Below are 55,716 nucleotides of genomic sequence, written 5' to 3' on the forward strand. Positions count from 1 at the left end.
CGGACGAACCTGCGGTTCGGCGCGTGGCCGGTCGAGTTGTTCGTGCACACCGAAGCCAGCTGGTGGTGGTTCGTGCGGAGGGAGATTCCGCGGGGATGGTCGTCGCTGCTCTCGATGTGCGCCGACGGGGTGGTGATCGTGGACCGGGACGGCACCGGCGCCCGACTCCAGGACCAGGCACGGGAGTTGCTGGCGGCCGGGCCGCCGGAAGCGACTCAGGAGGAACTGGAGGACCAGCGCTACGCGCTCACCGATCTCCTCGACGACCTCGCCGGCTGCGCGCACCCCGGCGAACGCCTGTTCATCGTCGGCGAGATCGCCCGCCGGGCCGGCGGGTTCGTCCTCGCGCACACGGGGTCGTGGCGGGGCGGCGGGAAGTGGCTGGCGCGGCGGGTGGACGAGGTGCGGCCGGGCTTCTCCGCCGGGCTCGCGGCCGTGGTCAGGGAGGCCATGGAGGGCGACACGTCGGGCCTTGTCGCGCTGGTGGACGAGGTACTCGCGCCGTGCGGCGGGCGCCTCTGGGAGGGATACCGGCGCAGCGGTTACCCCGGTCTCCCGGGACCCGCTTCGCACACGGGTCCGTGAACCATGCTGCGCGGCGGCCCCGTACAGCGCACTCTGGTGGCATGACCTGGCAGACACCCATCATCGTCCACCCGCCCGCTGCCGACGGCGGACGGCGGGTCACCGTGCGCGGGCAGGCCGTCGGTGTCGCGCGCGACGACCACGACCTGGTGGAGTTTCTGCGCCGCGCGGGCCTCGGCGACGCGGACATGGCCCTGGACGACCCCCACCTCGTGGAGTGGCGGGGCGGCGCGGCACACATGTGGGGTCCGGGTTCCTGACGCTGCACGGACAGTGATCGGCCCCGACCTGCCCCACTACACGCCTCGCGCCCCGAACCCCGCCACCACGGCCCCGACACCCCGCTCGTTCCCCTGTCCGGCCCACACCGTTGCCCCGTTCGCGCGACGTGGATCGCGGTCGCGTGGGTCCCTGCTTAGCGTTTGCGGCATCGAGGTGCATATCAGGTGAAAGCGGAAGAAGGTCCGCGGCTGCTCCTCGGGGACCCGGAGGAATCATCATGCGCGCGATACGCGTCGCCTCGGCCGCTCTGCTCGCCGCCACGACCCTGACCCTCGGCGCCGCCACCGCCTCGACGGCCGTCGCGGACGAGGGTGACAACCCCAACAACATCACCTCGTTCGGCTTCCGCGTCACCCCCTCCACGATCGCCGCCGGCGGCCAGGTCCAGCTCAGCGTGGACGGCTGCGAGGGCGACACGAAGGTCACCTCCGGCGTCTTCGACGACGCGCACATCCCCAAGGGGCAGAATTCCGTCGCCGCGATGGTCTTCCCCGACGCCAAGCCCGGCGCGATGTACGAGGTGACCTTCGACTGCAAGGGCGAGACCGGCACCACGGACCTCACCATCGCCACGGGCCGCCCCACCCATCACCCCACCTCGCATCCCACAGGACCGGTCCACCACGGGGTCAAGGCCGGCGTCGGCGGCAGCTTCGGCGGGTTCGACCTGCACGAGATCGCCCTCGGCGGCGCCCTGATCGTGGGCACGCTCGGCACCGCGTACCACTGGACGCGCCGCCGCACCGGGGACGGCAACAAGTCCTGACCCGACCGCCGCCCGACCGGCGCGGAAGGGGGGACGCGCCGGTCGGGGAGACGGAACAGTTCACGCCCGGGGCATGAGCGCCAGGCGTACGAGCACCCGGCGTGCGAGCGCCCGACGTGCGAGTGAGGGGCGCATCGGTGCCGGGCCGGTGGTCAGACGCCGCGCCCCGCGTTCTCCGAGCGGCGGCGCATCCAGAACACTCCGCCGCCGACCAGGGCGACCGTCACGAGCGCCCCGCCGATCGCCATGTCGGTGGCGGTCGCCCCGGAGCTGGTGCTGCCGCCGAGACCACCGCGGACGCCGCCGTGGATGACGGTGAACGCGTCGGGCTTGGTGAGCATCTTCTTGGCACCGCCGCTGCCGCAGTGCACGGTGATGCTGTGGGCGCCGGGGCTCGCGTGGTGGTAGACCCGGGGGTTCGCGCTGGCGGTGCCGCCGTTCATGCCGTGCAGCGGCGTGTCGGGAAAGGCGTTCGACGTGACCTTGCTGCCCGGGGCCGAGCACGACGTGCCGTCGACCGTGACCGTCAGCTGTCCCCCGCGGGGGATCACGCTCGGCATGGCGACGATGTTGGACGGGTCGGCCCAGGCCGATGCCGTCGGGGCGGCGAGGCCGACGACGGCACCCGCGGTGACGGCGACCGCGAGGGCACGAGTGGTGCGCATACGAGAAGTACGCATGTGAATCCTCCGCGGAAAGCGCCCCGGGGTAACCGTTCCCCGGTCGATCGGCGAGAGCGCCTCCCAGACAGACCCTCAGTTGCCCTGCTCAGACCCGCATTTCGGCGATCGGCCGTCCTGGTGAGGCGACACGCCGAAGCGTGCGCACGCAAGCCGATATTGCCGCAGGTCACGGACCGTCAGAAATTTCCTGCCGCCCGCGACTCGGATGGCGCATGCCCGGTATGGGCGCCACCCGTTCGCTCCCGCTCTGTCGCCCGTCACGCGCGCCGCGCTTAGCGTTCTTGTACGCGCAACGGACGCGGTTCGAATGCCGCGTTGAGAGGGGATCAGAGAATGCCTTCGTCCCAGCCGGCCGATGAAGAGGAATCGCAGCGAAAGCGCGCGCCGTGGGGCGTGATGGCACTCGTTCTGCTGACCGGCCTCGCGCTGATCCGGAATGGCTCGGGGGAATTCGACGTGGGCCCGCCCCAGCCCGCGTCAGCCGCCGCGGCGGACCAGGCGCCCGACGGTGCGGGGAAGAACATCGCGCCACTGACGTTCTCCCCCGCCGAGCGTGTGGGGATCAAGGGCATCCAGGTGGAGGCGCCGGTCATGCCGGTCGGGCTGGACGAGGACGGCTGGGTGGACGCGCCTCCGGCGGAGGACCCGAACCTCGCGGGCTGGTTCACCGGAGCCGTGTCACCGGGCGAGAAGGGCACGTCCGTGATCGTCGGCCATGTCGACAACCAGCAGGGCCCCGCGGTCTTCTACGGCCTGGGTTCACTGAAAAAGGGAAATCGCGTCGAGGTCCTGCGCAGGGACCGCAAGACCGCGATTTTCGAGATCTATGGAATCGAAGTCTTCGAGAAGGACAATTTCCCGGGCAGCCGCGTCTACAGCGACAAGGGCGCTCCGGAACTCCGCGTCATCACCTGCGGCGGCGGATTCTCCAAGCGGTCCGGTTATGACGGGAACGTCGTCGCTTTCGCCCGCCTGGTGGATGTGCGCTGACGAACGACGCATGCGTCGGCGGAACACGGCAAACGCAGCCAAGGCAGTAGATGCAAAGGCAGTAGATGCAGCTGACGCGGCCGGCACAGCACCTGGCGGGCGAAATTCTTCCTACATTTCGTGGCGGCTCGGCACCGTGATCCGGTAACCCGAATCGAGCAGCTCCGGCAGATACGTCCGCAGCGCCGCGACGCTCTGGGAACGGTCGCCGCCCGCGTCATGCGAAAGGACCACCACTCCGGGCCCCGCACCGGCCCGTACGCGCCGGATGATCGTGCCCGTGCCCGGCTCGGTCCAGTCCAGGGTGTCCACGGTCCAGGCGAGCGGCTCCATGCCGAGGTCGGCGCCCAGTTGGAAGGCGTTGCGGTTCCAGGCGCCGTAGGGGGCGCGGAACCAGGCGGGGGGTTCGCCCACGACTTCCTCCACGACGTCGCAGGTGCGCTCGATCTCCTCGCGCATCGCGCTCCGGCTCATCTTCGGAAGGAGCGGGTGCGTCCAGGTGTGGTTGCCGATCAGATGCCCGTCGTCGGCCATCTGGCGCAGCAGGTCCTTGTTGTCGACGGCCATCTCACCGCAGACGAAGAACGTCGCGCGGACGTCGTAGCGGCGCAGGGTGCTCAGGATGCCCGGCGTGTAGCGCGGGTCGGGGCCGTCGTCGAACGTCAGGAACATGCTGCGGCCCTGCCCGTCCATGCGCAGGATCGGCGCCTTGCGGACGCGGGGCAGGGCGCGCGCGGCGCGTGGCGGGCCGTTGCCCGCCATGGGTTGGAGGCGGTACGCGGAGGGCTTGAGGGCGCGCGCGGCGGGCGGGCCGCCGGCCGCCGAACCGCCGGAGGCCGTGGGTTTTGGAGCCGCCGTACGCTCCGTGCCCGCGCATCCGGCGGTCGCGACCAGACCGAAGACAGCGGCGCCGCGCAGAAGCGCGCGACGCCCTGGAGTCATGTGATCCTTTTTCATTACTAATCCGTCGCATGGCGGAAGGCGGACACCGGACAGCAACACCACGGCGGGCAACGAAAGCACCCGATGGGACCAGCGGGGCCAAGGGGGGATCAGCGGCGCCGTACGAGCGGGCGGGGGCACGGTGACGCCCTTGTCCCGGGCCCCTGGGCGCCGTCAACAGGAACAGCGCTCTCCGTTAACCTCTCGGCTGTGACTGAAGACCACTCCCCCCAGTTCGAACGCGGCACCGACGGCCCGAAGGTGATCGTCGTCGGGGTCGACGGATCGGACTCCTCGCTGCGGGCCGCCGCCTATGCCGGAGGCCTCGCGCGACGGCAGCGCGCCCTGCTCGCCGTCGTCTACATCCAGCCGGTGATGGCCGCGGGCGCCGCACTCGGCGCACCGGTGGCCGAGACGACCGACGAGATCGCCGAGGGCCTGATCGCCGAGATCAGGGAGTCGGCCGAGCGGGTGAAGGACATATTCGACGTGCGCTGGGAGTTCCACACCTTCCGCGGCGACCCCTACAGCGGTCTGGTCACCGCGGCGGACGACCTCAAGGCCGACGCCGTGATCGTCGGGGCCTCCGAGCAGGCGGGCCACCGGATCGTCGGCTCGGTCGCGGTACGCCTCGTCAAGGCGGGGCGCTGGCCCGTCACCGTGGTGCCGTAACCCCCGGCCCCCAGACTGCTGAACCCTCACCCATATGAGGGGTGTGGCGTCTTCCGTCCCGCACGCGCCTGCGCCATCATGATCCGCCATCAGCCGACTGCCGTCCGCGAAAAGGTGGAGCTCATGGCGGGACTCCGGATGGGGCATGGCGTGCTGCGCCGCAAGCCCATCGAACACATCGACGAGACCGAAGAAGGAGCGGGTGGCGGACTCTCCCGCTCGCTCGGCCTCTGGCAGCTCACCGCGATCGGCGTCGGCGGCATCATCGGCGCCGGCATCTTCACCCTCGCCGGGACGGTGGCCAACGGCACGGCCGGGCCCGCCGTCCTCATCTCCTTCCTCATCGCCGGTGTCGCCAGCGCGGCGGCGGCCTTCTCGTACGCCGAGTTCGCGGGCCTGATCCCGAAGGCGGGATCGGCGTACACCTACGGCTATGTGGTGCTCGGCGAGCTCACGGGCTGGTTCATCGGCTGGGACCTGCTCCTGGAGTACACGGCGATCGTGGCGGTGGTCGCGATCGGCATCTCCGGCTACTTCAACTTCCTGCTCGAGGACATGGGCGCCTCGTTGCCCACCTGGATGCTGGGCGCGCCCGGCACGGGCGACGGCCACAAGGTGGACCTGTTCGCCGCGGTGCTGTGCCTGCTCATCGCCTATCTGCTGACGCTCGGCATCAAGAACGCAGCGCGTTTCGAGATGGTCGTGGTCGTCCTCAAGGTCCTCGTCGTCCTCGTGGTGATCGCGGTCGGGTTCTTCCACATCAACACGGGCAACTACAAGCCGTTCTTCCCCTTCGGCGTCAGCGGCGCGTTCACGGGCGCGGCCACCGTCTTCTTCGCCGTCTTCGGTTACGACGCCATGAGCACCGCGGCGGAGGAGTCCAAGGACGCCCAGCGCCACATGCCGAAGGCGATCCTCTACTCCCTGGCGATCTCGATGGTCCTGTACGTCCTGGCCTGTCTCGTCCTGACGGGCATGCAGAGCTACAAGGACATCGACCCGGAGAGCGGGTTCTCCACCGCCTTCAAGTCCGTGGGCCTGGGCGGTCTCGCCGACGTCATCGCGGTCGGCGCGATCATCGGCATCCTCACCGTGATGTTCACCTTCATGCTCGGCGTCACCCGCGTCTGGTTCAGCATGTCGCGCGACGGGCTGCTGCCGAAGTGGTTCGCCAAGACGCACAAGACCCGCCACGTGCCGACGCGGGTGACCTGGATCGTCGGGTTCGCCTCGGCCGCCATCGCCGGGTTCCTGCCGATCGGCGAGGCGGCCGAACTGACCAACATCGGCATCCTGCTGGCCTTCGTCGTGGTGTGCGTCGCGGTGATCGTGCTGCGCTACAAGCAGCCCGATCTGCCGCGTACGTTCCGCTGCCCCGGAATGCCGGTGGTGCCCGCGATCGGGGTCGTCTTCTCCATCTGGCTGATCACGTTCCTCCAGTGGCAGACGTGGGCGCGGTTCGCGGTGTGGTTCGCGGTCGGCCTCATCGTGTACTTCGCCTACTCGTACCGGAAGTCGGAACTCGCCAAGACCGACCGCGTTCCCTAGGCTTGTGTAACATCCTCACCCGATGGCCAGTCATTACTCGGAGGAGTGTCCGGATGTGGGAGCTCGCGCGCTCATGGGTCGACGGGTGGACCGTCTCGCGGAGTGTGCCGAAACCGGTGGACGAGCCGTGGGGGCTGAGCATCCAGGTCGGGCAGCGGGCCCAGATGGTCCGTCACGTCCTGCTCGACGCCGATGCCGAGACCGCCCGCGGGCTCATCGACTCGGTCACCGGACCGGCCACCTACGTCAAGGCCTTTCTGGCACCGGACCTCATGATGCCGTGGTTCTCGCCCGAGTGGGCGCCGACGGATCCCGGCTTCCTGATGGCGGTCGACCTGCGTCCGTCCGCCGTGCGCGCGCCACGGGGTTACACGGCCACGACCGAGACCACCGGCGGCGTCATCGACGTGCGGGTACTGGCCGCCGACGGGGAACTCGCCGCGCGGGGTCAGGTCGGTCTGACGGGCGCGGCGGGCGTCTTCGACCAGATCGTCACCGAAGAGGCGCACCGGCGCCTCGGTCTCGGCACGGTCGTGATGGGCGCACTCACCCAAGCGGCCATCGAGAGCGGCGCGACCACCGGCCTCCTGGGCGCGACCGTGCAGGGCAGGGCGCTCTACGAAACGCTCGACTGGAAGGTCCTCGCACCACTGACCGGCTTCATCCACAAGCCCGTGGCCGCTGTGGCGCGTCCTTAGACCAACTCCGCCTGCCGGAGGCGGAGATGACGGGGTGGTGGGCCACCGATGCGCCGCCGGTCCGGACCGGACGTGACGATGGCCTCGCCACCGGCAATCGAGGACTTCCAGCCGGAGCAGAAGCTCGCCGCGGGTGAGGCGATACAGGTGGAGCCGGGGCGTGGGTGGCTGCTGCGGCTCGGGTGAGATGCCGCCGGAGCCGTGAACGTTCAGGGCTCCGGCGAGGGTTCACCGAACGGCCGCTCCCGCTACTTGCCCATCAAGAGGCCCGCCTTCCCCGCACCCCGGCTCAGGACGATGCCGCGGATGCGGTCGCGGATGGCCGCGACGTCCGCGCCGCCCTCCAGCGCCTCGTTCAGGTTGGTCACGCGCCCCGTGGTCGTGTTGAACCACTGGGGGATGAACTCGGCCTTCTTGACCTCCCAGCGGCCGCCGGAGGCCGCGGGCGGGAAGAACGTGAAGCGGCCGAGGGTGCCCTGGTTGCCCCGCGGGTCGTTCGCGCCCTCGTGGTTGATCATGTCGCCGGCGATCTGGTCGCCCATGCCGTACAGGACCCAGGTCCCGTTGACCTTCTCGTAGGCCTGCGGGACATGCGCGTGGGTGCCCAGGATCAGGTCGATGTCCGGGCGGCCGCCGGTGCTCGACGCCGTGAGCTGTCTGCCGAGGCTCAGCTGGCGGTCGTCGGGGGCGTCCTGCCACTCCGTGCCCCAGTGCACCGAGACGACGACCACGTCCGCGCCCGCCTTCCGCGCGGCCCGCGCGTCCGCGACGATCCGCTCGCGCTCCATGAGGTTGACCGTCCAGGGCTTGCCCGGGGGCATCGGGGCGTCGTTCGTGCCGTACGTGTACGCGAGCTGAGCCACCTTCGCGCCGCCCGCCCGCAGCCAGGCGGGCGATCTGCCCTCGTCGGCCGTACGGCCCGATCCCGCGTGCTTGACGCCTGCCTTGTCGAGTGCGGCGAGGGTCCGGCTCACCCCCGCCGCGCCGTCGTCGAGCGTGTGGTTGGAGGCGGTGGAGCAGGCGTCGTAGCCGGTGGCCGCCAAAGCCTGGGCGATCTGGGGCGGGGACTTGAAGCTGGGGTAGCCGGTGTAGTCGCCCTTCTCGCCGTAGATCGTCTCCATGTGACAGATCGCCAGATCCGCCTTGGAGACGACGGGTTTGACGCCCTTGAGCATCGGCACGAAGTCGTAGCCGTGACCGCCCGCGTCGGCGCTGGCCCTGTCGATGATCGAGGAGTGCGGGAGCACGTCCCCGGAGGCGACGAGCGTGAAGGCGCGCGGGGCGTCCTGGGCGCCACCGGCCGCCGACGGGGCGGGGTGCGGAGCGTCGCGATTTCCGCCTTGGGCGCCTTCCCGCTGTCTTTCGCCGCGGTGCTCCGTATTCCGCTCCTGTGCGGGCTCCGTATTCGCCGTGCAGGCGGCGGTCCCGGCGAGAGTGGCTCCGATCATTGCCGCGGCCAGAAGGGCTGTTCCCTGGGGTGTGCGCTGCGTCATCGACCATGCTCCGTGAATGGGGGATATTCGGCGAAACGAATCCACATTCGGACACAATGCCGAGTCAAGCAGCAATGCCGTCATAGTCCCCGAAACGGACTTAAATCATCCGGCCATGTGACACGAAGAACAGAGGGGCTCCCACCTGCGACGAAACCGAGGGCTGAGTCAAGCCTCCGTAAAGCGCCTTGCTCGGAGGCCCCTTCGGGTAATCGGCTGTCCTCATCCGTGTTCCGGATTGGGGGCCAGAGGCCGGCGAGCGCACGGATCGGAGGAAGGCGAGACGGGATGCTGCACGAGAGCCGAGGAAACACGGAGGGCCCGAGTGATGGCGAACTGGCCGTGCCGATGGCGTGGTTGTACGCCGAGTACATCGCGGACGAATTGCTGCGTACCGGCGATTTGATGCCGCCGACATCTTTCGAATACCGCGCGGGGCGTGATGCTCTGGCCCTGACTATTTTCCTCTCCGACACGAATGGCGAGCTGTCGGGCATCCGTGTGGTCTCCCAGCTGGAGACCTGGCTGTCCCTGACGGCGTACGACCAGCCGTGGCTCGACTGGGTCGGCGAGCGGATGGCCCTGCTCACGGCGGACGCTGTCGCCTCCGGCGAACCCGCCCCCGATCTGCAACTGGCCGACCTGGCATGGCGATGGCTGGAGGAGACGGAGCTGCTCGCGCCTGATCTGGACGCGGTGCCGGGCGGCGGGTCGCCGTGCGGTGAGGACGACGGACCCAAGGTGTGGACGGCGGCCTGGCGCCTGGGGCTGCCGCTCGGGCACCTGGCGATCCATCTGTTCTGACGCCCCGGCGGAGACGTCATGACACCGCAGCGGAGTGGCCCCGGCACCCCGTGCGAGTGTTCGCGTCCCGCCTCTTGAGTGATTCGGCGGTCCGCTGCGTACGGGAGGACAGGAAGCACCCCCTGTCCGACTCGTCACGCAAGGAACACCATGAGGCCCCTTGAGCGGCACCGCGACGCCGGCGCCTATGCGCTCGGCGTCCTCGACGCGGCCGACACCTTCCGCTTCGACGACCACCTCATGGACTGTCCCGAGTGCCGGGTCCTGCTGGCCGAACTCGGCCCGACAGCACAGCAGTTGGCCGCCTACGAGCGGGTCACGCCGCCGCACGTCGAGCCGCTCACCGTACCCGGCCCCGGTCTCGGCGAGCGACTGCTCGCCGAGGTCCTGCGGCTGCGCAGGGCCGGGCGCCGACGGTGGCTGTGCGCGGTCGCGGCAAGCGTCGTCCTGGCGCTCGCGGCTCCCGTGGCCGCGGTGCTGCGGACCGACGGGCCCGGCCCGCAGCAGATCGCCGCCCGCGACGGCCGCACCGGAGTCTCGGCGACCCTGACCGCGCGGGGCCGCGACTGGGGCACGGACATCGGGCTCCGGGTCCGCGACCCCGAGGGCCCTCACGTCTGCGAGCTCGTCGCCGTCGGCACCGACGGCTCCGAGCAGACCGTGACCACGTGGAGGGCGCCCGCGGGCGGGCCGTCCGAAGAACTGGCGACACAAGGGGGCGCGGCCCTGGCCCGCGAGGACATCGCCCGCTACGAGGTGCGCACCACCGGCGGCCAGCGCCTGCTGACGTTACGGAGCCCCTGAACTCGCCCGCGTACAGTGCTACTTCAGCAAGCGGGACATCCTCCGGTCCGCCAGCAGCTTCCCGCCCGTCTGGCAGGTGGGGCAGTACTGCAGCGAGGAGTCGCTGAAGGAGACCTCACGGATGGTGTCGCCGCACACGGGGCACGTCTCACCGGCCCGGCCGTGCACGCGCAGGCCGCTCTTCTTCTCCGCCTTGAGGCGGCCCGCCGCGACTCCGTGCGAGCGCTCCACCGCTTCGGCCAGCGTGCTGCGCAGCGCCACGTACAGCCCGTGGACCTCGTCCTTCGTGAGGCTGGAGGTGAGCTTGAACGGAGACATGCGGGCCGCGTGGAGGATCTCGTCGCTGTACGCGTTCCCGACGCCCGCGAGCAGGGTCTGGTCCCGCAGCGCGCCCTTGATCTGCCGGCGTTCGCCCGCCAGGAGCCCGGCGAAACGGTCCTCGTCGAAGTCCGGGGCCAGCGGGTCGGGGCCCAGGCGGGCGATGCCGGGGATCGCCGCCGGGTCCTCGGTCACGTACACCGCGAGGCGCTTTTGCGTGCCCGCCTCCGTCAGGTCGAAGCCCTCCCCCGTCTCCAGGGCGACCCGCAGCGCGAGAGGGCCCTTGCCGGGGCGTGGCGTGCCGTCGGGGAGGCGGTCCTTCCAGTGCAGCCAGCCCGCGCGGGCCAGGTGGGTGACCAGATGCAGGCCGTCCGCGTCCAGGTCCAGGAACTTGCCGTGGCGCGCCACGGCCGAGACGGTGCGCCCTTCCAGGGCGGTGAGCGGCGGGTCGTACGTCTTGAGGACACTGATCGCCACGGGCAGCACCCGCACGATCTCGTGGCCGACGAGGTGGTCGGTGAGGAAGGCGCGCAGCGCCTCGACCTCGGGAAGCTCCGGCATCCGCTCACTCCTGTCCCAGTTCCGGTTCCGACATCGCCATCCGCCCGCCCCTAACCCTCGGTTTCCCGGGCGGGCACGATGAACTCGCACCACACGCACTTGCCGGTGCCTCGCGACTCGACACCCCACGCGTCCGCGAGCATGTCCACGAGCAGCAACCCCCGCCCCGATACCCCCGACTCCCCCGCCTCCCGGCGGCGCGGCAGTGCGCTGGAGGAGTCCTCGACCTCGACGCGCAGCCGCCGTTCACTGCCGCTGACCACCCGCAGGGTCACGATCGCCGCGCCGTCGGTGTGCATCAGCGCGTTGGTGATCAGCTCGTCCGCCACCAGCTCGATCTCGTCGGCGCCGTCCCCGGCGCCCCAGGCGCGCACCGCGGACCGGATCATGTGCCGGGCCTCGGCCAGCGCCTCGGGGTCGCCGGGGCCCACGTGCTGCTGGAGGCGGCCGCCGGACCGGGGGGTGTCGACCGTGCGGCGGCGCAGGAGAAGCAGCGCCGCGTCGTCCTCGCCGCCCCGCTCGTCCACGGTCTCGCAGAGCCGGTCCGCGAGATGCTGGAGGTCGCGCGGCCCCGAGCAGGCCAGCTCGCCCAGCGCCCGCAGACCGTCGTCGAGGTCGGCGCCCGGCTCCTCGATGAGGCCGTCCGTGAAGAGCAACAGGGCCTGCTCCGCTTCGAGTTCGAAGGTGGTGACCGGGTATTCGAGACGCCCGAACTCGGCCGAGAGCCCCAGCGGCAGACCTCCCTCGACCGGCACCCTGTGGCAGGTGCCGTCGGTCCGCTGGAGGAGCGGGTCGATGTGTCCTGCCCGCACCAGCTGGACCACGCCCGAGGTCAGGTCGGCCTCCGCGTAGAGGCAGGTGGCGAAGCGTTCGGTGTCCAGCTCGTGCAGGAAGCCGGAGGCGCGGGCCATGACGGTGGCGGGCGGGTGCCCCTCGGCGGCGTAGGCGCGCAGCACGATGCGCAGCTGGCCCATCACGGCGGCCGCGTGGGTGTCATGGCCCTGTACGTCGCCGATGACCGCCCCGACCCTGCCGCCGGGCAGCGGGATCACGTCGTACCAGTCACCGCCGATGTCCCGGCCGAGCGCCGCCGAGCGGTAGCGGACGGCGACGTCGGCGCCGGGCACGCCGGGGATGGTGCGCGGCAGCATCGCCTGCTGAAGTCCCTGGGCGAGGTCCTTCTCCTGCTCGTAGAACATGGCGCGCTGGAGGCTCTGGGCGATGCCGCTGCCGAGGGCGACCAGGACGTTGCGTTCCTCCTCGGTGAAGCCGGTCTTGTCCTGGTAGAGCAGGCCGAGCACGCCGATCGCCTTGCCCTGCGCGATGAGCGGCAGATACGCGGCCGATGTGATGCCCAGCTCGTCTATGTGCGGCCACAGGTCCGGGTACGAGGCGGCGAACTCCGCCGCCGTCTCGATGAAGCGCGGCGAGAGCGTGCGCACGGCGTCGCTCATCGGATACCGCTCGTCGATCCGCGTGAACTTGGTGCCCGGCACGAAGCTGCCCACGGGCCCCTCCGCGACCAGCCGGATCCGCCCGGCCTCGACCAGGCCCATGACCAGGTTCGACGCGCCCAGGTGCGCGAGGCCGTGGGTGTCCTTGAGCACGTCGATGACGTCCCGGACGGTACGGGCGTGCGCGAGGGCGGCCGTGGTGCCCTGCACGATGCTCGTGCGGCGGCGGCGGTCCTCCTCCTCGTCGGCGCGCTGATGCCGGGCCGTGCTGTCGCCCAGCTCCTGCGTGGCGTCGCGGACGATGCCGACGATGCGGTGCGGCTTACCCGTCCCGTCACGGTGGATGAACCCTTGGGTATGGGTCCAGCGCAGCCCGCCTTCGCGCAGCCGGATGCGGAAGTAGATGCCGTAGGTGCGGCTGCCGTCCTTGAGGGCGTGCGAGACATAGGCGTCCAGGCGGTGTGCCTCGTCCGGCGGCACGCGCATGCCCAGGCTCGTGGGGTGGCCGTCGTACTCGTCGGGCCGCACGTCGAAGACCTCGTGGCCCGCGGCGTCGAGATGCATCAGGCCGCTGTCGAGGTCCCAGTCGAAGCAGCCTGTGTGGTTGGCCGCCAGGATCGACCGGGGATCGGCTGGCCAGTCGTCCGGCAGTGGCGTGGGCGTCATGACACTTCATGATTCTTCGCTGTCCGGACCGAGTGCGCACGCTCAGCCGCCAGGCGTGGGGGTCGGACAGCCCGGCGGGATCGCGGACGGGGTGCCGGTGGGAGGCTCCGTGCCCGTGGTGGGCGGGAGCGTGGGGCAGTCCGTGGAGGTGCCGCCCCGGTCACTGGGCGAGTCGCTGTCACTGGGGGTGTCACTGTCGCTGGGCGAGTCGCTGTCGCCGGGCGTTTCGCTGTCACTCGGGCTGTCGCCGTCACTGGGCGTATCGCTGTCGCTCGGGCTGTCGCTGTCGCTGGGCGAGTCGCTGTCACTGGGGGTGTCGCTGTCGCTCGGCGAGTCGCTGTCATCCGGGTCGGTCGGGGTCGGCGTAGTGGGGGTGGGCGTCGGGGTCGGGTGCGGCGGCGGCACGGTGTGGTCGTGGCCGCCGTCCTCGTCGCCGGTCTTCCGCTCGATCCAGGTGTTGTCGACGACGTTCACGATGGTGATGTTCACGATGACCTTCGGCGCCGGGGTCACCACCACGACCTGTGAGGGGCGGTACCCGGACCACTGCTCGCCCTGGTGGCTCGGGGTGCCCTTGAGCGCGACCGGCGGCTTCAGCGGGTTCCCGCAGGCGCACCGCACGCGGGGCAGCCCCCGGTTGTCTACGAGGACGGCGGTGCCCGTCTGCAGCACGGACTGGAAGCTGGTGGCACCGCCGTCGCGGTAGCCGTGGTTGGTCACGCGGGTGTCGGCCCGCAGCACGACCGGCGTCAGACCGCGCAGGAAGCTCGGGATGTCCGCCTGGGAGATGCCCGACGCCTGGGCGAAGGCGCGGCTCTTGCCCTGGTCGGCGGTGAGGAAGCGGACCTGGGCGCCGACGTCACAGCTGCCCAGGGAGTGCGTGCCGCCGTACAGACCGGGTGTGCCGCCCGAGAGGGAGCGCACGCCCTGGGCCGTCGGTGAGGAGGTACTCGTCGGTGACGGCTGCGGCGAACGGGTGACGGACGAGGGGGTGGCGGGCGAGGGGGTCGCCGTGGACGTCGCGGTGGAATCGGTGAACGGATCGGGGCCCTGGGCGGCGACCGGCTGCATGAACAGCTCGCCGCCGTCGTCGGCGGACTTCTTCTCGCCTCCGCCCGAGCATCCCGCAAGGGCCAGGGCCGCGGATATCGCGAAGACCGTCGCGTAGCTCCTGATGGGCCTCGTGGGCTTGGTGGGCTTGCTGGGCCTGGTGGGCACACTCACCGTGCTCTCCCGCCTGTTATCGGGCACTTTGCCCCATTCTCTGAAGCAGTCGGAGGTGGTGCGCAAGCCGAGGAGGGGCGCCGGGCCGGTCAGGGCGCAAGATGGCCTTGTGGAGTGGTTCACAGCGGATCAGTACTGGCTCGGCCGTCTCGTCTTCCAGCGGGCTCTCGCCGCGCTCTACCTCGTCGCGTTCCTGGGCGCGGCCCTGCAGTTCCGTGCGCTGCTCGGCGAGCGCGGCATGCTGCCGGTGCCGCGCTACGTCGAGCGCGTGCCCTTCCGCAAGGCGCCGAGCCTCTTCCAGCTGCACTACTCGGACCGCTTCTTCGCCCTCGTCGCCTGGCTGGGCTGCGCCTGCGCCCTCGCGCTGCTCGCGGGCGCCGACGGTCTGCTCCCGCTGTGGGGCGGCATGCTGCTCTGGCTCGTGCCGTGGGTCCTGTACCTCTCGATCGTCAACGTGGGACAGACCTGGTACGGCTTCGGCTGGGAGTCGCTGCTCCTGGAGGTGGGCTTCCTCGCCGTGTTCCTCGGCAACGACGAGACGGCGCCGCCGGTGCTGATCCTCTTCCTTCTGCGCTGGGTGCTGTTCCGCGTGGAGTTCGGGGCCGGGTTGATCAAGATGCGCGGCGACGCGTGCTGGCGCAAGCTCACCTGCCTGTACTTCCATCACGAGACGCAGCCGATGCCGGGACCGCTGAGCTGGTTCTTCCACCATCTGCCGAAGCCGGTCCACCGGATGGAGGTGGCGGCGAACCACTTCACCCAACTCGTCGTGCCCGTGCTGCTGTTCACGCCGCAGCCGGTCGCGACGGCAGCGGCCTGTCTGATGATCGCCACCCAGCTGTGGCTGGTCCTCTCGGGCAACTTCTCCTGGCTGAACTGGCTGACGATCGTGCTCGCCGTGTCCGTCGTCGACTTCGGCGGCGCGGGCGCTCCGTCGACGTCGCCCGCTCCCCCGCTCTGGTACGAGGTGGTCGTCATCGCGGCGACGGCCCTGATCCTGGGCCTGAGCTACCGGCCGGCGCGCAATTTGTTCTCGCGCCGGCAGATCATGAACTTCTCCTTCGACCCGCTCCATCTCGTCAACACGTACGGCGCGTTCGGCAGCGTCAGCCGCGTCCGCCAAGAGGTGGTCATCGAGGGCACGGCGGACACCACACCCCGCCAGGAGTCGGAGTGGCGGGAGTACGGGTTCAAGGGCAAGCCGGGTGATGTACGCCGCTGGCCCCGGCAGTTCGCGCCGTACCATCTGCGGCTCGACTGGATGATGTGGTTCGCCGCGCTCTCCCCCGCCTACGCGCGCTCATGGTTCGGCTCGCTGGTGGAGCGGCTCCTGGACGGCGACCGGGACACGCTGCGGCTGCTGCGCCATGTCCCCTTCCCGCCGGACGAGCCGCCCGCGTACATCCGCGCCCGCCTCTACCGCTACCGCTACACGACCTGGCGCGAACTGCGGGAGACGGGCGCCTGCTGGGAGCGGACGTACGTGCGGGAGTTCCTGCCCCCGACGCGGGTGTCGTCGCCGCGGTGAGGCTTCGGTGAGTCAGAGGCCGTAGACGCGGGTGGCGGTTCCGGCGAAGAGTTCGGAGCGCTCACTGCCGGTGAGCGTGTCGGTCAACTTCCGCGCTGTGTCGACGACTTCCGCGTACGTGGCGGCCAGGGTGCAGACCGGCCAGTCCGAGCCGAACATCAGGCGGGCGGGACCGAAGGCGTCCAGGACGGTGTCCGCGTACGGGCGCAGGTCGTCCACCGTCCAGGTCTTCGGGTCGGCTTCGGTCACCAGGCCGGAGAGTTTGCAGACGGTGTTGGGGAGCGCGGCGAGTGAGCGGACGGCCGTGGCCCAGGGTTCGAGCGCGCCGGAGGCGACGGGCGGCTTCCCCAAGTGGTCCAGGACGAAGGTGAGTTCGGGGTGCTCCCGCGCCGTAACGACGCAGGCCGGGAGTTGGTGGGGCAGGACCACGAGGTCGTAGGCGAGGCCCGCCGCGCCGACCGCGGCAAGACCCCGGCGCACGTCGGGCCGCAGCAGCCACTGCGGGTCGGGCTCGCCCTGGACCTGGTGCCGGATGCCCACGAGGTGGTGCCCGCCCGGGAGTTCACGCAGTTCAGCGAGGGTGTCACCGATGGCCGGGCGGGTGAGGTCGGTCCACCCGACGACACCCGCCACCAGGTCGCTGTCGGCGGCCAGGGCGAGGAACTCGGGGGTTTCCTCGGCGACGGTGACCGTCTGCACGAGCACGGTCGCGGTGACGCCCGCGGCGCGGGCCTCGGGCAGGAGGTCGGTGAGGGAGAAGTTCCGGCGGATCGGGGCGAGCGCGTCGCCGGTGATCCATTCCTGGTCGCGTACGGAGAGGTCCCATACGTGGTGGTGGGCGTCGACGAGGCCGGGCGTCACGGCACGTTCCGCCGTCACGGCAGGCTCCGTCGTCACGGCACGTTCCGTCGCCATGGCAGCTCCCATACGACGGGCAGGCCCGCGTCCGCGCCCTCGGCCGAGTAGTCGTGGACGACGTCGAGCAGCTCGGCCATGCGCGCCTGCCAGGCGATGTTGACCGGCAGCTTGTCCAGCTCGGCGAGCATGCGGGCGTAGTCCTCGCACTCCAGGACGTGGAAGAGGTCGGTACCGCTGCGCCAGATCGTCCAGGAGGTGGCGCCCGCCGCGCGGATGGCGGCGACCAGTTCGGCGGGCACCTCGCGATGTGCGGCGTCGTACTCGGCGACACGGTCGGCGCGGACCTTGGTGTGCAGGGCGATTCTCACGCGGGGGCCTCTCCGGGGACGGGTACGTGGGCGGGCAGCAGTTCCTCGGCGCGGGCTTCCTTCCAGAAGTCGTCGGGCACGTCGGACGCGAACTGCCGCGCCGCGTCCCGGACTTCGTGGGGGGAGCGGGCGCCGACGAGGACGGTGGTCACCGCCGGGTGGGCCAGGGGGAAGGCCAGGGCTGCCGCGCGGAGTGTGGTGCCGTGCCGCTCCGCGATCGTCCGCAGGCGGCGGGCGCGGTCCACGAGAACCTGCGGCGCGGTCGTGTAGTCGTACGTCGCGCCGGGCCTGGGGTCGGCGAGCAGGCCCGAGTTGAACACGCCGCCGATCACGACCGCCTTGCCGTGCTCGTGCGCGGCCGGGAGCAGTTCGGTCAGGGCGCTCTGGTCCAGGAGCGTGTAGCGGCCCGCGCACAGCACGGCGTCGACGTCCGTGTCTCTGATGAAGCGGGTAAGCATCTCCGTCTGGTTCATGCCCGCACCGATCGCGCCCACGACGCCTTCGGAGCGCAGCCGCTCCAGGGCCGGATATCCCTCGCGGAAGGCCTGCTCGGCGTGGTCGTCCGGGTCGTGGAGGTAGACGATGTCGACGCGGTCGGTGCCGAGGCGGGTGAGGCTCGCCTCCAGGGAGCGGCGGATGCCGTCCGCGCTGAAGTCCCAGACCCGGCGGTGTGTGGCCGGGACGGCGAAGCCATGGGCGAGGTCGTCACCGACGGGCCTTTCCACCGCTTCGAGGAGGCGACCCGCCTTGGTCGAGAGCGTGTACGCCTCCCGGGCGTGTGCCCGCAGTGCCTGCCCGAGCCTGCGCTCGGACAGGCCGATGCCGTAGTGCGGGGCGGTGTCGAAGTAGCGGATGCCCGCCTCCCAGGCGGCGTCGATCGCGGCGGCGGCCTCCTCGTCGGTGACCGGCGTGTAGAGGTTGCCGAGGCCGGCGGCGCCGAAGGACAGCTCGGTCACCTCGACGCCGCCGGGTCCGATGGCGCGCCGGGCCATGCCGCTCACTGGCCCACCGGCCGCAGCCGCAGGCCCTGCATGCCGCCGTCGACGGCGAGCGCGGTGCCGGTGGTCGCGCCGGACAGGGGGCTCGCCAAGTAGGCGATGGCGCCCGCGACTTCGTCCGCCGAGACGAGGCGCCCGGTGGGCTGGCGGGCCGCGAGGGCGGCACGCTCGGCCGCCGGGTCGGGCGCGGCGTCCAGGAGGCGGCCGACCCACGGGGTGTCCACGGTGCCGGGATTGACGCAGTTGACGCGCACCCCTTCGCGTACGTGATCGGCGGCCATCGCGAGCGTCAGGGAGAGCACCGCGCCCTTGGACGCCGAGTAGAGGGCGCGCTGCGGCAGACCGGCCGTGGCGGCGATCGAGCAGGTGTTGACGATCACCGCGTGGGTGGAGACGCGCAGGTGCGGCAGGGCGGCGCGGGTGGTGCGTACGATCCCGAGGACGTTCACGTCGAGCACCTTGTGCCACTGGTCGTCGTCGTTGTCCTCGACGGTGCCCTGCGCGCCGATGCCCGCGTTGTTGATCAGTACGTCGAGTCCGCCGAGCTCCTCCGCGGCGGCGGCCACGGCTTCGCGTACCGAGGCGTCGTCGGAGACGTCGGCGCGGTGGCCGGTGAGCGGCTTCTCCACGCTGCCGGGGTCCAGGTCGAGCACGGCGACCCGGGCGCCGCGCACGGCGAGCAGTTGGGCGGTGGCCCGTCCGATCCCGGAGGCTCCCCCGGTGACCAGGGCCTTGAGCCCCTCGAAGTCCTGGGCGTCGGTCATGCGGCTGCTCCTTTGCCCTGAGCGAGGTCGGCGGCCCAGAAGGCGCCGTCCGGATAGATGAATTCGGCGAGCGACTCGGCCCGCATGGTGGCCGAGAACCCCGGCGCGGTGGGCGCCATGTAATGACCCTCGCGCACCACGACCGGGTCGATGAAGTGGTCGTGGAGGTGGTCGACGTACTCGATGACGCGGTTCTCGGTGGTCCCCGCGAGCGCCACGAAGTCGAACATCGAGAGGTGCTGGACGAGTTCGCACAGGCCGACGCCACCGGCGTGCGGGCACACCGGGACGCCGAACTTGGCGGCGAGGAGCAGGATCGCGAGGTTCTCGTTGACTCCGCCGACGCGGGCCGCGTCGATCTGCAGCACGTCGATCGCTCCCGCCTGGAGGAGCTGTTTGAAGATGATGCGGTTCTGCACGTGCTCGCCGGTGGCGACCTTGACCGGGGCGACCGCCTTCCGGATCGCGGCGTGGCCGAGGACGTCGTCGGGGCTGGTGGGCTCCTCCACCCAGTACGGGTCGAATTCCGCGAGGGCGCGCGTCCACTCGACGGCCTCGCCGACGTTCCAGCGCTGGTTGGCGTCGATCGCCATGCGGATGCCGGGCCCGATCGCCTCGCGTGCGGTACGGCAGCGGCGTACGTCGTCCGCCAGGTCCGCCCCGACCTTCAGCTTGATCTGCGTGAAGCCGTCGGCGACGGCCTGCCGGGCGAGGCGGGTCAGCTTCTCGTCGCTGTAGCCGAGCCAGCCGGGCGACGTCGTGTAGCCGGGAAAGCCGCGCTCCCGCAGCAGGGCCGCACGCTCGGCGGCCCCGTGGCGGCCCGACCTGAGCATGTCCAGTGCCTCTTGCGGGGTGAGGGCGTCGGCGATGTAGCGGAAGTCGATCTGGGAGACGAGCCACTGGGGCTCGGCGTCCGCCAGGAACCGCCACAGCGGCTTGCGCGCACGCTTGGCCGCCAGATCCCACAGCGCGTTGACCACGGCGCCGATGGCCATGTGCATCACGCCCTTCTCGGGCCCGAGCCAACGCAGTTGACTGTCTCCGACCAGGTCGCGGTTCAACGTCCCCGGGTCGGCGCAGAGTTCTTCGACGGACCGGCCGAGCACGTGATGACGCAGCGACTCGATCGCGGCGACCTGGACGTCGTTGCCGCGCCCGATGGTGAAGGTGAAGCCGTGCCCCTCCAGACCGTCGTCCGCGTCGGTGCGAAGCACCACGTAGGCGGCGGAGTAGTCGGGGTCCGGGTTCATCGCGTCGGACCCGTCGAGCTCCCGCGAGGTCGGGAACCGTACGTCATAGGTGTCAACCGCGGTGATGCGGGCGGGAGTCGGGGACACAGGAGGCCTTTCCGGAAAGGGGCAAGGAGACGGGGAACCCGGAGCGGGGTCAGTCCTGTGCGCGGCCGGTGGTGACCCGCGCGATCATCAGGGCGACCAGGATGATTCCGCCGTAGATGGCCTGGATCCAGAAGGACGGCACCTGGGCGAGGGTGAGCAGGTTCTGTACGACGCCGAGCAGCAGGACGCCGGTGAGGGCGCCGAACATGGTGCCCTTGCCGCCGTCGAGGCTGATGCCGCCGATGACGGCGGCCGCGAACACGGTGAAGATCATGTTCTGGCCCTGGTTGGCGTTGATCGCGCCGACGTAGCCGGTCTGCATGAGTCCGCCGACGGCGGCGAGGACACCGGCGACGACGAACACGCCGAGCATCACGCGCTCGACGCGGATGCCCGCCGCGCGTGCCGCGTCGGCGTTGCCGCCGATCGCGTACAGGGCGCGCCCCACGCGGTGGTACTTGAGGACGAAGCCGGCCACGCCGAAGGAGATCGCGGCCAGCCACACCGAGAGCGGGATGGTCAGGAACGTCGAGGTGGCGAGGGTGTAGAAGGCGTCGGGCATGCCGAAGAGCGTCTTGCCCTCGGTCGCGCCGACCAGCAGCCCGCGCAGCACGATCAGCATGGCGAGGGTGACGATGAAGGCGTTGAGCTTGAGCTTCACGACGAGGATGCCGTTGAAGGCGCCGATGACCGCGCCGACGCCGAGGATCGCGAGCAGGGCCACCGCGGCGGGCATCTCGGTGCCGAATCCGGCCTGCGCGGCGGGCAGCACGAGCAGCGCGCCGACGGCGGGCGCGATGCCGACGACCGATTCGAGGGAGAGGTCGAACTTGCCGGTGATGAGGACGAGGGACTCGGCGAGCACGACCATCGCGAGGGCGGCGGAGGCGCCGAGGATCGAGATGAGGTTTCGCTCCGTCAGGAAGGAGTCGTTCACCAGGGCGCCGAGCAGTATGAGCAGCAACAGGGCTGGGACCAGCGCGAGTTCACGTGCGCGTCGGAGCAGCACGGACCGGGCCTGGGCGCGGGCGTTGTCGGTCTTGGCGGTCAGGTCGGGTGCGGTCGAGGCCGACGGGGCCTTCGTGTCAGCCACGGTCATTCACTCCTTCTCGTGCTCCTTCGGTTTCTTCCACGCCCTCGATCGACGCGATCAGGTCGTGGTCGGTGAAGCCCGCCGCATGCTCCGCGACGACCCGGCCGTGGAAGAGGACCAGGACGCGGTCGCAGCGTCGCAGGTCGTCCAGTTCGTCGGAGACGACGAGGACGGCGGTGCCGTCCTCGCGGGCGTTGTCCATCCGGGCGAGCAGGGACTCCTTGGACTTCACGTCCACGCCCGCGGTGGGGTTGATCAGGACGAGGAGGCGCGGGTCGGAGGCGAGGGCGCGCGCCATGACGACCTTCTGCGCATTGCCGCCGGAGAGGTCCGACACGGGCTGGTCGGGTCCCTCGGCGTGGATGTCGAGGCGGTCGATGAGCTCCTCGGCGAAGCCGCGCTTGCGCTCGGTGCCCACGAAGCCGTACTTGCCGAGCCGGTCGAGCACGGTCATCGTGGCGTTGTCGCCGATCGTCATCCCGAAGACCAGGCCCTGGTCGTGCCGGTCGCGCGGCACGCAGCCGACTCCGGCCCGCAGCGAGGCGGTGACGTCACCGAACGGCAGCTTCCTGCCGTCGAGTTGAGCGCTTCCCGCGGTCGGCGTGTGCAGGCCCGCGATGGTCTCCGCGAGGTTGATCTTGCCGCTGCCGCTGGACCCGGCGAGGCCCACGACCTCGCCCTTGCGGACGGTCAGGTCGACGCCCGTGTACGAGTCGCCGGCGAGACCCCTGACGTCGAGCATCACCGGGGCGTCGGCGGGGACCTCGGTCCGGGCCACGGACTCCTCGGCGGCCTCCTTCTCCCGCAGGGCCTCGCCCGCCATGGCCTCGACCAGGGCGGCGCGGGGCAGGTCGGCCACGGGGGCGGTGGTGATCCAGCGGGCGTCGCGCAGGACCGTGACGGTCTGGCATACCTCGTAGACCTCCTGGAGATGGTGCGAGATGAAGAGGAAAGTCACCCCCGACTCCTGGAGCGCGCGCATGCGCGTGAAGAGCCGCTCGATCTCCCGGTTGTCGAGCTGCGCGGTGGGCTCGTCCAGGACGATGAACCGCGCCCCGAAGCTCAGCGCCCGCGCGATCTCGACCATCTGCCGGTCCTCGACCTTGAGTTCGGCGGTGCGTGCGTCCGGGTCGACGCGCACGTCCCAGGTGTCGAGCACCTCCGCGGCCTGGGCGCGCAGCTTGCGCCAGCTGATGAAGCCGCCGCGGCCCGCGGGCTGCCGGTTGATGAAGAGGTTCTCGGCGACGGTCAGATCGGGCACGACCGTCGGCTTCTGGTAGACGCAGGCCACCTTGCGGCGCCAGGCGTCGCGGTCGGTGAGCGGCGGCGCGGGCTCCCCGTCGAAGAGGACGGTGCCCGCGTCCGGGGCCTGGAGTCCGGTGAGGATGGTGACGAGGGTGGACTTGCCCGCGCCGTTGCGGCCGACGAGGGCGTGGGACTCACCGGGCAGGACGGTCAGCTGTCCGTCCTGCAGGGCGACGGTGGGTCCGTACCGCTTGGTGATGCCGGCCGCTTCGACGAGCGGGGTCGTCGTCAGGCCGGTGGGGGGCTCGGTCATCGGCGTACTCATTTGACCGTGTTGCCCCACAGCTCGGAGTCGTCCACGTTCTCCTTGGTGACCAGCGGCGCGGGAAGCTGGTCCTCCAGGATGCCGCTGGGCAGCTTCACGATGGTGGAGTCGTGGTCCGTCTTGCCGGGCTTGAACTTCTTCCCGTTCATCGCGGCCTTGATGTAGTACATGCCGTACTTGGCGTACGCGTCGGCCGGCTGCGAGACCGTGGCGTCGATCTGGCCCTTGCGGATGGCGTCGAACTCCTGCGGGATGCCGTCGTTCGAGATGACGGTGATGTGGCCCTTCTCGCCCGTCTCCTTCAGCATCTTCTTGGACTTCAGGGTCTGCAGGGTGGGCGCGAGATAGACGCCGCCCGCCTGCATGTAGATGCCCTTGATGTCGGGGTTGGAGTTGAGCAGCGTGTCCAGCTTGGAGGCGGCGGTGTCGGACTCCCACTTGGCGGGGATCTCCAGCACCTTCAGCGTGGGGTACTTCTCCTTCACACAGGTGCGGAACGCCTCGGAGCGTTCGCGGCCGTTGACGGAGGCGAGGTCTCCCATGATCTGGACGACCTTGCCGGTCTTGACCTTCTCGCCGAGGTAGTCGCAGGCCTTCTCGCCGTACGCGACGTTGTTGGCCCGCACCACCATCGCGACCTTGCCCTTCTCGGGGGCCACGTCGACGGCGACCACGGGGACGCCCTTGCGCTCGGCCTGGTCGAGTCCCGCGGAGATGGCCGCGCTGTCGAGCGGCGCGACGACGAGCCCCTTGACCCCTTGGTTGAGCTGGTTGTTGATGTCGGTGATCTGCTGCGAGGGGTCACTGTTGGAGTTGACGGTCTTCAACGCGTCGACGTCCTCGGACTTCGCCATCTTGGGCACGTAGTCGTTGTACGACTGCCAGAACGGCGAGGTCAGCAGGGGCAGGATCACCCCGACCTTGCCCTCCCCGCCGCCTCCGCCGCCCGCGGGCGCCGCGCTGTCCTTCGTGCTGCCGCATGCCGTGAGCACGAGGGACGCGCAGGCCGCAGCGGCAGCGATGCGCGCCACACGCGAGGTCCCCGCCTTGCTGGTCCTGTTGCCTGCCCTGTCGCGCACTGTTCTGCCGGCCATCTGACGGCTCCTCATCGAGCGTGGATCGGGAGTACTGGCGACTGATGGGCGAATATTTATCAGACCACTTGGCGCTCACAACACCCCTCGACGCCAAGTTTTCCCGCTTTCGGGCCGTAGTGGTCCGACCACATCTCTGGCTAGACTGCGGCGCACTCGGCTAGTGGAGGAGCGTTACGTGGACCAGACCGCCCCGCAGAAGGGCACCGTGACGCAGCGGGCCATCGAGCAGATCAAGGCGATGATCGGGGAGGGCCGGCTCGAACCGGGCCAACGTCTGCCCACGGAACGGGACTTGGCCACGCAGCTGGGCATCTCACGGAGCTCCATGCGGGAGGCGATCCGCGCGCTCACGGTGATGGGCGTCCTGGAGGCCCGGCACGGCTCGGGCATCTACGTCACTCAGCTGGAGGCAGGCGACCTCCTTGAGACCTTCGGCGTCGTGGCCGACCTGTCACGAGGCCCGCGCCTCGTGGAGCTCCTGGAGGTACGCCGGGTCCTCGAATCCACGGCGACGGCGCTGGCGGCGGCACGGATCTCCGCCGACCAACTGGCGGACGTGGAGAAACACTTGGAGGCCATGAACGCCACGGAGGACCCGGAGGAGATCCTCTCCCACGACCTGGCGTTCCACCGCACGATCGCCCTGGCGGCGGGCAACGACACGATGGCGGCCATCCTGGAGGGCCTGTCGTCCCGCACGTTCCGCGCGAGGGTCTGGCGCGGCTACCAGGAAGAGGGCGCCTTCGAACGCACCCGCCGGGAACACGCCCGCATCCACCGGGCGTTGGTGGCCCGGGACCCCGAGGCGGCGAGGGCCGCGGCGGCGGCGCACGTGGGAGAGGTGGAGGAGTGGATGCGGGCACAGGTGGACGGCTGACGCGCCGCGACCCCACGGAGATTCGCCAGAGCCGCCCTAGCCGATGAGGGACTTCTTCGGGCGGACCACGCAGAACTCGTTTCCCTCCGGATCGGCAAGGACCGTCCAGGATTCCTCGCCGGTCTGTCCGACCTCCGCCCTCCGCGCCCCGAGCGCGAGCAGGCGGGCAATCTCGGCGTCCCGGTCCTCCGCCTCGGACGTCAGGTCGAGGTGCAGACGGTTCTTGACGACCTTGCGGTCCGTCACCGGCATGAAGCAGATGCCCACCGGAGCGGTCTCGTCGGGGCCGATGACCACCTCCCGCTCCCGCTCGGACAGTATCCGCCAGCGGAGCGCCTGCGCCCAGAAGCGGGCCAGGGCGGGCAGGTCGTGGGCGTCGATGACGATGTGGTGCAGCGCGACAGGCATGGGGGCCAGTGTGCGCCGGTAAGAGGAGCGCGCGAAGACGCCGGGCGGGCGGGACTGTTCGTCTGCCCCCGGCGTCTCCCCGGCGTCTCCCTCGCTCAGCGTCAGCCGCGCGTCAGCCGCGCGTCAGCCGTAGCGTCATCAGTTCGAACGGGCGCAGCGTCAGTGCGATGGCGTCATCCGACCGCTCGGGGGTCGTGGCGTCTGTGAGCGGGCGCTCCAAGAGGTCCGTCACTTCTACCGAGCCCACCGCGAAGCCCGCTGTCAGCGTTGCCTTCGCCCGGCCGCCCCGCGACTCGTGGAAGCGGACGACCACGTCACCGCTGCCGTCGTCGGCGAGCTTGACCGCGGTGACGACCACGGCGTCGTTGTCGAGGGTCACCAGCGGGGCCACCTCGGCGCCGCCCGGGACCTGCCGCTCGGGCAGGTTGATCCGGTAGCCCTCACGCACCGCGTCGCCGATCCCGGCCCCCGGGACCAGCGCGTGCCGGAAACGGTGGACGCCCTGGTCCGTCTCGGGGTCGGGGAAGCGCGGGGCGCGCAGGAGCGAGGCGCGGACCGTCGTGGTCGTGCCGGAGTCCGAGGCGCGCACTGTGCGGGTCACGTCGTGGCCGTACGTCGAGTCGGTGACCAGAGCCACGCCCCAGCCCGGCTCCTCCACGTGCACGAAGCGGTGGTTGCACGCCTCGAACTTGGCGGCCTCCCAGCTCGTGTTGGTGTGCGTGGCCCGGTAGAAGTGGCCGAACTGCGTCTCCGACGCGTACCGCTCCGCGTGGATGTCCAGCGGGAACGCCAGCTTCAGGAACTTCTCCGTCTCGTGCCAGTCGACCTCCGTGTCGATGTCCAGGCGCATGGAGCCGGGCGACAGGGTCAGCGTCTGCGTGAGCCGCGAGGCGCCGAAGCTGCGTACGACTCGGACCGAGGCGCCGCTCTCGACGGGCTCGACGGGCTCGACCGTGTCCGCATCCGTCAGGTCCGTGACCGTGTTCCGGTAGAACTCGTCGACGTCCCACGCGTCCCACATGTTCGGGAAGTCGGCGTGGATCTGCGGCAGGTTCGCCGCCTGGCCGGGCGCGACGGTCTCCCGGTCGGCCACGATGTCGTACGCCGAGACGATCAGACCGCGCGCGTCGATCTCGACCCGCAGCAGACCGTTGTCCAGCACATAGCCGCCGTCGGCACGCGAGGCGATCGCCGACCGGCCGTCGACCGCGGCGGGCCGCGCGCCGCCCGCCGGGACGCCGTCGCGGGTGTGCGGGGTGGAGTTGAAGACGAGGGTGGTGTCCGTGCCGCCGCCCTCCCCGGCGAGCGCCCGCTGGGCCGCGTCGATGATGCCGTTCAGCTCCTCGGCGACCTTCGCGTATGTCGCGCGCGCCTCCCGGTGCACCCAGGCGATGGACGAGCCGGGCAGGATGTCGTGGAACTGGTGGAGCAGCACCGTCTTCCAGATGCGGTCCAAATCCTCGTAGGGGTAGGCGAAGTCAGGTACGCGGACCGCCGCCGTCGCCGCCCACAGCTCCGCCTCCCTCAGCAGGTGCTCGCTGCGGCGGTTGCCCTGCTTGGTGCCTGCCTGGCTGGTGAGCGTGGCGCGGTGGAGTTCCAGGTACAGCTCGCCCACCCAGACGGGAGCGTTCGGATACTCCGCCTCGGCCTTCTCGAAGAACGCGGCGGGGGTCTCCCACTCGACGGTCGCCGAGCCCTCCAGGTCCCGCAGACGCCCCGCCTTCGCGATCATCTCGCGGGTGGTGCCGCCGCCTCCGTCACCCCAGCCCGTCGGGGCGAGGGAATGCCGGGCGACGCCCTTGTCCTTGAAGTTCTTCGCCGCGTGGGCGATCTCGCTGCCCTTCATGGAGCAGTTGTAGGTGTCGACGGGCGGGAAGTGCGTGAAGATGCGGGTGCCGTCGATGCCTTCCCAGTTGAAGGTGTGGTGCGGGAAGCGGTTGGTCTGCGACCAGGAGATCTTCTGGGTCAGCAGCCACTTGGAACCCGCCGCCTTGATGATCTGCGGAAGACCGGCGGCGAAGCCGAAGGTGTCGGGCAGCCACGCCTCGTCGTTCTCGACGCCGAACTCGTCGAGGAAGAACCGCTTGCCGTGCACGAACTGCCGGGCCATCGCCTCCGACCCCGGCATGTTCGTGTCCGACTCGACCCACATGCCGCCCGCGGGCACGAACCGCCCGTCGGCGACCGCCTTCTTGACCTTCGCCCACACCTCGGGCCGGTGCTCCTTGACCCACGCCCACTGCTGCGCCTGCGACATGGCGAAGACGAAGTCCGGCTCGTCCTCGATGAGCGCGGTCATGTTCGACGTCGTACGCGCGACCTTGCGCACCGTCTCACGCAGCGGCCACAGCCACGCGGAGTCGATGTGCGCGTGACCGACGGCGCTGATGCGGTGCGCCGAGGGCTCGGCGGGGGTGGTGAGGACGCCTTCGAGCTCGGCGCGGGCGGCGGGCGCCGAACCGTTCACGTCCTGGAGGTCCACGGCGTCCAGGGCGCGGCCGATGGCCCGCACGATCGCGTACCGCCGCCCGGAGTCCTCGGGCAGCTCCTGCATCAGCTCGCCGAGCACTTCGAGATCGATGACGAGCTGCCACACGGTCTCGTCGAAGACGGCGAGGTCCATGCGGGCGAGCTTGTACTGGGGCTCGCTGCCGGCCGTCTCCTTGTCGCCGAGCTGGGTGGGCAAGAAGGGGTGGTAGTCGAGGATGACGGGGTTGGAGGCGGCCTCGATGTGCAGGTGGACGTCTTCGCCGCCGGTCGCCGGGGCGGCGATCCGCACCCACTGGTTGCGGGGGTTGAGGCCCTTCACCGGGGTGCCGTCGGGGCGGTAGACCAGGCCCTCGCACTGGAAGCCGGGCATGTTCTCGTCGAAGCCGAGGTCGAGGATGGCCTCGACGGTCTTCCCCGCCCATTCCTCGGGGACGGTGCCGGTCACCTGGAACCAACTGGTGGCCCAGGGGGCGCCCCATCGTGCGCCTACCTCGGTCGGCGACGTCTCTGCGGCGAGGCCTTCGGCTACTGGGACCGGCTCGCCCGGAGCGGTCCACACCGCTACGTCCAGCGGTACGGACTCGGGGTAGACGGCGGGCCGAATGCGCTCGTCGAGGACGCGCTTCAGGCGGGCTTCTATGAGGGTGCGGTCGTCATGCATGTGGGTTCTCCGGTTGCTCGTTCACTGCGGGTTCTGGGGGTGAGCGGATTTCGTTGCCCCCACCCCCGCCCCTTCCCGAAAACCCGCTCTGGCGCGGGGGCCTTGGGTGCCGTCAATCACCGGCTCCGCCGAGTTCGTCCTCAAACGCCGGACGGGCTGGAAGCCCTCGATCGCCGGAGGGGCTGAATCTTTCAGCCTCTCCGGCGTTTGAGGAGGCCCTCGCGCAGCGAGTTTCGGGAAGGGGCGGGGTGGGGGAAGGAACGGAACTTTGGCCTAGCCGACCTCCCCCGGCCGCACGACCTCCGTAATGCCCCGCGCAGCCAAGTGCGCCGAGTCCCCCACCCGGCTCGCAAGCACCGTCGTAGGCCGGACCCCGTCCGCGACAAGGCCCATGAAGGCGTCGAACACCGCGCCCCCGGGCGCACACGCGGACCGCTCCGAAGGCGAGTCCTCGACCACCACAGCGGTGCCCCGCACGGCAGGCACATACCCCCGCCCCCGCCACTCCTTCGCAAGCCGCGCCAGTGCCTCGCCCCCCGGCTTGGCCCGGCCCGCATTCGTCAACAGCCCCAGGCTGTACTCAAGTTCAGGGAAGTCGGACAGCCCCCGCGAGACATCATGCGAGCACCACCACGTCACCCCCCACACATCCGCACAGTCGAGCGCCGCCTCCACCGTCGCCTCGGTGAAGGCAGCCGCGTGTTCCGCGGGGATGAGAGGGGCCGGTGCGCCCACCTCCTGGAGCCACACCGGACGGTGCGGATCGTCCGCCCACGCCTTGGACAGTTCGATCATGTACGCCGCGTGCTGCGCGGTGGCGACACCGCCCCGCCCGTGCCGCTGGGCCGTGCCGTTGAACACCCAGGAGTGCACGGCGGTCGCGCCGCCGAGGCGCGCGGCCTGGGCCGGGGTGAAGGGCTGGTCGTCCTGGTACCAGGCGGCGTCGTACTCGGCGTGCAGATGCAGCTTGCCGGGCGCACCCTCCTCGCACGCGGCGAGCACCCGCCGCAGCCACTCCCCCGCCTGGTCCTGGGTGATGCGGTCGGGGTCGGGATGCGGGCCCGCCGAGAACTGGTTGACCTCGTTGCCGATGGTCATGCCGATGAAGTTCGGGCGGTCGGCCAGGGCGGCGGCGAGCGTACGCAGGTATGTGACCTCGCCCTCCACGACATCCGGGTCGGTGAAGATGTTCCGCCGGTGCCACGTCTGCGTCCATGCGGGCAGGAAGTCGAAGCTGGACAGGTGCCCCTGTAGTCCGTCGACGTTGACATCGAGCCCGCGCTCGGCCGCGGCGTCCGCGAGGGCGACGAGCTGTTCCACGGCGCGCGGCCGGATCAGGGTGCGGTTGGGCTGGAAGTACGGCCAGATCGGGAAGACCCGGATGTGGTCGAGGCCGAGCGCGGCGATCGCGTCGAGATCGGCGCGCACGGCGTCGATGTCGAAGTCGAGCCAGTGGTGGAACCACCCCTGGCTGGGGGTGTAGTTCGCGCCGAAGCGCGGCGCGGCGGAGGGCACACGGGTCGTACGAGACATGCGAGTCCTGGTTCTCGGGGGTGCGGGGGTCCGGTGCGGGGCCGGTGTGTGGGGGGGGACGCGGCGGCGGCTCAGCCCTTGACCGCCCCCTCGCCCACCCCGCGGAAGAAGTACCGCTGGAGGCAGGCGAAGAGCACGATCAGCGGGAGCACTGCGATGACCGTGCCCGCGGCGACCAGCCGCTCGTCGTTGGCGAACGTGCCGTGCAGGTAGTTCAGGCCGATGGTCAGGGTGAACCTGTCCGGGTCGCTCAGCACGATCAGCGGCCAGAGGAAGTCGTCCCAGGCGCCCATGAAGGCGAAGATCGCCACCACGGCGAGCGTGCCCTTGACCGCGGGCAGGGCGATCCGCAGGAACCGCTGCCAGACGTTCGCGCCGTCGACGTACGCGGCTTCCTCGATCTCGTACGGCAGGTTCAGAAAGGCGTTGCGCATCAGCAGGACGTTGAGCGCGGAGACGCAGCCGGGCAGCAGCACACCGATGAGGGTGTTGTTCAGGCCCAGCTCCCGCATGGTCGTGAACTGGGCGATGATGATGCCCTCCACGGGCACCAGCATGGCGAGGACGAACACGATCGTGGCCGCGCGGCGGCCCCGGTAGCGCAGGCGGGCGAGCGCGTAGCCGGCGAGGGTGGCGCCCACGCAGTTGGTCACCACGTTGGCGGCGGCCACCTTCAGGGAGTTGAGCGCGTAGTCCCAGACGGGGATGGTGTCGGCGACGCGCTCGTAGTTGTGGAAGGTCGGGCTGCTCGGCAGGAACTCGGGCGGGGAGCTGAAGATGTTCTCGTGCGGGCCCTTGAGGGAGGTCGACAGCTGCCAGAGGAACGGGCCGATCATCAGGGCCAGTACGGCGAGCAGGAGACCGTAGCGCAGGATGATCTCCCATACGGGCATCCGGCGGCCGTTCTCGTCGGTGATCCGCCCGCGCCTGCGGGCGCCGCCCTTCCGCGCCTGCCCCTCCGTCTTCTCCTCCGCTCGGCCGGTCTTGCGCGTGTCGGTCGCGATGCTCACGAGTTCAGTCCTCCTTCCGGTCCGCGCGCAGCACGAGCAGCATCAGCGCGACGGTGACGACGAAGACGACGACCGAGATGGCCGACGCGTACCCGACGCGGCCGGTCAGGCCGGTGCCGACGCGTTGCACCAGCATCACCAGGGTGGTGTCCTCGCCCGCCGGACCGCCGTTGGGCCCGGCCATCAGATAGACCTCGGAGAACACCTTGAAGGCGGCGACCGAGGACAGCGCGGCCACCAGCACCATGGTGGAGCGGACGGCGGGGACGGTGACCGTGAAGAAGCGGCGCACCGCGCCCGCGCCGTCCACCGACGCGGCCTCGTGGAGTTCGCGCGGCACGTTGGCGAGCGCCGCCAGGTAAATGATCATGTAGTAGCCGAGGCCCTTCCAGACCGTGACGGCCATGGCGCTCGTCAGGAGCAGCCACTGGTCGCTGAGGAAGCCGACCGAGCCGACGCCCACGGCCTCCAACACCGCGTTGACCAGGCCCCGTTCATCCAGCATCCACACCCAGATCAGGCCCACCACGACGATGGACGCGACCACCGGCGTGTAGAAGGCGGACCGGAAGAAGGTGATGCCGGGGATGTGCTTCTGGACGAGCATCGCGAGGAGCAGCGGCAACAGGACGAGAGCGGGGACTACCCCCACGATGTAGAGCGTCGAGTTGCGCAGCCCGATCCAGAACATGTCGTCGTGCAGCAGCTCCCGGAAGTTGTCCAGGCCGACGTACTCCCCCGGGATCAGGGTGCGCTTGTCGGTGAAGGAGTTGATGAGCGTGCTGACGAACGGATAGAGGATGAAGATGCCGACGATCAGCAGACCCGGTGCCGCGAACAGCCAGGGGCTGGACGGCAGTTGACGTCTGATGCGACGGCCCTGGCTTTGGCCGGCCGCGGCGCTGGAGCTTTTCATGTTGGTGGTCCGTGTCGTCTTCTCAGCTCTGCTTCAGCAGCCGGTCACAGTTCTTGACAGCGTTGTCAAGCGCTTCCTTGGGACTCTGCTTGCCCTGCAGCGCCCGGGCGACGCCGTTGCGCAGCTCGATCTTCATCTGCTCACTGAACAGCACGGGCGTGTAGTTCACCGCGGTCTTGATGGACTTGGCGGCGGCGACCCGCACCCGCGTGTCGTCGGTGCCGTCCTGCTTGGTGAAGTACGGGTCGTCGAGCGAACCCTTCGTGCTGGGGAAGATCGCCACCTTCTTGGCGAAGGACATCTGGCGCTGCGCGTCCGTCACGTAGTGGGCGAAGGCCACGGCGGCGGGCGTCTGCTTGGTGCGGGTGTTCACCATGACACCCATCACGTACATGTTGTCCTTGCCGGTGTTGGTGATCTGCGGCGTGATCCCGATGTTCTTGTAGAGACCGGGCGCGTCCTTCTTGAACTTGCCGAGGTCCAGGGCGCTTCCGGGGTTCATGGCGACGGCCTCGGTGAGGAACTTCTTGCCCGTCGACTCGGGCGTGGCGGTGAGGGCCTGGCTGTCCAGGGCCTTCGCGTCGTACAACTCCTTGTACTTGGTGAGGAGTTCGACGCCCTTGGGGCCGTTGAAGGTGAACCTGGTCCCTTCCTTGTCCATCAGCGGTACGCCGTAGCGCCCGAAGTCCTCGATGGTGGGGACGTTTGCGAGCGTGGCGGTCTTGCCGTCGGTCTCCTTCGACAGCTTCAGCGCGTCGGCGAAGAGTTCGTCGTACGTCTTCGGGGGCTTGTCGGCGTCGAGCCCGGCCTCCTTGAAGATCCGCTTGTTGTAGAAGAGCGGGCCGGTGTTCAGGTACCAGGGGAAGGCGTACGTGCCTTCCGTGCCCGGTATCTGGTGGCTCTTCCACGCCCCCGGCAGGTACTCCTTCTCGTACTTGCCCGCGGCCTTGTCGAGGTCGAGCGCGAGACCCGCCTTGGCGAGCGGGGCCACCAGGTCGGGCGAGACGTTGACGACGTCGGGCAGGGTGCCGGCCGCGGCGTCGGCGCTGATCTTGTCGGCGTAGCCCTCGCCGGGCTGGTCGACCCAGTTGACCTTCGTGCCGGGGTACTTCTTCTCGAAGCCGTCGACGACGCCCTCGAAGTACGACTTGAAGTTCGCCTTCAGGTTCCAGGTCTGGAAGGTGATCTCGCCCTCGATCTTGCCGGACGCGTCGGTCGAACCGCCGCCGTCGCCTCCGTCGCCACAGGCGCTCAGCGGCAGGAGCACGGCGAGGACGGCGGCAGCGGCGGCTGCCCTTCTGGGGATGCGGGGGTGGTGGGAGATGCGCACGGTGAAACGGCTCCTTTGCTCGGCCCAGCGTGAGGCAGACCTTGCATGGGGCTCCGGCAAAAAGTCAATGGATTCGTTGAAGAATCCCGCGAATCTCTTCAACTATGCAGGTCAGAGCGGTGTGTTGAACTTCTTGCGGGGATCGACTAAAGCGCTTTAGAGTGTGCTGGCTCAAGCGCATTAGTATGCGCGCCACAGGAAAGGGGCAACACCGGTGCAAGGCAAGCGGTCCCCGGCACGCCGGCCGACCATGAAGGACATCGCACGCCGCGCCGGTGTCTCCGAGAGCGCCGTGTCCTTCGCGCTCAACGACCGGCCCGGAGTCTCCGAGGTCACCCGCGACCGGGTCCGCAGGGTCGCCGAGCAGTTGGGCTGGCATCCGAGCACGGCGGCGCGCGCGCTGTCCGGCGAGGGTTCGGCGACGGTGGGTCTCGTGGTGGCCCGGCCCGCCGGGACCCTGGGCGTCGACTCGTTCTTCCTGCAGCTCATCTCGGGCATCCAGGAAGTCCTGGCGGAGCGTCAACTGGGCCTGCTCTTCCAGGTGGTGGAGGACGTGACCGCCGAGTGCGCGGTCTACCAGCGCTGGTGGGCCGAGCACCGGGTGGACGGCGTCCTCGTCGTGGACCCGCGCACGCAGGACCCGCGCCCGGCGCTCCTCGACGAGCTCGGACTGCCCGCGGTGGTGACGGGCGGCGTACCGGACCCGGAGGCCCACCACCCCGGCCTCTCCACCGTCTGGGCCGACGACGCGGGCGCGATGGCCTCGGTCGTGGACCATCTGCATGCCCTCGGCCACCGCCGCATCGTGCACATCGCGGGCCTGCCCGGCCTCGCCCACACCGAGCGGCGGATCCGGACGCTGCGGGCCGAGGCCGAGCGGCGCGACCTGTCGGAGGTCCGCTCGGTGACCACGGACTACTCGGACGCGGAGGGCGCCGCGGTGACCCGGCGGGTGCTCTCCGCCGCGTCACCGCCGACGGCTCTGGTGTACGACAACGACGTGATGGCCGTCGCGGGGGTCGCCGCGGCGGCCTCGCTGGGCTTCTCCGTGCCGGGGGACGTCTCGGTGATCGCGTGGGAGGACTCGGCCCTGTGCCGGATGGTGCACCCGTGGCTCACGGCCCTGTCACGCGACACGGTGTCCTTCGGGCGCACGGCGGCGCGCGAACTCCTCGCCCTCCTGGACGACGGCCCCGCGGCCACGGTCCAGGTGCCGCTGCCCACGCTCATCGAGCGGGAGAGCACGGGGCGGGTGCCCGAGAGCACGGGGAGGGCAACCGGGGGCTGAGCGGTGCCGCGGGCCCCGCGCAAGGCTGTCGCACCCCGCCCGTACAGTGCCGGCATGGCAGACATCTACGAGCTCTCGGTGGCCCTTGACCTGTGTGCGGACGTCTCCGACGAGGAGATCGCCGAGCTCCGGTGGCATCTCGGCCTGGGCCCCCGGCCGGTGTCACTGACGATCGTCCGCGCGTTCCCGGTCGTGGTGGAGGACGACGAGGGTCAGCCGGTGATCGAGGACGACCCCGTGCCGCTCCTGGGGTGTCACGACGCGGCCTCGAAGGTGGGCGGCGCCCTCACCTCCGCGTTGCTGTCGCGCGAGGGAGGCTGGGCGTTGACCGCGCGCCAGGAGATCCACCCGGACGACCTCGATCGTGTCGGCGAGTTGCTCGTCTGGCTGGCGGGCAGGGCAGCCGACCACCACGAGTCGCCCGGCGGCTCTGTCCATGTCGGCTGGATCAGGTTCCACGAGGAGGACAGCCCGACGCCCCTGACGGTGCGGGGCGGCGGGGTCGTGTGGCCCTAAGGCTTGTCGTACCAGGAGAAAGCCGTGATCCGCCAGCCCTCCGGGGTGCGGACGAACTGGATGGTCTTGGTCCCGCTGCCCTCGAAGGGCTCGCCGTCCAGCGTGCCGGACTTGCGGTACGTGCCGAACCGAGAGGCGATGTCGCCCTCGATCTCGGTCCGTTCGGACGTCTCCCACTCGCAGAAGTCGGTCAACCGGCCATCCGCCAGAAGCCGTTCGCGCGGCTCGATGAACTCCTCCACCGTGTAGACCGTGAACTTCGGTCCGGTCGAGACGATCACGCCCCCGGGCAAAACCAGGCGGCGGATACGGGCCACATCGGCGGCCCGGCCACCACGGTTGTCGAAGGCGCCGAAGAACTCGGCGGTCACGGCGTTGATCTCGTTCTTGGACATGGCCGCGACGGTAACACCGCCGCGGCCCGCCCCACTTGGGAGTTCTGAGTAAGCCCGCTACACCCGCGACCGGTACAGGCCGAACTCCGCGAGGCGTACCACCCCGCGCGACCCCGTCACCCGAAGCCGCCACTCCCGTGCCCGTACCGGAGTGGCAAGGGTCAGGACCCGGCTCGCCCCCACCGTGTCCACCTCGGTCACGAGGGTCCATCCGGAGCGGCCGGAGACCCTCGCCTCGATCACCGCGTGCTCCAGCTGCTGACCCTGCCGGATCTCCTCCCCCAGCCGGATCCGGTCGACCTCGCGCGCCTGGCCCAGGTCGACGGTGAGCGTCCCCCGGGAGGGCGCGGGGCACGCCCACGCCGTGTCCGGGTCGCCGTCGACCGCCCGCGACGGGCGGCGGCCGTCACCCCGGGCCCGTGCACCCCGAGCGAGGTCCTCGGGCAGCTCGCGCTCGATCCGTTCGCGGAACTCGCGCAGCCGCGCCACGTCCGCCTCGGGGAGCAGGCCCCGCTTGTCGGGCGGGATGTTGAGGAGCAGCACGGAGTTGCGGCCCACCGAGCGGAACCAGATGTCCGTCAACTGCTCCACGGACTTGGGCTGTTCGTCCTCGTGGTGGAACCACCCCGGCCTGATCGAGACGTCGCACTCGGCAGGCCACCATTGGACGTACTGGGCGACCTCCCTCGCCTCGGCGAGCGCCTGTCGGCTTCCCTGGTCGGGGGCGTCGTACTTCAGGGCGTAGTCGATGCTGCCGTTCCCCGAGTCCTTGACGGGGACGACGCTCCACTCGTTCTCGCGCGCCAGTCCGCCCTCGTTGCCGACCCACCGGACGTCGGGGCCGCGTACGGCGACCGTCGCGTCCGGGGCCAGGGCGCGGATGACCGCGTACCAGCTGTCCCAGTCGTACGTCTCGACCTTCTCCGGCGGGATGCGCCCCTGGGCACCGTCGAACCACACCTCGTCGATGGGCCCGTACTCGGTGAGGACCTCGTACAGCTGGTTGAGCATGTGCGCGCCGTAGTCGGTCGCGTCGAGCGTGAACGACCGTACGGCGGCGGCGTCCGACCGGTCGTCGCCCTCGACCGGCGTGGGGATGGTGCGCCGTGAGCGGGCGCTGCCGTTGGCGTAGACGCCGTGCAGGTACTGGTTCTCGTCGGCGGGCGAGATGTAGACGCCCACCTTGATCCCGTGCCGTCGCAGCGAGTCGGCGAAGGAGCGCAGCACATCGCCCTTGCCGCCTTGCCAACTGCTGCTCACCACACTGTGCCTGGTGTAGCGCGAGGGGTAGAGCACGAAGCCGTCGTGGTGCTTGACGGTGAGGATGGCGAGCTTGAATCCGCCGTCGTGCAGGGCCCGCGCCCATTGGTCGGTGTCGAGGCCGGACGGCTGGAAGACGTCGGGGTCCTCGTCGCCCGTGCCCCATTCGAGGCCGGTGAAGGTGTTGACGCCGAAGTGCAGGAACGCGGTCTGTTCGAGGCGCTGCCAGGCGATCTGCCGCTCCGTCGGCCGGACTTGAGAGGCCTTGACGACGACTTCGTCCGGGGAGTCCTTGGGGCTGATCGGGATGCGGTAGGGCGAGTCCGGGGCGGCGGGGGCGCCGGTGGGGCCGGGTGCCGCGAGGGCGAGGGATGTGCTCGACGCGGCGACCGCCGTGGTGACGGCGGCGGTCACGAAGAGGCGTCTGCTGACAGTCATGGGGGTGCGGTCTCCCTGTCGGATGCCGAGGTACTGGGGTCGGGATCAGCGCGCGGTCAAGGACCAGGTGGTCGGGGTCTGTTGATCCGCCGGGTACTGCTGGAGCCGCCCGTCCTCGGCCGCGTATACGGACATCTGGGTGATCGCGTTCGTCAGCCGGAAGCCGCCCTTCGCCTTCACCAGTTGCCAGCGCTGCAGGGTGTTCGCCGCGTCACACGTCTCTTGCGTGACCGAACTGCCGGGCTCAAGGGGCACGTTGAGGGTGAGTTTCCCGCTGCGGGTCTCCAGACAGGTGCCGTCCGCCGTGGACCTCAGCGTGACGTAGCCGTCGGCGGTGCGCTTGATCTCGTAGGCGGCGGGCTCGGCATGCCCCTTGGTGTCCCGCAGGGTGTACGTTCCGTCCGCCACCGGCACCTTCGTCAGGTCACGCCAACCGGGCGCGTGTCCCACGGTCTTGGCGCGCGCGGTGAAGTCGGCGTACGTCGGGTCGGGGTGCGCGGAACCCCAGGTGACCTGGGCGACGTGGCTGAGCGGCATCGCCATGGAGGCCGCGACCTCGTTCTCGGTCTCGCCCCGGCCGTTGTCCGGCCACAGACTGATCTTCGCCCCGGTGATGCCGTCGCTCGACGCGAGCTTCTCGCCCTCGAAGCTGCGCGGGTCCCACGCCTGGTCGTACAGCGCCTTGGTGTCGGTGTGGAAGCCGCCGCGCACGAGGTAGAGCGCGTAGGCGGCGTTCTGCAACGGGTACCCCTGAGCGATGAGTTCGCTCGGTTTCGTCTTCACGTCGAGCCAGTGCTCCACGCTCGTGCCCGCCGCGACCGGCACCGTGTTCGCGCCGGTCAGGCCGTCGTTCCAGATGCGCAGCTGCTTGCCCTTGCCCTTCGTGTACGCGTGCACCCGGTTGATGAAGTCGACGAAGGCGTCCTGCGGGGTCGCCTTCTCGCCGTACTTCTTCTTCGCGTATTCGAGGATGTGGGGGTACTTGGCGAAGTCGGAGCCGAGCATGTACTCGTCGGCGCCCATGTGCCAGGACTTCGCGGGGAACACCTCGGCGTACTCGTCGATGAGGCTCGTGTAGTACGCGAAGGCCTCGTCCTTGGTGACGTCGAGGCGCGAGGGCTGCGGCTTTCCGTCGGAGTCGGTGAGCTGGAGATCGGTGCGCTTCTCCAGCCAAGGGTCCATGTGGCCGGGCGAGTTGATCTCCGGGATGATCGTGACGTGGTACTTCTCGCCGAGGGCGACGATGCGGCGTATCTCGCTCTTGGTGTAGTAGCCCCAGCTGTTGGCCTCGGGGTGCTGGTCGCTCTTCACCTTGAGTTCGAGCAGCAGCTGGTTCTGCTTGTTGTACGCCATGTCGCGTACGAGGTTCTCCAGCCAGGGCGTCGAGATGTGGATGTAGCAGGCGCAGACGCCCACCCCGCGTTCCTTGTACCGCGGCACGTCCACGGTGCGCCCGCCCGGTAGGCGGTCGCCCTGGGCCAGGGACTGGAGGAGGGTGCGGGTGCCGTAGAAGGCGCCGGCCTCGCTCGCGCCGGTGATCTCCAGGCGCTTGCCCGCGCGGAGTTCGTACCCTTCGGCGCCGAGCGCCTTGCGCGCGGGAGCGACGTCGATCACGATGTCGCCGTCGCGCGGGGCGCCGCCGATGACCGGCACCCGGCCCTCGCCCGCGGCGCGCAGATCGTCGGCGAGTGTACGGGCGACTTCGCGCGCCGCCCGCCCGTGCGCGACGAGCCGGCTACCAGGGCCGAAGGCGTAACTCCCCTTCCCCGGCGTCCAGTCGGCCAGGGCGGGGACGGTGCGGGGCGGGTCCGCGGCGGACTGCGAGGTCCCGGCGGCCTGGGCCGCCGGGACCGGCGCCGCGAGCAGCAGCAGGGCCACAGCGGCGCCTCGCAGTCCGCGGAGCCGCGCGCGGCGTGGCGCGCGGCCCGGCGCGAAAATCATGCGCATGTCAGTCATGACATCCGATGATTCAAGCGCCTCCGAAGGGTGTCAATGCATTGCCCACAGCCGGGACTTGGACATTTGCTCGCCCCTGCACCGACCCATCGGATGAATGCTGGCTATCCCCTACTGGTTATCCCTGTTCAGCCTCAGCCGGGCCAGGCGCCCGTCAGCCGACGCGTCGCGACGGCGCCGCCGCGGTCGACGGCCGCCTTGACCATGGCGAAGATCGCGCCCTGCAGCGTCGCCGCGAGGAGGATCTCGCCCCAGTCCCGGTCCTCGTCGGTGGCGTCGGGCGCGTCCTCGTCGTGGCCGATCATCTTCCACGCCTGTTTGAACAGCCCGCCCGCGGCCACACCGGCGAGCGCGCCGAGCGCCATCCCGACCGGCTTGTACGCGATCTTCGAGGCCTTCACCGCCTGCCTCCGTGCTTCCGCTTGCGCCGCACCAGCACGAACGCGACCACCAGCGACGCGCCACCCGCGAGGAAGGCGGTACGGCGGTTGCGGACCTGCTCGGGCGCCTTGTCCTGCCACACCTCGTTGGCGTGCTCGGCCACGGCCTTGACCTGGCCGGTGGCGGCGACGGCCTTGTCCTTGACCTGGTCGGGCACCTTTTCCTGCAGCACATGGGCCGCCTCGGACGCCTTGGCCTTGGCCTGCTCGCCCAGCTCGGCGGCCTTGGTGGCGGTCTGCCCCTTGATCGCGACCGCCTTCTCCTGCGCGCGGGCCTTGACGTCCGTCTTGGCCGCCAGTGCCTCGACCGTCTCTCCCAGGTCCTGGCGAGTCTGCTCGACCTTGGCGCGCAGCTCCCCGGGGTCCTCGGTGTGCTTGTCGTCGGGCTGGTTCATCGCTGTGCACTCTCCTTGATCTCTGCGACATCGGCCTTCACGCCGTCGATCGCCTGCTCGGGGATCGGCGGGGCGGCCCGGCCGACCTCCTTCTTGCCGGTCAGTGCCAGAACCGCGGCGATCAGACCGAGGACGGCGGTGACGATCAGCGCCGCGGCCCACACCGGAAGCGGCACGGCGAGCGCCGCGATCGCGGTGGCGACAAGCGCCTGCAAGGTCAGGAAGCCGACGAGACCGGCTCCGCCGAACAACCCGCTGCCCTTGCCGTAGCGCTTGGTCTTCTCCTTCATCTCCGCCTGTGCCACGCGCATCTCGCCGCGCACCAGCTCCGTCAGCTGCTGTGAGGCGCGCTGCACGAGGTCGCCCACCGGCTCGTTGTGGGGGGCGGTCTGTCCGGCGCCGTCACGGCCGGTGGTGTGCGGGCCTGTCTGGGCCATCGTCATCAACCTCCTGTCTGTTCTGCGGCCGAGTACCCCGATCTTCGGCATCGGCACATGGTCAAGGGCCGCGGTCGTCGCGGACGGCGTCCCCCGCCGTCACTAGACGTCACTCCCATCCACGCGGCGGCGGTCCTGTTCGTCCCACGCGCGGGTGTCGCGTGGCGGTACGTAGGGCTCCTCCTCGGGGGGCAGCCCACCGGCGATGGCACGCTGCCGTGACATCTCCGCGTCGAACTCCAAACCGAGCAGGATCGCGATGTTGCTGATCCACAGCCACACCAGAAAAATGATCACTCCGGCCAGCGCGCCGTATGTCTTGTTGTAGGAGCTGAAGTTCCCGACGTAGAAGGCGAATCCCGCCGAGGCGATCAGCCAGATCACCAGGGCGATCACACTGCCGGGGGTGATCCACTTGAAACCCCGGCCCTTCACGTTCGGCGTCGCCCAGAACAGCAGCGCGATCATGGAGGTGACCAGCACGACGAGCACCGGCCACTTCGCGATCGACCACACCGCCAGTGCCGCGTCCCCGATCCCCAGGGTCGAGCCCACGGTGCGGGCGAGACCGCCGGTGAACACCACGATGACCGCGCTGACGATCGCGAGCAGGAGGAGCACCACCGTCACGCCCACCCTGACCGGGAGCACCTTCCACACGGGCCGGCCCTCGGGCATGTCGTAGACGGCGTTGGCGGTGCGGATGAACGCCCCTACGTATCCGGACGACGCCCACACGGCCAGCACGATGCCGACCACCGCCATCAGCGAGCCGACGCCGCCCTGGCCCTCGAGCTGTTTCACGGCGTCGCTGATGATGTCCCGCGCCGAACCGGGCGCGAGCTTCTCCAGGTTCTCCAGAAGCCAGTCGATCGCCGACTTGCCGACCACGCCCAGCAGGGAGACCAGTACCAGGAGCGTCGGAAACAGCGACAGCACCCCGTAGTAGGTCAGTGCCGCGGCCCGGTCCATCAGCTCGTCGTCCTGGAACTCCTTGAAGACGCCGGTGAGCACCGCCCGCCAAGACCGCTTGGGCAACTGCGTGGGTTCTTCCGGCGCGCGGTCCACGTCGCGCCCTGCATCCGATGTTCCGTCCATACTCCCGGAGTAACCCGCAACCGCCGGGCCATGCGCGAGCGGACCGACCTGCGTGTACGAGACTTTCGGAACAACGCCGCGCGCCCCCGGCCGGATCGGCGGGGGGCGCGCGGCGAAAGCGGAGGGATCAGTCGATACCCGGGAGGATGTGCGGCTCGGCGAGGTCGTCCTCGTAGCCGGCAAGGCGGATCGGGGCCGCTTTCGCCCACGAGTCCAGGTTGCTCAGCTTGCGTGGTCTGCCGGCCCGCTCACTGCCGCGTTCCGCCGGTCGCTTTTCCTGCTTCGTCAGATCTGGTGTCACCGCGCACTCCTTTGTGTCGCGTAACGGAAGGACAAGAGCTGTTCGGTCGCGGTGGCGCCGTTGTTCAGGCGGGATCGCGGCCACGGTGGCGAGCCTGTCCCGGGGCGGCCGAGGGGTACTTGTGGATCCCCTGGAGACCGTCCGTTCGCCTCACATTAACCAAATGAGCGCGCCCGCGCTCTATGGGTTCCGCTGAAGGAGTGCATTTCGGACAGTTGATCCCGTTGTGTACGTGGCTCGCGGGCCAAATATTTCTCAACGGGTCGAGCCCATGGGCCTTTCCGGGCCTCCATGGGACCGTACGCAGATGATTTCCGCCCAGGCAAGGGACGGCGCGGTGGCCCTGGTGACCGGGGCCTCGCGAGGGATCGGGCTCGCCGTCGCGCGGGCGCTCGCGGAGTCGGGGCACCACCTGGTCCTGACCGCCCGCGAGCCGGACGCCCTGGAAGCGGCGGTGGCCCGGCTGCGCGCGGACGGCGCCCGGGCCGTCGGGTGCGCGGGCGGCGTGGCTGATTCCGGTCGGGCGCGGGCCTGCGTGGCGCTCGCGGTCCAGGAGTTCGGGCGGCTCGACGTCCTGGTGAACAACGCCGCGACGAACGCCCCCTACGGCGCGCTGATGGACGTCGACCTCACCCGGTGGCGCACGGCCTTCACCGTGAACGTCGAGGCGGCGCTGCGCCTGACGCAGCTCGCCTGGCGGGCCTGGATGAGCGAGCACGGCGGCTCGGTGGTGAACATCTGCAGCGAGGGCGCGTCCCACGTGGGCCCGAACGTGGGCGCGTACGGCACCAGCAAGGCGGCGCTCCTGCACCTGACCGCCCAGCTCGCGGGCGAACTGGCGCCCTTGGTGCGGGTCAACTCCGTCTCCCCCGGCCTGATCCGCACCGAGATGGCCCGCTTCGTGTGGGACGGCGCCGAGGAGCAGCTCGCCGCGGGCCTGCCGCTCGGGCGCATCGGCGAACCGGAGGACGTGGCGCGCGCCGTGGCATGGCTGGTCTCCGACGCGGCCGAATGGGTGACGGGCGCCGACCTCCTGGTGGACGGCGGCACGCGTGTGCGGGCCGCCGGAGGGACGACGTCCCCGTACGCCGTGCACGAGCGGCTGCGGGCGGCGACGGGCGGGGCCACGGACCGGGCCTGACACCGCCCGTGCGCGGCTACCACTTGCCGGGTGCGTAGTCCTTCAGGAAGATGCCGTACAGGTCTTCGCCCGCCTCGCCGCGCACGATCGGGTCGTAGACCCGGGCCGCGCCGTCGATCAGGTCCAGCGGGGCGTGGAAGCCCTCGTCGGCCAGGCGCAGCTTGTCGTAGTGCGGGCGCTCGTCGGTGATCCAGCCGGTGTCGATCGACGTCATCAGGATGCCGTCGGTCTGGAACATCTCCTGGGCGCTGGTCCGCGTCACCATGTTCATCGCGGCCTTCGCCGCGTTGGTGTTCGGGTGCCCCGCGCCCTTGTAGCCGCGGCCGAAGACGCCCTCCATCGCCGAGACATTGACGACGTACGACCGGCCGCTCGACGCCTTCTTCGCGGCGTCGGCCATGGCCGAACGGAGCGCGCTGATCAGGATGAACGGCGAGGTGTAGTTGCACAGCTGCGTCTCGAGGAGCTCCACCGGGGAGATCTGCTCGATGGTCTGCACCCAGGTGTTGCTGTCGACGACGTCCGGGACCAGGCCGCCCGCGTCGATGGCGGTGCCGTCCAGGTGCCGGGCGACGCTGGCGTTGCCCGCGACGAGGGCGAGGTCGGCGACCTGCTGTGCGTCCAGGCCGCTGGTGCCGACGGGCAGCGCGGCCAGGCCGTCCACCGCGCCGGAGTTGAAGGCGCCGATGACGGAGTGGGCGGGCAGCTCCCCCGCGGGCAGCGGCGCGCCCTCGCCGTCGACCAGGGCGGCGTACGCGGAGGGCAGGCGGCGTACGGTCTGCGTCGCGTTGTTGATCAGGATGTCGAGGGGTCCCGCCGCCGCGACCCGCTCGGCGAGCGCGACCGACTGGGCGGGGTCGCGCAGGTCGATGCCGACGATCTCCAGGCGGTGCAGCCAGTCCGCCGAGTCGTCCATCGCCTTGAAGCGGCGGATGGCGTCCTTGGGGAAACGCGTGGTGACGGTGGTGTGGGCGCCGTCGCGCAGGAGACGCAGCGCGATGTACATGCCGATCTTGGCCCGGCCGCCGGTGAGCAGGGCGCGCTTGCCGGTGAGGTCGGTGCGGGCGTCGCGCTTGGACCGGTTCAGGCGGGCGCAGTCCGGACAGAGCTGGTGGTAGAAGTAGTCGACTTCCACGTACCGGGTCTTGCAGGTGTAGCAGGAGCGGGGGCGCTGGAGTATCCCCGCGATCCGGCCCTCCTCGGTCTGCGAGGAGGGCAGCAGGCCCTCGGTCTCGTCGTCGATGCGCTCGGCGGACCCGGTGGCGGTGGCTTCGGTGACGGCCTTGTCGTGGGCGGTTTTGGCGGCCCTGCGCTCCTGGCGGCGGCGCTGCTTCACGGTCCGGTAGATCCCGGCCGTGGCCCGGCGCACCGCGATCGCGTCGGGGTGGTCGACGTCCAGCTTGTCGAGCTCGTCGAGCACGCTGAGGCACACGGCGAGACGGTCGGGGTCGATGCCGGGGCCGAAGGAGACCGACCCGGCCTCCTGGGGCTCGGCCGGACCGCCGGCCCCCGGGCTGTCCTCTGTCACCGTCATCGCCGCTGTCCTCGCGTCACTCATGCCGCGGCTCGTCTGGGTGACCGCGGAAGCTCCAAAGAAGAGAACTTTACGTAGCGACGGGCCCCTCTACCAAACGCGGACGGTTTACGCACGCTTCGACGAGCCCCGCGAGTTCCTCCCGCACGCCGCGCGCGAGAACGTCCAGGTCGGGCACGGCGGCCGCGTCCGCGACGAGGCCGAAGTGCACCCGGCCCCGGAACGTCGACACCGCGACGGCCAGTGCCTGCCCCTGGGCGAGCGGCGCGAAGGGGTAGACGGCGGTGAGCGGGCAGCCGCCGAGCTTCAGGCCGAGGCTGGGCAGCGGGACGCTGGTCACCAGGATGTCGAAGAGCAGCCGGGCGGCCTGCGCGACGACGGGACCGCCGATGCGGTGGCCGAGCGGCGGCAGATGATCGGCGAGCAGGGCGACGGCACCCGCGCCGCGGCCGGGGCCCGCCTCCTTGTTGCGGTCCATGGCGGCCCGCACCGCCCGCAGCCGCGCGACCGGGTCCGGATCACCGACCGGGAGGCGGACCAGGTACCCGGAGAGCCGGTTGCCCGGGGGCTGCGCGGAGCGCGGCCTGCGCCGGGAGACGGGCACGAGGGCGCGCGGCTCCACCCCCTCGCTGCCGTCGCCCCGCTCGTCGAGCCAGCGGCGCAGCGCTCCCGCGACCACGGCGATCAGTACGTCGTTGACGGTGCCGCCCACGGTCTTGCGCACCCGGTGCACGTCGTCCAGGTCGAGCAGCACCCCCGCGGTGCGCCGCGTGCCGGTGGCCTGCGACGTGAGGGCGGCCGACGACCGTACGCCCCAGGTGGCGCGGGCGACGGACGAGCCGATGTCCAGGGCCTGCCCCACGTCGCCGACGGTGTCGCGGACCAGGCCCGGCAGCTTGCGCGGGTCCGGCAGCCAGGACCACCGTGAGGTCTCGGGTTCGGCGGGCGCAGGACGGGCCGCGGGCAGCTCGGTGGGGTCCATGACGGCCGCGGCGAGCATCAGCGCGCGCAGCCCGTCGGCGAGGGCGTGGTGGAACTTGAAGAGCACGGCGAAGGAGGTGCCGTCGAGGCTCGGCAGCACGTGCGCCTCCCACGGCGGGCGCTCGCGCTCCAGGGGGCGCTGCATGAGCGTGCCCGCCGCGGTGTGGAAGTCCTGCGCGGGCTCGGCGAGGCGGACGTGGTCCAGCGGGTCGAAGGCGGGCGCGGTGGCGCGGACGGCCCCGCCGACCGGCAGCCAGACCGGGCGGATCCGCAGCCGCAGTCCGGGCACGGCGGCCGCGCGTTCGGCGAGGAGCCGGGCGGCGCGCTCGGCGGCGGCCGGTGAGTCGGCCTCGAAGACGCCGAGTGCTCCCAGGTGCATGGGGTGTGCGGCGGACTCGATGTTCCAGAAGGCGAGGTCGAGAGGTGCGAGCAGGTCGGAGGACTCAGCGGTCTGCGCTTTCAACGGGTTCAACGGTCTGCTCTCGCGTCGAGGACGATGCGGGGGGCGGCATGAGTGTGCAGTCAATCGCCGTTGCGCGACTACGGTCAAGTACGATCAAGCTACGCACAGCTAACAACAGATTAAGGCCCGCCTCTCTGGGAGAGGCGGGCCTGATGGTGCGCAAGTGGCGTATCGACTACGTCACTTCAGCGCGGGCGGCGCGGCATCCTGCGACGTGCCCCACTCCGAGGGCTTGTCGCCCACCGTGAAGGCGATCTCGCGGGTGTCACGGATGTCGTCGGTCGTCAGGTACGTCTTGCCGTAGTCGGCGCCGTCCGTGCGCGCCGACTGGATGTACCGCTCGGTGTCCGAGGTGCCCGGCGCCTTCACCGTGAGACGGCCCTTGGGGTAGTAGCGGCGGTCGAGCTTCAGGTCGACGCGCTCGAAGACGGGCGTCGACAGGCCCCAGGTGTCCGTGCCGGGCTGGACCGGGAAGACACCGATCGAGGACAGCACGTTCCAGGCGGACATGGTGCCGAGGTCATCGTTCCCGGTCATGCCGGTCGGGGTGTCCGTGAAGAGCGTGAGCGCGGCGTGCACCACGTCGGTCGTCTTCCACGGCTGGCCCGTCGACAGGTAGGTGTACGGGGCGATGAGGTCGGGCTCGTTCTGCGGGTTGTACTTGTCCGCGTTGTAGTAGTCGTACGGGCCGTTGACCCACACCTCGCGCGCGGTCTTCGCCGGGTCCTTCAGGAGCTGCTCGTAGGCGAAGAAGGAGTCGAGACGGTCGTTGGTGGCCTGCTTGCCGCCGATGAGACCGACCATGCCGGGCAGGTCCTGCGGGACAAGCCACTGGTACTGCCAGGACGTGCCCTCGTGGAAGCCCTCGCTCTTGGCCGGGTCGGCGGGACCGGTGAAGGCGCCCGCGGCGTCCCGCGCCCGGAAGAACCCGGTCGAGCTGTCGAAGATCTTCCGGTAGTTCTGCGCACGCTCGGCATACCGCTTGGCGTCGGCCTTGTGTCCCAGGTCGGCGGCCATCTGGCCCAGCATCGCGTCCGAGAGCGCGTACTCCAGCGTCGCGGAGGCCCCGTGGTCGTAGTCCGAGTCGCCGGGCTTGGCGTGCGGGCGGCCCTTGATGTACGGCGCGAAGCCCTCGCTCAGGTACTCCTTGTTGGCCTCACGGCCCACGGGCGCCGATTCGGCGGGCGGCACACCGTCCGCGTTCTTCTTCAGGGCGCGGTACGCCTCCTCCTCGTGCCCCTTGAGCAGGCCCTGCTGGTAGGCGTTGGTGAGGAAGGGGGTGACGGGGTCGCCGGTCATGATGTTCGTCTCGACCGTGCCGTAGCCCCACTTGGGCAGCCAGCCGCTCTCCTCGTCGATCTTCAGGACGGAGAGCGCCATGTCACGGGACTCGTGCGGCGCGAGCAGGGCGAGGAGCTGAGCCTGGGTGCGGTAGGTGTCCCACAACGACCAGTTCTGGTAGTACGTGAATCCCCCGTCATCAGCAGCGCGGTGGATCTTCTGGTCCCAGCCCGTGTACCGGCCGTCGACGTCGCTGCCGATGTTCGGCGCGAGGAACGAACGGTAGAGGGACGAGTAGAAGGTGCGGCGCACGGTCTCGCTGCCGCCCTGCGCCTGCACGTCGTCGAGCCGGTCCTCCCACGCGGCCTGCGCGGCCTTGGCGACACGGTCGTACGAACGCCCGCCCTCCGCACGGAGGTTGAGCGCGGCGCCCTTGGCGTCCACGTACGACAGCGCGGTGGTCGCCTCGACGGTGCGGTCCTTGGAGGTGTCGAAGCGGACGTACGCGCCGTTGCGCTCCTCGCCCGCCGACGACGACTTGGAACCCGCGGTGACGGTGTCGCCCTTCCAGGTGCCCGAGGCGGTGAAGGGGCGGTCGAACTTGGTGATGGTGTAGACGGTGTACGGCTTGGTGTCCTGGCAGAAGCCGCTGCCGGTGATCGCCGTGCGGACCGTGCGGCTGTCGAGGATCTCGACCTTGGTGCTGCCCGTCTTGTGCAGCGACTGCCCCGCGTTGAGCAGGACGTTGGCCTTGTCGGTGGCGGGGAAGGTGTAGCGCTGCACTCCGGTGCGCTTGGTGGCCGTCAGCTCGGCCTCGATACCGGACTTCAGGCCCACCTGGTACGAGCCAGGGCTCGCCTTCTCGTCGTCGTGGCTGAACTCCGCCGCGTACTTCGCGTAGTCCGTCTCCTTGACGTCGCCCGTGGTGGGAAGCACCGGCAGATCGCCGCCCAGTCCGCAGCCGACGCCCGAGAGATGGACGGTCGAGAAGCCGCGGATGTGGGTGTCGGAGTGGTCGTAGCCGGTGTTGTGCCCGGTGTCGGGCGAGAACTGGACCATGCCGAAGGGCACGGCCGCACCGGGATAGGTGTTGCCCTCGTTCTCGGTGCCGATGAACGGGTTGACCAGGTCGGTGAGGCGGCCGTCCGCTGCCGGGGCGGCCTGCGCCGCCGGTATGGCGAGGGCTCCCCCGAGGAGCGTGGCCGCGGCCACCGCCACCCCCGTACCGCGTAGCCGTTGGGTCCATCTCATGGGTGGGAACGCCTCCTTGGACAACGTTGTCAAAGCGCGGAACGCGATCATTCTTCGGGGGTCGCCGCGTGTGCGTCAAGGGGTGGGAGGCAGCGAGCGGGCCGCGCCTCTCAGCCGGTGTGCAGCCACACCCGCAGCGGTCCGACCGGGGTGAACCCCTGGCGGACGGCGGCCGCCAGGCTGTCGCCGCTCTCGTATCCGACGACCGGAAGGCGGGGCCAGAGCCGGGCGGCCTCGGTGAGGCAGCCGGCCCAGGCGGACTCCTCCCCGCCCGGCGCGTCGTCCGTCGCGAACAGGTTGGAGATGCCGACCACGGCATCGCCTGGGCTCGCGACGGCGCCGGCGACGATCTTCCCGTCGGCACAAGTGCCGCTCAGGAATGTGGTGTTGCCCGTCATCAGCTCAGACCGGAACAGACCGGTGGCCTGCTCGCCGCCGCTCCACGCCGTCTCCCACGCGGGCAGGGAATCGGCGCTCTCCAGCGGCGCCCAGTGAACGGTCGCGGGCCCGGCCGCGGGCGCCTCACCCGCGGGCCGGTGGATCCACTGGGCCTCGAACAGCACCTCGAAGCCCAGCGGCTCCAGGTCCAGGCAGGCGAAGCTGTCCTTGACGGAGCAGCCCGGCGACTCCGTGTCGATCCGGGCCACCAGGTCGGCCGCCGAAATGCCGGGGGTGAGCGAGACGGCGTCCGGATACAGCGGCGGCGTCCGCCGTGCGCTGCTCCACACCCCCGTCCCGAACTCCCCCGGCACCCCGTGCGCGCGGCAGACCGCGTCGCACCACTCGGCGTTGTTGCGGGCCGCGGCCCCTGCCCACTCGCTCGCGATGATCACGAGCCGATCGTGCCAAGTGGGAGGGGCCGCGTCCACGGGATAAGCGGGTCGAGCGCTGCGGGTCAGGGAGCCGGGCACCCCGCCGGGGCGGGCCGCGACGCGTCGCCGATCAAGGCCTCATGTGCTGCCTTGAGCCGCTTCACGTCGGGCTTGACGACCCTGCGGTCGTACGTCAGCAGACCGTTCAACTCGCCCTCCACATCCGAGATCTGGGTGTAGACGGCGCCGTTGCCGCCCTTGCAGGCGAGCGCGCGCACCTCGTTCAGCTTGGTGAGGTAGTCCTCGGTGTACGTCGCCGGGTCCACGTCGACGTAACTCTGCTGGACGGACCAGGCATGGCCCGGCACCGCGAGTCCGAGACCGCCGTACTCGCCGTTGATCAGCGCCCGTTCGCCGTCGGGCTTGGGCGGCAGCGCGGGGCTCGGATAGCCGTGCTCGTCCATGATGTCGCCGGTGCCGCCGTCGCGCCCGAGGTTGAGGCCCGACATGCCGTTGATCAGGCGGGTCGGGTCCCAGGACTTGGCCTGGGTGGCGATGCGGCCCTCGTCGTACTGGCCCCAGCCCTCGTTGAAGGTGACCCACATGACGATCGAGGGGTGGTTCCAGTGCTCGTCGATCATCTGCTTCATCTCGGACTCGTACTGGGCGCGGGCGGCCGTGCCCGGATTACGGCCCGCGTCCATCGACGGCATGTCCTGCCAGACCATGAGGCCCAGCTTGTCCGCCCAGTAGAACCAGCGGTCGGGCTCCACCTTGATGTGCTTGCGCACGGAGTTGAAGCCCATCTCCTTGTGCATCTTCAGGTCGTACGCGAGCGCCTCGTCGGTCGGCGCCGTGTGCAGGCCGTCCGGCCAGAAGCCCTGGTCGAGCGTGGCCATCAGGAAGGTGGGCTTGCCGTTGAGCATGGTGCGCGGGGTGCCGTTCACCTTCTCCACGGCGACGGTCCGCATCCCGAAGTAGCTCTTGACGCTGTCGCGGCCGACGGTCACCTTCAGGTCGTAGAGGAAGGGCTTGTCCGGCGACCAGAGACGCGGCTCGGCGATCTTCAGCTTGAGCGGGCTGCCCGTGCGTCCGCTCGCCTCCGCGACCTTCTTCTTGCCCTCGTACGCGACCGCCCTGACCGGCACTCCGTCGCGTACGCCCTTGGGCTCGACGGTGACCTGCTTGGCGGCCACGTCGGGCGTGATCTTCAGCGAGTCGGCGTGGTCGGCGGCCACCGGCTCCATCCACACCGTCTGCCAGATGCCGGAGGACGGGGTGTACCAGATGCCGCTGGGGTCGAGGCGCTGCTTGCCGACGGGCGGGTTCTCGCCGTCCTTGGAGTCGGTCGGGTCATAGACGCCGACGATCAGCTCCTGCGTCCTGCCCGGCTTCAGGGCGTCCGTGATGTCGGCGCTGAACTTGTCGTAGCCGCCCTTGTGTTCGGCGACCTTCTTGCCGTTGACGAAGACCTCGGAGTGCCAGTCGACCGCGCCGAAGTTGAGCTTGAGGCGCTTGCCGTCGCCGACCTTCCAGTTTTGCGGGACGGTGAAGGTCCTGCGGTACCACATGCGGTCCTCGTGCCGTTCCAGGCCGGAGAGCTGGGACTCCACGGGGTAGGGGACGAGGATCTTCTCGCCGAGCTGCTTGCCGAACGGGGGCTTCTCGCCGGCCTTCGCCGCGGCGAACTGCCAGGTCCCGTTGAGGTTGCGCCAGGCGTCGCGGGTCAGCTGGGGGCGCGGGTACTCGGGGAGCACGTTGCCCGGCTTCACGTCGTCGGCGAACTTGGTGCGCAGCTGGTGCTCGGAGTGGTTGGGTCCGCTGCTCCAGAAGGCGGCGACCTCCTTGCCGTCGTCGCCCGCCAGGCCGCCCTTGCCGTCGTAGCGGATGTCGGCGGTGCCCTTGGCCGTGCCCGTCTTGTTGCCCACGACGGGTTCCTTGAGGCCCACGAGGAGCGCGCGCGGGTCCTCGGGGTCGGCCTTGATCGTGCCGATGGGCCACTTGGCGCCGCCGATGACCGCCTCGATGTGGTCCGCGAGGCCGTTCGGGGGCGTGCCGAGCTTCTGGGCGAAGTCCAGCTTCAGGGTGCGGCCGTCCTTGAGGACGGTGGCGGAGGTGGCGCCGTCGTACTCGAAGCCGTCGGGGAGGCGGAAGGCCGACTGCGGGACGGCCTTCTTGGTGCCGCCGGGCTCGGTCCAGCGCAGGTGGAGGTTGGAGCCGCCGTAGTGCTCGAAGTACTCGACCTTGATGTCGTAGGCCTTGCCGGCCTCCAACTCGACAGGCTGGGCGGTCTGTTCCTTGTCCCAGTCGTCGACCCAGTGGTCGATGGCGAGCTTGCCGTCGACCCAGAGCCTGAAGCCGTTGTCGCCGATCATGGAGAAGGTGTGCGAGCCGGTCTTCTCCGGGACGACCTTGCCGGTCCAGCGGACGGTGGCGTCGTCGGCCTTGCCGGTGGCGAAGGCCAGGCGCGGGTCGAGGTTGTCGAAGTCGATCTTCTGGTCGAAGCCGGTGGCCTTGAGCTCGTGGAAGTCGAAGGCACCGGGGGCGGACTGGGTGTAGTACTCGCCCTTCAGGCCGTGGATCTCGGGGGGTTCGTCGGCGGCTGTCGCGGCGGGGACCGCGGTGAGTCCGGCGAAGGCGAGGGCGACGGTGAGCAGCAATATCAGTCGCTGCCTGACGCGTCTGGGTCGGGTGGGGCGCACAGATCCTCCGTAGCTCGAAGCGGTGCTTGAAGACTGAGGAAGGGGGTGGCGGCTGACCGCCGCAGTCTGTACAACGAATCTGTACAACGTTGGAAGGAACGGCAGTTGGCATGACAGCACGCTCTCCGGCGCGCTGTCCAGGGTCATGACAAACACCCCAGGACAGGGGTGCACCTCTACGCAGGGAGCTGCTCGTGCGGGTTAGCCTCAAGGACGTCGCGGAGCGCGCGGGCGTCTCCATCAAGACCGTCTCGAACGTGGTGAACAAATATCAGCACGTCACCCCGGCGATGCGGGCGCGCGTGCAGGAGGCGATCGACGAGCTGGGCTACCGCCCCAACTTGACGGCGCGTCACCTGCGGAAAGGGCGTACGGGCATCATCGCGCTCGCCGTCCCCGAGCTGGGCAACCCCTACTTCGCCGAGCTGGCGGGCGCGGTCATCGACGCGGCGGCCGAGCACGACTTCACCGTCCTGCTCGACCATACGCGCGGCGACCGCGAGCAGGAGATTCTGGTCAGCCAGGGTTTCCGGGCCCGGGTGATCGACGGTCTGATCATGAGTCCGCTGGAGCTGGAGTCGGCCGACCTGCTCGGCCGCGAGGACGACGTGCCGCTGGTGCTGCTCGGCGAGCGCCAATACGACCTGCCCTACGACCACATCGCGATCGACAACGTGGCCGCGGCCCGCGCCGCGGTACGCCACCTCATCGGCCGCGGCCGCTCCCGGATCGCCTATCTCGGCGCCCGCACGGACTCCGCGAACCGCCCGGCGAACCTGCGGCTCCAGGGCTGGCGCGAGGAGTTGACGCAGGCGGGGATAGCCGCGCCGGACAGCCTGGTGGGTCCGGTCGGCGGCTGGAACCGCTGGGACGGCGCGAAGGCGATGGCCCGGATGCTGGACGCGGGGGTGCGGCCCGACGCGGTGTTCGCGTACAACGACCTGGTGGCGATCGGCGCCATGCGGGTGCTGCACGAGCGGGGTCTGCGGGTGCCGTGGGACGTGGCGGTGGTCGGCTTCGACGACATCGCCGAGGGACAGTTCGGGGCGGTCACGCTGACCACGGTCTCGCCGGACAAACAGGCCATCGCCCGGCTCGCGGTGGCCTCTCTGCTGCGCAGTCTGGAGGGCTCGGGGGCGCCAGAGGGACGCGAACTCACGGCTGAATTCCGCCTGGTGGAGCGGGAAAGCACGCTGGGACGACGCTGAACCGGCGACGCGTCGGCGGCGGTCTCCCCGTGCGCGGAGGGTTTACAGCCCCCTTTCAACGATGTAAAAAGCTCCCCGTACCGCCGAGTTGACCGTAAGAGCCGATCCTCCCGTGAGCGCTCTCAGCGCCGGGGCCGTGCCGTTTTGGGGACTCCATGAAGCCGACCACACGCCTTAGCCGCACCTCAGCCAGGACCCTCCTCGCCGCCGGTCTCGCCGCGAGCCTCGCGCTCGCCACCGGATGCGCCAAGTCCGAGGACGACGGCGACAAGAGCTCCGCGTCACAGGACCAGGGCGACTCCGGGCAGGTCGTCTCGGAACCGAGCGAGGGCAGCGGCCCGACCTGCGCGATAGACGCCTACGGCGGCAAGAAGCTCGACCTCAAGAGCGCCACCGTCGGCTTCTCCCAGTCGGAGAAGGAGGCCAACCCCTTCCGCATCGCGGAGACGGCGTCCATCAAGGCCGAGGCGAAGAAGCGCGGCGTCAAGCTCCTCACCGCGAACGCCCAGTCGCAGTTCTCCAAGCAGATCAGCGACGTGCAGGACCTCATCGCCAAGGGCGCGGACCTGCTGGTCATCGCACCGCTGAACTCCGACGGCTGGGAGCCCGTGCTGCGCTCGGCCTCCGCCAAGCACATCCCGATCATCACCATCGACCGCAAGATCAACGCCAAGGCCTGCAAGGACTACGTCAGCTTCATCGGCTCCGACTTCGTCGAGCAGGGCAAGCGTGCGGCCGATCAGATGATCAAGGCCACGGGCGGCAAGGGCAAGGTCGCGATCCTGCTCGGTTCCGCGGGCAACAACGTCACCACCGAGCGCACCAAGGGCTTCGAGGACCGCGTCAAGGAGAAGGCCCCCGACCTCAAGATCGTCTTCAAGCAGACGGGCGAGTTCGCCCGCGAGAAGGGTCAGTCGGTCACCGAGAACCTCATCCAGTCCAAGCCGGACATCAAGGGGATCTACGCCGAGAACGACGAGATGGGCCTCGGCGCGGTCAACGCCCTCAAGGGCGCGGGCAAGAAGGCCGGTGACGTGAAGATCGTGACGGTCGACGGGACCCGCAACGCCGTGCAGGGCATCGTCGACGGCTGGATCGACGGCGTCATCGAGTCGAACCCGCGCTTCGGCCCGCTGGCCTTCCAGACCCTGGACACCTTCACCAAGGGCACGAAGGTCTCGCAGGACATCGTCATCAAGGACAGCGCGTACACGAAGGACAACGCCAAGGCGGACCTCGGCAAGGCGTACTGAGATGTCCGACGTCCTCTCGGTCACCGGCCTCAGCAAGACGTTCCCGGGCGTACGGGCCCTGGACGGGGTCGACTTCACCGCACGCGCCGGTGAGGTGCACGCCCTGATCGGCGAGAACGGCGCGGGCAAGTCCACGCTGATCAAGGTCCTGACGGGCGTGTACGCACCGGACGCCGGCGCACTCACGTACAACGAGCGACAGGTCGCGTTCGCCACGCCCCTGGAGGCACAGCACGCGGGCATCTCCACCATCTACCAGGAGGTCAACCTCGTCCCCCTGATGAGCGTGGCCCGCAATCTCTTCCTCGGCCGCGAGCCTCGCGGCCGGCTCGGCCTCATCGACTTCCGCCGCATGCACCGCGAGGCGGACGAGGGCCTGCGGCGGCTCGGCATCCGGGTGGACGTGCGCCGCCCGCTGCGCGAACTGGGCGTCGGCACGCAGCAGATGGTGGCCCTGGCCCGAGCGGTCTCGGTCGACGCGCAGGTCGTCATCATGGACGAACCCACGTCGTCGCTCGAACCGCGCGAGGTCCAGACCCTGTTCGGCGTCATCCGCATGCTGCGGGACCGCGGCATCGCGGTGATCTACGTCAGCCACCGTCTGGAGGAGCTCTACGAGGTGTGCGACACGGTCACCGTGCTGCGCGACGGCAAGCTGGTGCACACGGGACCCATCGCGGAACTCGACAGGCTGCGCCTCGTCTCGCTGATGCTGGGGCGCGAGGTCGGGGAAGTACGCGAGGAGGGCGTCACCAAATTCTCCGGCGAGCACGCCCCGGAGGCCGAACCGGTGCTTCAGGCAAGCGACCTGACGATGCGCCACCACCTGCACGGCGTCTCGGTCGAGATCCGGCCCGGCGAAGTGGTGGGGCTGGGCGGCCTGCTCGGCTCGGGGCGCAGCGAGACGGCCAAGGCCATCGCGGGAGCGCTGCCGCCCGACTCCGGACGCGTGGTGGTGGCGGGTGACACGGTCCGCACCGGCTCGCCGCCCGCCGCCATCCGCGCCGGCATCAGCCTGCTCCCCGAGGACCGCAAGGCCGAGGGAATCGTCCCCGGCCTCTCCGTCCGCGAGAACATCGCACTCGCCGCACTCCCCCGCCTCTCCCGCCTCGGCCTGGTGAACGAGGCGGCGATCGACAGAATCGTGGACGCGTTCATGACGCGCCTGCGCATCAAGGCGTCGGGCCCGAACCAGAAGGTGGGCGAACTGTCCGGCGGCAACCAGCAGAAGGTCCTCC

51 protein-coding genes (2 of these 51 running past the window's edge) are annotated in these 55,716 nt (G+C 70.2%); 18 read left to right on the plus strand and 33 right to left on the minus strand.

Annotation, left to right across the window (positions count from 1 at the left end; translation table 11 throughout):
• The 3 genes from ACWFRU_RS13960 to ACWFRU_RS13970 all read left to right on the plus strand — a co-directional run.
• Nucleotides 1-585: the 3' portion of a nucleotidyltransferase domain-containing protein gene (locus tag ACWFRU_RS13960; RefSeq protein ID WP_453686589.1), read on the plus strand. It extends 171 nt beyond the left edge of the window; only the last 585 of its 756 coding nucleotides appear in the window; its start codon lies beyond the left edge, outside the window; its stop codon occupies nt 583-585.
• Nucleotides 586-626: 41 nt separating this feature from the next.
• Nucleotides 627-845 (plus strand): hypothetical protein, encoded by a 219-nt coding sequence (locus tag ACWFRU_RS13965; protein WP_453686591.1) that lies wholly within the window; start codon nt 627-629, stop codon nt 843-845.
• A gap of 239 nt (nt 846-1,084) precedes the next feature.
• Entirely contained in the window at nt 1,085-1,633 is a 549-nt protein-coding gene (locus ACWFRU_RS13970) for a hypothetical protein (RefSeq protein ID WP_453686593.1), read from the plus strand.
• A gap of 152 nt (nt 1,634-1,785) precedes the next feature.
• On the opposite strand, the gene ACWFRU_RS13975 is transcribed toward ACWFRU_RS13970, so the two are convergent.
• The gene (locus tag ACWFRU_RS13975; protein ID WP_453686808.1) at nt 1,786-2,298 is read right to left on the minus strand and encodes a hypothetical protein; all 513 of its coding nucleotides are present in this window, start codon (nt 2,296-2,298) and stop codon (nt 1,786-1,788) included.
• Between the two features lie 351 nt (nt 2,299-2,649).
• On the opposite strand from ACWFRU_RS13975, the gene ACWFRU_RS13980 reads away from it, so the two are divergent.
• Entirely contained in the window at nt 2,650-3,306 is a 657-nt protein-coding gene (locus ACWFRU_RS13980; RefSeq protein WP_453686595.1) for a class F sortase, read from the plus strand.
• 111 nt (nt 3,307-3,417) lie between these two features.
• On the opposite strand, the gene ACWFRU_RS13985 is transcribed toward ACWFRU_RS13980, so the two are convergent.
• Nucleotides 3,418-4,263, minus strand: coding sequence for a polysaccharide deacetylase family protein (locus ACWFRU_RS13985; protein ID WP_453686597.1), 846 nt, complete (start codon nt 4,261-4,263; stop codon nt 3,418-3,420).
• 195 nt (nt 4,264-4,458) lie between these two features.
• Between ACWFRU_RS13985 and ACWFRU_RS13990 the strand changes: the two genes are divergently transcribed.
• The 4 genes from ACWFRU_RS13990 to ACWFRU_RS14005 all read left to right on the plus strand — a co-directional run bounded on the left by ACWFRU_RS13990 (nt 4,459) and on the right by ACWFRU_RS14005 (nt 7,352).
• Nucleotides 4,459-4,920 (plus strand): universal stress protein, encoded by a 462-nt coding sequence (locus tag ACWFRU_RS13990; RefSeq protein ID WP_453686599.1) that lies wholly within the window; start codon nt 4,459-4,461, stop codon nt 4,918-4,920.
• 123 nt (nt 4,921-5,043) lie between these two features.
• On the plus strand, nt 5,044-6,468 hold the full coding sequence (locus tag ACWFRU_RS13995) for an amino acid permease (RefSeq protein ID WP_453686601.1): 1,425 nt from the start codon (nt 5,044-5,046) through the stop codon (nt 6,466-6,468).
• A 53-nt stretch (nt 6,469-6,521) separates the two neighbouring features.
• On the plus strand, nt 6,522-7,166 hold the full coding sequence (locus ACWFRU_RS14000; RefSeq protein WP_453686604.1) for a GNAT family N-acetyltransferase: 645 nt from the start codon (nt 6,522-6,524) through the stop codon (nt 7,164-7,166).
• Between the two features lie 48 nt (nt 7,167-7,214).
• Nucleotides 7,215-7,352 (plus strand): hypothetical protein, encoded by a 138-nt coding sequence (locus tag ACWFRU_RS14005; protein WP_453686606.1) that lies wholly within the window; start codon nt 7,215-7,217, stop codon nt 7,350-7,352.
• A 62-nt stretch (nt 7,353-7,414) separates the two neighbouring features.
• Here ACWFRU_RS14005 and ACWFRU_RS14010 read toward each other — a convergent pair whose 3' ends face one another.
• Nucleotides 7,415-8,659 carry a CapA family protein gene (locus ACWFRU_RS14010; protein ID WP_453686608.1) on the minus strand — a complete coding sequence of 415 codons (1,245 nt, stop codon included), beginning with the start codon at nt 8,657-8,659 and terminating at the stop codon, nt 7,415-7,417.
• A 288-nt stretch (nt 8,660-8,947) separates the two neighbouring features.
• Between ACWFRU_RS14010 and ACWFRU_RS14015 the strand changes: the two genes are divergently transcribed.
• The gene (locus ACWFRU_RS14015; protein ID WP_363207257.1) at nt 8,948-9,463 is read left to right on the plus strand and encodes a hypothetical protein; all 516 of its coding nucleotides are present in this window, start codon (nt 8,948-8,950) and stop codon (nt 9,461-9,463) included.
• Nucleotides 9,464-9,613: 150 nt separating this feature from the next.
• A complete protein-coding gene (locus tag ACWFRU_RS14020; RefSeq protein WP_453686609.1) occupies nt 9,614-10,267 on the plus strand; it encodes a zf-HC2 domain-containing protein in 654 nt (217 codons plus the stop codon).
• A gap of 18 nt (nt 10,268-10,285) precedes the next feature.
• Here ACWFRU_RS14020 and ACWFRU_RS14025 read toward each other — a convergent pair whose 3' ends face one another.
• From ACWFRU_RS14025 to ACWFRU_RS14035, 3 genes are read right to left on the minus strand one after another with little or no spacing between them, the layout of a single operon-like run.
• Complete coding sequence (locus ACWFRU_RS14025; RefSeq protein WP_453686611.1) at nt 10,286-11,146, minus strand: Fpg/Nei family DNA glycosylase; 861 nt, start codon at nt 11,144-11,146, stop codon at nt 10,286-10,288.
• Nucleotides 11,147-11,196: 50 nt separating this feature from the next.
• The gene (locus ACWFRU_RS14030; RefSeq protein WP_453686613.1) at nt 11,197-13,266 is read right to left on the minus strand and encodes a SpoIIE family protein phosphatase; all 2,070 of its coding nucleotides are present in this window, start codon (nt 13,264-13,266) and stop codon (nt 11,197-11,199) included.
• A 42-nt stretch (nt 13,267-13,308) separates the two neighbouring features.
• On the minus strand, nt 13,309-14,490 hold the full coding sequence (locus ACWFRU_RS14035) for a DUF6777 domain-containing protein (RefSeq protein ID WP_453686615.1): 1,182 nt from the start codon (nt 14,488-14,490) through the stop codon (nt 13,309-13,311).
• A 109-nt stretch (nt 14,491-14,599) separates the two neighbouring features.
• Here ACWFRU_RS14035 and ACWFRU_RS14040 point away from each other — a divergent pair, with 109 nt between their 5' ends.
• The gene (locus ACWFRU_RS14040) at nt 14,600-16,018 is read left to right on the plus strand and encodes a lipase maturation factor family protein (protein ID WP_453686617.1); all 1,419 of its coding nucleotides are present in this window, start codon (nt 14,600-14,602) and stop codon (nt 16,016-16,018) included.
• 12 nt (nt 16,019-16,030) lie between these two features.
• Here the strand turns inward: ACWFRU_RS14040 and ACWFRU_RS14045 are convergent, their stop codons facing one another.
• Genes ACWFRU_RS14045 through ACWFRU_RS14080 form a run of 8 tightly spaced genes read right to left on the minus strand, consistent with a single transcriptional unit; the run spans nt 16,031 to nt 24,100 of the window.
• Nucleotides 16,031-16,933, minus strand: a complete 903-nt coding sequence (locus tag ACWFRU_RS14045; RefSeq protein ID WP_453686619.1) for an amidohydrolase family protein — start codon at nt 16,931-16,933, stop codon at nt 16,031-16,033.
• A complete protein-coding gene (locus tag ACWFRU_RS14050; RefSeq protein WP_453686621.1) occupies nt 16,912-17,244 on the minus strand; it encodes an L-rhamnose mutarotase in 333 nt (110 codons plus the stop codon). The genes ACWFRU_RS14045 and ACWFRU_RS14050 overlap by 22 nt, the downstream gene beginning before the upstream one ends.
• Entirely contained in the window at nt 17,241-18,236 is a 996-nt protein-coding gene (locus tag ACWFRU_RS14055) for an aldo/keto reductase (protein ID WP_453686623.1), read from the minus strand. Before ACWFRU_RS14055 ends, ACWFRU_RS14050 begins: the two co-directional genes overlap by 4 nt.
• A 5-nt stretch (nt 18,237-18,241) precedes the next feature.
• Nucleotides 18,242-19,006 carry an SDR family NAD(P)-dependent oxidoreductase gene (locus ACWFRU_RS14060; protein ID WP_453686625.1) on the minus strand — a complete coding sequence of 255 codons (765 nt, stop codon included), beginning with the start codon at nt 19,004-19,006 and terminating at the stop codon, nt 18,242-18,244.
• On the minus strand, nt 19,003-20,343 hold the full coding sequence (locus tag ACWFRU_RS14065; protein ID WP_453686627.1) for an L-fuconate dehydratase: 1,341 nt from the start codon (nt 20,341-20,343) through the stop codon (nt 19,003-19,005). Before ACWFRU_RS14065 ends, ACWFRU_RS14060 begins: the two co-directional genes overlap by 4 nt.
• 49 nt (nt 20,344-20,392) lie before the next feature.
• Nucleotides 20,393-21,436 carry an ABC transporter permease gene (locus ACWFRU_RS14070; RefSeq protein ID WP_453686629.1) on the minus strand — a complete coding sequence of 348 codons (1,044 nt, stop codon included), beginning with the start codon at nt 21,434-21,436 and terminating at the stop codon, nt 20,393-20,395.
• Nucleotides 21,429-22,994, minus strand: a complete 1,566-nt coding sequence (locus tag ACWFRU_RS14075; RefSeq protein WP_453686631.1) for a sugar ABC transporter ATP-binding protein — start codon at nt 22,992-22,994, stop codon at nt 21,429-21,431. Before ACWFRU_RS14075 ends, ACWFRU_RS14070 begins: the two co-directional genes overlap by 8 nt.
• Before the next feature lie 8 nt (nt 22,995-23,002).
• Nucleotides 23,003-24,100, minus strand: a complete 1,098-nt coding sequence (locus ACWFRU_RS14080; RefSeq protein WP_453686633.1) for a sugar ABC transporter substrate-binding protein — start codon at nt 24,098-24,100, stop codon at nt 23,003-23,005.
• A gap of 178 nt (nt 24,101-24,278) precedes the next feature.
• Between ACWFRU_RS14080 and ACWFRU_RS14085 the strand changes: the two genes are divergently transcribed.
• Nucleotides 24,279-24,980: a FadR/GntR family transcriptional regulator gene (locus ACWFRU_RS14085; protein ID WP_453686635.1), complete on the plus strand. Its 702-nt coding sequence runs from the start codon at nt 24,279-24,281 to the stop codon at nt 24,978-24,980.
• A gap of 36 nt (nt 24,981-25,016) precedes the next feature.
• Here ACWFRU_RS14085 and ACWFRU_RS14090 read toward each other — a convergent pair whose 3' ends face one another.
• The 6 genes from ACWFRU_RS14090 to ACWFRU_RS14115 all read right to left on the minus strand — a co-directional run bounded on the left by ACWFRU_RS14090 (nt 25,017) and on the right by ACWFRU_RS14115 (nt 33,328).
• Nucleotides 25,017-25,388, minus strand: a complete 372-nt coding sequence (locus ACWFRU_RS14090; protein WP_453686637.1) for a VOC family protein — start codon at nt 25,386-25,388, stop codon at nt 25,017-25,019.
• A 112-nt stretch (nt 25,389-25,500) separates the two neighbouring features.
• Nucleotides 25,501-28,539: an alpha-mannosidase gene (locus ACWFRU_RS14095; protein ID WP_453686638.1), complete on the minus strand. Its 3,039-nt coding sequence runs from the start codon at nt 28,537-28,539 to the stop codon at nt 25,501-25,503.
• Nucleotides 28,540-28,812: 273 nt separating this feature from the next.
• On the minus strand, nt 28,813-30,072 hold the full coding sequence (locus ACWFRU_RS14100) for a glycoside hydrolase 5 family protein (protein WP_453686640.1): 1,260 nt from the start codon (nt 30,070-30,072) through the stop codon (nt 28,813-28,815).
• A 71-nt stretch (nt 30,073-30,143) separates the two neighbouring features.
• On the minus strand, nt 30,144-30,989 hold the full coding sequence (locus ACWFRU_RS14105) for a carbohydrate ABC transporter permease (protein WP_453447114.1): 846 nt from the start codon (nt 30,987-30,989) through the stop codon (nt 30,144-30,146).
• A 97-nt stretch (nt 30,990-31,086) separates the two neighbouring features.
• Complete coding sequence (locus tag ACWFRU_RS14110; RefSeq protein WP_453686642.1) at nt 31,087-31,998, minus strand: carbohydrate ABC transporter permease; 912 nt, start codon at nt 31,996-31,998, stop codon at nt 31,087-31,089.
• A 22-nt stretch (nt 31,999-32,020) separates the two neighbouring features.
• A complete protein-coding gene (locus tag ACWFRU_RS14115) occupies nt 32,021-33,328 on the minus strand; it encodes an extracellular solute-binding protein (protein ID WP_453686644.1) in 1,308 nt (435 codons plus the stop codon).
• A gap of 250 nt (nt 33,329-33,578) precedes the next feature.
• On the opposite strand from ACWFRU_RS14115, the gene ACWFRU_RS14120 reads away from it, so the two are divergent.
• Nucleotides 33,579-34,616 carry a LacI family DNA-binding transcriptional regulator gene (locus ACWFRU_RS14120; protein ID WP_453686646.1) on the plus strand — a complete coding sequence of 346 codons (1,038 nt, stop codon included), beginning with the start codon at nt 33,579-33,581 and terminating at the stop codon, nt 34,614-34,616.
• Between the two features lie 54 nt (nt 34,617-34,670).
• Nucleotides 34,671-35,132: a hypothetical protein gene (locus ACWFRU_RS14125; protein ID WP_453686648.1), complete on the plus strand. Its 462-nt coding sequence runs from the start codon at nt 34,671-34,673 to the stop codon at nt 35,130-35,132.
• Here ACWFRU_RS14125 and ACWFRU_RS14130 read toward each other — a convergent pair.
• The 8 genes from ACWFRU_RS14130 to ACWFRU_RS14165 all read right to left on the minus strand — a co-directional run bounded on the left by ACWFRU_RS14130 (nt 35,129) and on the right by ACWFRU_RS14165 (nt 41,852).
• The gene (locus ACWFRU_RS14130) at nt 35,129-35,527 is read right to left on the minus strand and encodes a DUF4440 domain-containing protein (RefSeq protein WP_453686649.1); all 399 of its coding nucleotides are present in this window, start codon (nt 35,525-35,527) and stop codon (nt 35,129-35,131) included. The two genes, ACWFRU_RS14125 and ACWFRU_RS14130, sit on opposite strands and share 4 nt — an antisense overlap.
• A gap of 57 nt (nt 35,528-35,584) precedes the next feature.
• Nucleotides 35,585-37,225: an alpha-L-fucosidase gene (locus ACWFRU_RS14135; RefSeq protein WP_453686651.1), complete on the minus strand. Its 1,641-nt coding sequence runs from the start codon at nt 37,223-37,225 to the stop codon at nt 35,585-35,587.
• A gap of 45 nt (nt 37,226-37,270) precedes the next feature.
• Nucleotides 37,271-39,172: a family 20 glycosylhydrolase gene (locus ACWFRU_RS14140; RefSeq protein WP_453686810.1), complete on the minus strand. Its 1,902-nt coding sequence runs from the start codon at nt 39,170-39,172 to the stop codon at nt 37,271-37,273.
• A 143-nt stretch (nt 39,173-39,315) separates the two neighbouring features.
• Nucleotides 39,316-39,582 carry a DUF4235 domain-containing protein gene (locus tag ACWFRU_RS14145; protein WP_453686653.1) on the minus strand — a complete coding sequence of 89 codons (267 nt, stop codon included), beginning with the start codon at nt 39,580-39,582 and terminating at the stop codon, nt 39,316-39,318.
• Nucleotides 39,579-40,016 carry a DUF3618 domain-containing protein gene (locus ACWFRU_RS14150; protein ID WP_453686655.1) on the minus strand — a complete coding sequence of 146 codons (438 nt, stop codon included), beginning with the start codon at nt 40,014-40,016 and terminating at the stop codon, nt 39,579-39,581. Before ACWFRU_RS14150 ends, ACWFRU_RS14145 begins: the two co-directional genes overlap by 4 nt.
• Complete coding sequence (locus ACWFRU_RS14155; RefSeq protein ID WP_453686657.1) at nt 40,013-40,453, minus strand: phage holin family protein; 441 nt, start codon at nt 40,451-40,453, stop codon at nt 40,013-40,015. The genes ACWFRU_RS14150 and ACWFRU_RS14155 overlap by 4 nt, the downstream gene beginning before the upstream one ends.
• 102 nt (nt 40,454-40,555) lie before the next feature.
• Complete coding sequence (locus ACWFRU_RS14160; protein WP_453686659.1) at nt 40,556-41,551, minus strand: YihY/virulence factor BrkB family protein; 996 nt, start codon at nt 41,549-41,551, stop codon at nt 40,556-40,558.
• A 127-nt stretch (nt 41,552-41,678) separates the two neighbouring features.
• Nucleotides 41,679-41,852 (minus strand): hypothetical protein, encoded by a 174-nt coding sequence (locus tag ACWFRU_RS14165; protein WP_361831645.1) that lies wholly within the window; start codon nt 41,850-41,852, stop codon nt 41,679-41,681.
• Between the two features lie 307 nt (nt 41,853-42,159).
• Between ACWFRU_RS14165 and ACWFRU_RS14170 the strand changes: the two genes are divergently transcribed.
• On the plus strand, nt 42,160-42,993 hold the full coding sequence (locus tag ACWFRU_RS14170) for an SDR family oxidoreductase (RefSeq protein ID WP_453686660.1): 834 nt from the start codon (nt 42,160-42,162) through the stop codon (nt 42,991-42,993).
• Nucleotides 42,994-43,009: 16 nt separating this feature from the next.
• Here the strand turns inward: ACWFRU_RS14170 and ACWFRU_RS14175 are convergent, their stop codons facing one another.
• The 5 genes from ACWFRU_RS14175 to ACWFRU_RS14195 all read right to left on the minus strand — a co-directional run bounded on the left by ACWFRU_RS14175 (nt 43,010) and on the right by ACWFRU_RS14195 (nt 52,017).
• The gene (locus ACWFRU_RS14175; protein ID WP_453686662.1) at nt 43,010-44,527 is read right to left on the minus strand and encodes an SDR family NAD(P)-dependent oxidoreductase; all 1,518 of its coding nucleotides are present in this window, start codon (nt 44,525-44,527) and stop codon (nt 43,010-43,012) included.
• Between the two features lie 70 nt (nt 44,528-44,597).
• Entirely contained in the window at nt 44,598-45,971 is a 1,374-nt protein-coding gene (locus ACWFRU_RS14180) for a wax ester/triacylglycerol synthase family O-acyltransferase (protein ID WP_453686663.1), read from the minus strand.
• Between the two features lie 180 nt (nt 45,972-46,151).
• A complete protein-coding gene (locus ACWFRU_RS14185; RefSeq protein WP_453686665.1) occupies nt 46,152-48,503 on the minus strand; it encodes a GH92 family glycosyl hydrolase in 2,352 nt (783 codons plus the stop codon).
• A gap of 110 nt (nt 48,504-48,613) precedes the next feature.
• Complete coding sequence (locus ACWFRU_RS14190) at nt 48,614-49,333, minus strand: hypothetical protein (RefSeq protein ID WP_453686811.1); 720 nt, start codon at nt 49,331-49,333, stop codon at nt 48,614-48,616.
• A 65-nt stretch (nt 49,334-49,398) separates the two neighbouring features.
• The gene (locus tag ACWFRU_RS14195) at nt 49,399-52,017 is read right to left on the minus strand and encodes a PA14 domain-containing protein (RefSeq protein ID WP_453686666.1); all 2,619 of its coding nucleotides are present in this window, start codon (nt 52,015-52,017) and stop codon (nt 49,399-49,401) included.
• Nucleotides 52,018-52,211: 194 nt separating this feature from the next.
• On the opposite strand from ACWFRU_RS14195, the gene ACWFRU_RS14200 reads away from it, so the two are divergent.
• From ACWFRU_RS14200 to ACWFRU_RS14210, 3 genes are all read left to right on the plus strand, one after another.
• Nucleotides 52,212-53,225, plus strand: coding sequence for a LacI family DNA-binding transcriptional regulator (locus tag ACWFRU_RS14200; protein ID WP_453686668.1), 1,014 nt, complete (start codon nt 52,212-52,214; stop codon nt 53,223-53,225).
• A 155-nt stretch (nt 53,226-53,380) separates the two neighbouring features.
• Entirely contained in the window at nt 53,381-54,478 is a 1,098-nt protein-coding gene (locus ACWFRU_RS14205; protein ID WP_451209029.1) for an ABC transporter substrate-binding protein, read from the plus strand.
• Between the two features lies 1 nt (nt 54,479).
• On the plus strand, nt 54,480-55,716 hold the 5' portion of the coding sequence (locus ACWFRU_RS14210; RefSeq protein WP_453686671.1) for a sugar ABC transporter ATP-binding protein. 293 nt of this gene lie beyond the right edge of the window; the window shows 1,237 of its 1,530 coding nt (coding positions 1-1,237); it begins with the start codon at nt 54,480-54,482; the stop codon falls past the right edge of the window.

The organism is Streptomyces sp. NPDC055099 (assembly GCF_053607685.1).

What these genes read in the sequence shown, in the direction of transcription:
- ACWFRU_RS13965 (WP_453686591.1), top strand. Translation starts at nt 627, where the DNA reads ATGACCTGGCAGACACCCATCATCGTCCACCCGCCCGCTGCCGACGGC.
- ACWFRU_RS13970 (WP_453686593.1), top strand. Translation starts at nt 1,085, where the DNA reads ATGCGCGCGATACGCGTCGCCTCGGCCGCTCTGCTCGCCGCCACGACC.
- ACWFRU_RS13975 (WP_453686808.1), bottom strand. Translation starts at nt 2,298, where the DNA reads ATGCGCACCACTCGTGCCCTCGCGGTCGCCGTCACCGCGGGTGCCGTC.
- ACWFRU_RS13980 (WP_453686595.1), top strand. Translation starts at nt 2,650, where the DNA reads ATGCCTTCGTCCCAGCCGGCCGATGAAGAGGAATCGCAGCGAAAGCGC.
- ACWFRU_RS13985 (WP_453686597.1), bottom strand. Translation starts at nt 4,263, where the DNA reads ATGAAAAAGGATCACATGACTCCAGGGCGTCGCGCGCTTCTGCGCGGC.
- ACWFRU_RS13995 (WP_453686601.1), top strand. Translation starts at nt 5,044, where the DNA reads ATGGCGGGACTCCGGATGGGGCATGGCGTGCTGCGCCGCAAGCCCATC.
- ACWFRU_RS14000 (WP_453686604.1), top strand. Translation starts at nt 6,522, where the DNA reads ATGTGGGAGCTCGCGCGCTCATGGGTCGACGGGTGGACCGTCTCGCGG.
- ACWFRU_RS14005 (WP_453686606.1), top strand. Translation starts at nt 7,215, where the DNA reads ATGCGCCGCCGGTCCGGACCGGACGTGACGATGGCCTCGCCACCGGCA.
- ACWFRU_RS14010 (WP_453686608.1), bottom strand. Translation starts at nt 8,659, where the DNA reads ATGACGCAGCGCACACCCCAGGGAACAGCCCTTCTGGCCGCGGCAATG.
- ACWFRU_RS14015 (WP_363207257.1), top strand. Translation starts at nt 8,948, where the DNA reads ATGCTGCACGAGAGCCGAGGAAACACGGAGGGCCCGAGTGATGGCGAA.
- ACWFRU_RS14020 (WP_453686609.1), top strand. Translation starts at nt 9,614, where the DNA reads ATGAGGCCCCTTGAGCGGCACCGCGACGCCGGCGCCTATGCGCTCGGC.
- ACWFRU_RS14025 (WP_453686611.1), bottom strand. Translation starts at nt 11,146, where the DNA reads ATGCCGGAGCTTCCCGAGGTCGAGGCGCTGCGCGCCTTCCTCACCGAC.
- ACWFRU_RS14030 (WP_453686613.1), bottom strand. Translation starts at nt 13,266, where the DNA reads ATGACGCCCACGCCACTGCCGGACGACTGGCCAGCCGATCCCCGGTCG.
- ACWFRU_RS14045 (WP_453686619.1), bottom strand. Translation starts at nt 16,933, where the DNA reads ATGGCGACGGAACGTGCCGTGACGACGGAGCCTGCCGTGACGGCGGAA.
- ACWFRU_RS14055 (WP_453686623.1), bottom strand. Translation starts at nt 18,236, where the DNA reads ATGGCCCGGCGCGCCATCGGACCCGGCGGCGTCGAGGTGACCGAGCTG.
- ACWFRU_RS14060 (WP_453686625.1), bottom strand. Translation starts at nt 19,006, where the DNA reads ATGACCGACGCCCAGGACTTCGAGGGGCTCAAGGCCCTGGTCACCGGG.
- ACWFRU_RS14075 (WP_453686631.1), bottom strand. Translation starts at nt 22,994, where the DNA reads ATGACCGAGCCCCCCACCGGCCTGACGACGACCCCGCTCGTCGAAGCG.
- ACWFRU_RS14080 (WP_453686633.1), bottom strand. Translation starts at nt 24,100, where the DNA reads ATGGCCGGCAGAACAGTGCGCGACAGGGCAGGCAACAGGACCAGCAAG.
- ACWFRU_RS14090 (WP_453686637.1), bottom strand. Translation starts at nt 25,388, where the DNA reads ATGCCTGTCGCGCTGCACCACATCGTCATCGACGCCCACGACCTGCCC.
- ACWFRU_RS14095 (WP_453686638.1), bottom strand. Translation starts at nt 28,539, where the DNA reads ATGCATGACGACCGCACCCTCATAGAAGCCCGCCTGAAGCGCGTCCTC.
- ACWFRU_RS14100 (WP_453686640.1), bottom strand. Translation starts at nt 30,072, where the DNA reads ATGTCTCGTACGACCCGTGTGCCCTCCGCCGCGCCGCGCTTCGGCGCG.
- ACWFRU_RS14110 (WP_453686642.1), bottom strand. Translation starts at nt 31,998, where the DNA reads ATGAAAAGCTCCAGCGCCGCGGCCGGCCAAAGCCAGGGCCGTCGCATC.
- ACWFRU_RS14120 (WP_453686646.1), top strand. Translation starts at nt 33,579, where the DNA reads ATGAAGGACATCGCACGCCGCGCCGGTGTCTCCGAGAGCGCCGTGTCC.
- ACWFRU_RS14125 (WP_453686648.1), top strand. Translation starts at nt 34,671, where the DNA reads ATGGCAGACATCTACGAGCTCTCGGTGGCCCTTGACCTGTGTGCGGAC.
- ACWFRU_RS14130 (WP_453686649.1), bottom strand. Translation starts at nt 35,527, where the DNA reads ATGTCCAAGAACGAGATCAACGCCGTGACCGCCGAGTTCTTCGGCGCC.
- ACWFRU_RS14135 (WP_453686651.1), bottom strand. Translation starts at nt 37,225, where the DNA reads ATGACTGTCAGCAGACGCCTCTTCGTGACCGCCGCCGTCACCACGGCG.
- ACWFRU_RS14140 (WP_453686810.1), bottom strand. Translation starts at nt 39,172, where the DNA reads ATGCGCATGATTTTCGCGCCGGGCCGCGCGCCACGCCGCGCGCGGCTC.
- ACWFRU_RS14150 (WP_453686655.1), bottom strand. Translation starts at nt 40,016, where the DNA reads ATGAACCAGCCCGACGACAAGCACACCGAGGACCCCGGGGAGCTGCGC.
- ACWFRU_RS14155 (WP_453686657.1), bottom strand. Translation starts at nt 40,453, where the DNA reads ATGGCCCAGACAGGCCCGCACACCACCGGCCGTGACGGCGCCGGACAG.
- ACWFRU_RS14160 (WP_453686659.1), bottom strand. Translation starts at nt 41,551, where the DNA reads ATGGACGGAACATCGGATGCAGGGCGCGACGTGGACCGCGCGCCGGAA.
- ACWFRU_RS14170 (WP_453686660.1), top strand. Translation starts at nt 42,160, where the DNA reads ATGATTTCCGCCCAGGCAAGGGACGGCGCGGTGGCCCTGGTGACCGGG.
- ACWFRU_RS14175 (WP_453686662.1), bottom strand. Translation starts at nt 44,527, where the DNA reads ATGACGGTGACAGAGGACAGCCCGGGGGCCGGCGGTCCGGCCGAGCCC.
- ACWFRU_RS14185 (WP_453686665.1), bottom strand. Translation starts at nt 48,503, where the DNA reads ATGAGATGGACCCAACGGCTACGCGGTACGGGGGTGGCGGTGGCCGCG.
- ACWFRU_RS14205 (WP_451209029.1), top strand. Translation starts at nt 53,381, where the DNA reads ATGAAGCCGACCACACGCCTTAGCCGCACCTCAGCCAGGACCCTCCTC.